The organism is Mycobacterium sp. 852002-40037_SCH5390672, from assembly GCF_001665875.1.
In the GTDB taxonomy this organism is placed as follows: Bacteria; Actinomycetota; Actinomycetes; order Mycobacteriales; family Mycobacteriaceae; genus Mycobacterium.
Window position 1 is genome coordinate 57,672 of record NZ_LZTA01000070.1, and the last position, 57,671, is coordinate 115,342.

Annotated in this window: 47 protein-coding genes (2 of these 47 cut by a window edge); 22 read left to right on the forward strand and 25 right to left on the reverse strand. The window is 68.2% G+C overall.

Going from position 1 to position 57,671, the window contains the following annotated elements; translation table 11 throughout:
• The 3 genes from A5782_RS12265 to A5782_RS27100 form a co-directional block, all read left to right on the forward strand.
• Positions 1-1,794 carry the 3' portion of a helix-turn-helix transcriptional regulator gene (locus tag A5782_RS12265; protein WP_067099845.1) on the forward strand. It extends 807 nt beyond the left edge of the window, so 1,794 of the gene's 2,601 nt are visible here — the last part of the coding sequence; the start codon falls outside the window, past its left edge; it ends in the stop codon at positions 1,792-1,794.
• 137 nt (positions 1,795-1,931) lie between these two features.
• Complete coding sequence (locus A5782_RS27095; protein WP_067099847.1) at positions 1,932-3,137, forward strand: PPE family protein; 1,206 nt, start codon at positions 1,932-1,934, stop codon at positions 3,135-3,137.
• Positions 3,138-3,403: 266 nt separating this feature from the next.
• Positions 3,404-4,615, forward strand: a complete 1,212-nt coding sequence (locus A5782_RS27100; protein WP_067099849.1) for a PPE family protein — start codon at positions 3,404-3,406, stop codon at positions 4,613-4,615.
• A 25-nt stretch (positions 4,616-4,640) separates the two neighbouring features.
• Here the strand turns inward: A5782_RS27100 and A5782_RS12280 are convergent, their stop codons facing one another.
• Positions 4,641-6,341: an acyl-CoA dehydrogenase family protein gene (locus tag A5782_RS12280; protein ID WP_067099851.1), complete on the reverse strand. Its 1,701-nt coding sequence runs from the start codon at positions 6,339-6,341 to the stop codon at positions 4,641-4,643.
• A gap of 125 nt (positions 6,342-6,466) precedes the next feature.
• Between A5782_RS12280 and A5782_RS12285 the strand changes: the two genes are divergently transcribed.
• The 3 genes from A5782_RS12285 to A5782_RS12295 all read left to right on the forward strand — a co-directional run bounded on the left by A5782_RS12285 (position 6,467) and on the right by A5782_RS12295 (position 9,865).
• Positions 6,467-7,447, forward strand: coding sequence for a phosphotriesterase (locus tag A5782_RS12285; protein WP_067099853.1), 981 nt, complete (start codon positions 6,467-6,469; stop codon positions 7,445-7,447).
• A complete protein-coding gene (locus A5782_RS12290) occupies positions 7,440-8,912 on the forward strand; it encodes an AMP-binding protein (RefSeq protein ID WP_067099855.1) in 1,473 nt (490 codons plus the stop codon). The genes A5782_RS12285 and A5782_RS12290 overlap by 8 nt, the downstream gene beginning before the upstream one ends.
• Before the next feature lie 539 nt (positions 8,913-9,451).
• Entirely contained in the window at positions 9,452-9,865 is a 414-nt protein-coding gene (locus A5782_RS12295) for a hypothetical protein (RefSeq protein WP_156623897.1), read from the forward strand.
• A gap of 23 nt (positions 9,866-9,888) precedes the next feature.
• Here the strand turns inward: A5782_RS12295 and A5782_RS12300 are convergent, their stop codons facing one another.
• Entirely contained in the window at positions 9,889-11,088 is a 1,200-nt protein-coding gene (locus tag A5782_RS12300) for an acyltransferase (RefSeq protein ID WP_156623898.1), read from the reverse strand.
• 162 nt (positions 11,089-11,250) lie between these two features.
• On the opposite strand from A5782_RS12300, the gene A5782_RS12305 reads away from it, so the two are divergent.
• Both A5782_RS12305 and A5782_RS12310 read left to right on the forward strand, forming a co-directional pair.
• The gene (locus A5782_RS12305; RefSeq protein ID WP_197694203.1) at positions 11,251-12,555 is read left to right on the forward strand and encodes a DUF3068 domain-containing protein; all 1,305 of its coding nucleotides are present in this window, start codon (positions 11,251-11,253) and stop codon (positions 12,553-12,555) included.
• Positions 12,556-12,576: 21 nt separating this feature from the next.
• Entirely contained in the window at positions 12,577-14,313 is a 1,737-nt protein-coding gene (locus tag A5782_RS12310; RefSeq protein ID WP_067099863.1) for a hypothetical protein, read from the forward strand.
• Here the strand turns inward: A5782_RS12310 and A5782_RS12315 are convergent.
• Positions 14,293-15,459 carry a glycosyltransferase family 4 protein gene (locus A5782_RS12315; protein ID WP_067099865.1) on the reverse strand — a complete coding sequence of 389 codons (1,167 nt, stop codon included), beginning with the start codon at positions 15,457-15,459 and terminating at the stop codon, positions 14,293-14,295. The two genes, A5782_RS12310 and A5782_RS12315, sit on opposite strands and share 21 nt — an antisense overlap.
• Positions 15,460-15,524: 65 nt before the next feature.
• Here A5782_RS12315 and A5782_RS12320 point away from each other — a divergent pair, with 65 nt between their 5' ends.
• The 3 genes from A5782_RS12320 (at position 15,525) to A5782_RS12330 (ending at position 18,890) form a co-directional block, all read left to right on the forward strand.
• On the forward strand, positions 15,525-16,295 hold the full coding sequence (locus A5782_RS12320; RefSeq protein WP_067099965.1) for a class I SAM-dependent methyltransferase: 771 nt from the start codon (positions 15,525-15,527) through the stop codon (positions 16,293-16,295).
• A 41-nt stretch (positions 16,296-16,336) separates the two neighbouring features.
• Positions 16,337-17,818 carry an aldehyde dehydrogenase gene (locus A5782_RS12325; protein ID WP_067099868.1) on the forward strand — a complete coding sequence of 494 codons (1,482 nt, stop codon included), beginning with the start codon at positions 16,337-16,339 and terminating at the stop codon, positions 17,816-17,818.
• A 484-nt stretch (positions 17,819-18,302) separates the two neighbouring features.
• Positions 18,303-18,890 carry a TetR/AcrR family transcriptional regulator gene (locus tag A5782_RS12330; protein ID WP_067099870.1) on the forward strand — a complete coding sequence of 196 codons (588 nt, stop codon included), beginning with the start codon at positions 18,303-18,305 and terminating at the stop codon, positions 18,888-18,890.
• Positions 18,891-18,895: 5 nt separating this feature from the next.
• Here A5782_RS12330 and A5782_RS12335 read toward each other — a convergent pair whose 3' ends face one another.
• From A5782_RS12335 to A5782_RS12365, 7 genes are all read right to left on the reverse strand, one after another.
• Positions 18,896-19,192: a hypothetical protein gene (locus tag A5782_RS12335; RefSeq protein ID WP_067099872.1), complete on the reverse strand. Its 297-nt coding sequence runs from the start codon at positions 19,190-19,192 to the stop codon at positions 18,896-18,898.
• A 20-nt stretch (positions 19,193-19,212) separates the two neighbouring features.
• Positions 19,213-20,736 carry a class I adenylate-forming enzyme family protein gene (locus tag A5782_RS12340; RefSeq protein WP_067099874.1) on the reverse strand — a complete coding sequence of 508 codons (1,524 nt, stop codon included), beginning with the start codon at positions 20,734-20,736 and terminating at the stop codon, positions 19,213-19,215.
• 206 nt (positions 20,737-20,942) lie between these two features.
• Complete coding sequence (locus A5782_RS12345; RefSeq protein ID WP_067099877.1) at positions 20,943-21,734, reverse strand: crotonase/enoyl-CoA hydratase family protein; 792 nt, start codon at positions 21,732-21,734, stop codon at positions 20,943-20,945.
• A 142-nt stretch (positions 21,735-21,876) separates the two neighbouring features.
• Positions 21,877-23,286, reverse strand: a complete 1,410-nt coding sequence (locus A5782_RS12350; RefSeq protein WP_067099879.1) for a wax ester/triacylglycerol synthase family O-acyltransferase — start codon at positions 23,284-23,286, stop codon at positions 21,877-21,879.
• Positions 23,287-23,329: 43 nt separating this feature from the next.
• Entirely contained in the window at positions 23,330-24,535 is a 1,206-nt protein-coding gene (locus A5782_RS12355; RefSeq protein ID WP_067099882.1) for an alpha/beta hydrolase, read from the reverse strand.
• A 168-nt stretch (positions 24,536-24,703) separates the two neighbouring features.
• On the reverse strand, positions 24,704-25,378 hold the full coding sequence (locus A5782_RS12360; RefSeq protein WP_067099884.1) for an SAM-dependent methyltransferase: 675 nt from the start codon (positions 25,376-25,378) through the stop codon (positions 24,704-24,706).
• 320 nt (positions 25,379-25,698) lie between these two features.
• On the reverse strand, positions 25,699-26,427 hold the full coding sequence (locus A5782_RS12365) for an alpha/beta fold hydrolase (RefSeq protein ID WP_082942900.1): 729 nt from the start codon (positions 26,425-26,427) through the stop codon (positions 25,699-25,701).
• A gap of 179 nt (positions 26,428-26,606) precedes the next feature.
• On the opposite strand from A5782_RS12365, the gene A5782_RS12370 reads away from it, so the two are divergent.
• The gene (locus A5782_RS12370) at positions 26,607-27,506 is read left to right on the forward strand and encodes an alpha/beta hydrolase (RefSeq protein ID WP_067099888.1); all 900 of its coding nucleotides are present in this window, start codon (positions 26,607-26,609) and stop codon (positions 27,504-27,506) included.
• Positions 27,507-27,513: 7 nt separating this feature from the next.
• Here A5782_RS12370 and A5782_RS12375 read toward each other — a convergent pair whose 3' ends face one another.
• From A5782_RS12375 to A5782_RS12385, 3 genes are read right to left on the reverse strand one after another with little or no spacing between them, the layout of a single operon-like run.
• Entirely contained in the window at positions 27,514-28,827 is a 1,314-nt protein-coding gene (locus tag A5782_RS12375; RefSeq protein ID WP_067099891.1) for an amidohydrolase family protein, read from the reverse strand.
• Positions 28,821-30,014, reverse strand: a complete 1,194-nt coding sequence (locus A5782_RS12380) for a CoA transferase (protein WP_231986668.1) — start codon at positions 30,012-30,014, stop codon at positions 28,821-28,823. The genes A5782_RS12375 and A5782_RS12380 overlap by 7 nt, the downstream gene beginning before the upstream one ends.
• A gap of 51 nt (positions 30,015-30,065) precedes the next feature.
• Positions 30,066-31,082: a MaoC family dehydratase gene (locus tag A5782_RS12385; protein WP_067099893.1), complete on the reverse strand. Its 1,017-nt coding sequence runs from the start codon at positions 31,080-31,082 to the stop codon at positions 30,066-30,068.
• 166 nt (positions 31,083-31,248) lie between these two features.
• On the opposite strand from A5782_RS12385, the gene A5782_RS12390 reads away from it, so the two are divergent.
• Positions 31,249-32,400, forward strand: coding sequence for an acyl-CoA dehydrogenase family protein (locus A5782_RS12390; RefSeq protein WP_067099896.1), 1,152 nt, complete (start codon positions 31,249-31,251; stop codon positions 32,398-32,400).
• Positions 32,401-32,530: 130 nt separating this feature from the next.
• Complete coding sequence (locus A5782_RS12395) at positions 32,531-32,998, forward strand: CD225/dispanin family protein (protein WP_067099898.1); 468 nt, start codon at positions 32,531-32,533, stop codon at positions 32,996-32,998.
• Here the strand turns inward: A5782_RS12395 and A5782_RS12400 are convergent.
• Genes A5782_RS12400 through A5782_RS12415 form a run of 4 tightly spaced genes read right to left on the reverse strand, consistent with a single transcriptional unit; the run spans position 32,983 to position 37,299 of the window.
• Positions 32,983-33,942 (reverse strand): enoyl-CoA hydratase/isomerase family protein, encoded by a 960-nt coding sequence (locus tag A5782_RS12400; RefSeq protein ID WP_067099900.1) that lies wholly within the window; start codon positions 33,940-33,942, stop codon positions 32,983-32,985. The genes A5782_RS12395 and A5782_RS12400 overlap by 16 nt on opposite strands.
• Positions 33,943-33,945: 3 nt before the next feature.
• Positions 33,946-35,475, reverse strand: coding sequence for a fatty-acid--CoA ligase FadD4 (gene fadD4, locus A5782_RS12405; RefSeq protein WP_067099902.1), 1,530 nt, complete (start codon positions 35,473-35,475; stop codon positions 33,946-33,948).
• 34 nt (positions 35,476-35,509) lie between these two features.
• Positions 35,510-36,586, reverse strand: a complete 1,077-nt coding sequence (locus tag A5782_RS12410) for an S-adenosylmethionine:tRNA ribosyltransferase-isomerase (protein WP_067099904.1) — start codon at positions 36,584-36,586, stop codon at positions 35,510-35,512.
• Positions 36,583-37,299 (reverse strand): SDR family oxidoreductase, encoded by a 717-nt coding sequence (locus A5782_RS12415; RefSeq protein WP_067099970.1) that lies wholly within the window; start codon positions 37,297-37,299, stop codon positions 36,583-36,585. Before A5782_RS12415 ends, A5782_RS12410 begins: the two co-directional genes overlap by 4 nt.
• Positions 37,300-37,414: 115 nt before the next feature.
• Between A5782_RS12415 and soxR the strand changes: the two genes are divergently transcribed.
• A complete protein-coding gene (gene soxR, locus A5782_RS12420; RefSeq protein WP_067099907.1) occupies positions 37,415-37,882 on the forward strand; it encodes a redox-sensitive transcriptional activator SoxR in 468 nt (155 codons plus the stop codon).
• Positions 37,883-37,910: 28 nt separating this feature from the next.
• Here the strand turns inward: soxR and A5782_RS12425 are convergent, their stop codons facing one another.
• From A5782_RS12425 to A5782_RS12435, 3 genes are all read right to left on the reverse strand, one after another.
• On the reverse strand, positions 37,911-39,731 hold the full coding sequence (locus A5782_RS12425; protein WP_067099910.1) for a phosphoenolpyruvate carboxykinase (GTP): 1,821 nt from the start codon (positions 39,729-39,731) through the stop codon (positions 37,911-37,913).
• 143 nt (positions 39,732-39,874) lie between these two features.
• Complete coding sequence (locus A5782_RS12430; protein WP_197694204.1) at positions 39,875-41,437, reverse strand: hypothetical protein; 1,563 nt, start codon at positions 41,435-41,437, stop codon at positions 39,875-39,877.
• Positions 41,434-42,531, reverse strand: coding sequence for a hypothetical protein (locus A5782_RS12435; RefSeq protein ID WP_067099914.1), 1,098 nt, complete (start codon positions 42,529-42,531; stop codon positions 41,434-41,436). Before A5782_RS12435 ends, A5782_RS12430 begins: the two co-directional genes overlap by 4 nt.
• A 193-nt stretch (positions 42,532-42,724) precedes the next feature.
• On the opposite strand from A5782_RS12435, the gene trmB reads away from it, so the two are divergent.
• From trmB to A5782_RS12450, 3 genes are read left to right on the forward strand one after another with little or no spacing between them, the layout of a single operon-like run.
• A complete protein-coding gene (gene trmB, locus A5782_RS12440; RefSeq protein WP_197694206.1) occupies positions 42,725-43,507 on the forward strand; it encodes a tRNA (guanosine(46)-N7)-methyltransferase TrmB in 783 nt (260 codons plus the stop codon).
• Between the two features lie 13 nt (positions 43,508-43,520).
• Positions 43,521-44,234, forward strand: coding sequence for an NYN domain-containing protein (locus tag A5782_RS12445; RefSeq protein WP_067099919.1), 714 nt, complete (start codon positions 43,521-43,523; stop codon positions 44,232-44,234).
• Between the two features lie 49 nt (positions 44,235-44,283).
• Positions 44,284-47,211: an MMPL family transporter gene (locus A5782_RS12450; RefSeq protein ID WP_067099921.1), complete on the forward strand. Its 2,928-nt coding sequence runs from the start codon at positions 44,284-44,286 to the stop codon at positions 47,209-47,211.
• 55 nt (positions 47,212-47,266) lie between these two features.
• Here the strand turns inward: A5782_RS12450 and A5782_RS12455 are convergent, their stop codons facing one another.
• On the reverse strand, positions 47,267-48,406 hold the full coding sequence (locus A5782_RS12455) for an AI-2E family transporter (RefSeq protein ID WP_067099923.1): 1,140 nt from the start codon (positions 48,404-48,406) through the stop codon (positions 47,267-47,269).
• A 168-nt stretch (positions 48,407-48,574) separates the two neighbouring features.
• Here A5782_RS12455 and A5782_RS12460 point away from each other — a divergent pair, with 168 nt between their 5' ends.
• Positions 48,575-49,765: a YbhN family protein gene (locus tag A5782_RS12460; RefSeq protein WP_067099925.1), complete on the forward strand. Its 1,191-nt coding sequence runs from the start codon at positions 48,575-48,577 to the stop codon at positions 49,763-49,765.
• Here the strand turns inward: A5782_RS12460 and A5782_RS12465 are convergent.
• Positions 49,762-50,316 (reverse strand): hemophore, encoded by a 555-nt coding sequence (locus A5782_RS12465; RefSeq protein ID WP_067099927.1) that lies wholly within the window; start codon positions 50,314-50,316, stop codon positions 49,762-49,764. The genes A5782_RS12460 and A5782_RS12465 overlap by 4 nt on opposite strands.
• Positions 50,317-50,668: 352 nt before the next feature.
• Here A5782_RS12465 and A5782_RS12470 point away from each other — a divergent pair, with 352 nt between their 5' ends.
• Positions 50,669-53,713 carry an efflux RND transporter permease subunit gene (locus tag A5782_RS12470; RefSeq protein WP_067099929.1) on the forward strand — a complete coding sequence of 1,015 codons (3,045 nt, stop codon included), beginning with the start codon at positions 50,669-50,671 and terminating at the stop codon, positions 53,711-53,713.
• Complete coding sequence (locus tag A5782_RS12475) at positions 53,710-54,258, forward strand: hypothetical protein (RefSeq protein ID WP_067099931.1); 549 nt, start codon at positions 53,710-53,712, stop codon at positions 54,256-54,258. The genes A5782_RS12470 and A5782_RS12475 overlap by 4 nt, the downstream gene beginning before the upstream one ends.
• Before the next feature lie 4 nt (positions 54,259-54,262).
• Here the strand turns inward: A5782_RS12475 and A5782_RS12480 are convergent, their stop codons facing one another.
• Both A5782_RS12480 and A5782_RS12485 read right to left on the reverse strand, forming a co-directional pair.
• Complete coding sequence (locus A5782_RS12480; protein ID WP_067099934.1) at positions 54,263-54,946, reverse strand: hypothetical protein; 684 nt, start codon at positions 54,944-54,946, stop codon at positions 54,263-54,265.
• Complete coding sequence (locus tag A5782_RS12485; protein ID WP_067099936.1) at positions 54,943-55,617, reverse strand: hypothetical protein; 675 nt, start codon at positions 55,615-55,617, stop codon at positions 54,943-54,945. Before A5782_RS12485 ends, A5782_RS12480 begins: the two co-directional genes overlap by 4 nt.
• A gap of 41 nt (positions 55,618-55,658) precedes the next feature.
• Between A5782_RS12485 and A5782_RS12490 the strand changes: the two genes are divergently transcribed.
• A complete protein-coding gene (locus A5782_RS12490; protein ID WP_067099939.1) occupies positions 55,659-57,647 on the forward strand; it encodes a M13 family metallopeptidase in 1,989 nt (662 codons plus the stop codon).
• On the opposite strand, the gene A5782_RS12495 is transcribed toward A5782_RS12490, so the two are convergent.
• Positions 57,631-57,671, reverse strand: partial view of a molybdopterin-dependent oxidoreductase gene (locus tag A5782_RS12495; RefSeq protein ID WP_067099941.1) — the end only. The gene runs 2,212 nt beyond the window's last position; the window shows 41 of its 2,253 coding nt (coding positions 2,213-2,253); its start codon lies beyond the right edge, outside the window — the gene reads right to left on this strand; its stop codon occupies positions 57,631-57,633. The two genes, A5782_RS12490 and A5782_RS12495, sit on opposite strands and share 17 nt — an antisense overlap.

Below are 57,671 nucleotides of genomic sequence, written 5' to 3' on the forward strand. Positions count from 1 at the left end.
GCCGGGCAGGACGCCATCGAGGATGCCGAGCAGCGCGAACTGATCCGGTTGTCCGCCGACGAGGTGTACATCGGCCATCCCATGTTCGCGGAGGTGCGCCTGAATCGCTGTGGCTCCTCGCGGTTGCGACGCCTTCGTGGCCAGGTCGCGACCGCGATGAAGGACGGCGGCGGCGCCGCGAAGGCGATGAAGCGGGGACTGCTCTGGTTGGAGTCGGACCTGCCGCCTGAGCCGGACGTGCTGATGTCGGCGGCCACGGCGGCGAGTTCATTGCTCGACTTCGAGGCGGCGGAGCGGCTTTTCCGCGCCGCCGCCGATACCGGCATCGGGGCGCAGGCCCGGATACCGCTGGCCTACTCCCTGTTCATGATGGAAAAGGGCGAACTCGCCTTGGAGGTTCTCGACGGCGTCGAAGTCGACGAAGAGACACAAACCGGATTCATCAACGACGTGGTGATGCGTGCGTCAAACCTGTTGTGGGGCATGCGATCTCCAAATCGGTCCTGGCGGCTCATCGACGATGCGCTCCAGGCCTCACACGGGCCGCGGCGCCAACAGCTGCTGGTTTTCCGTGCCAATCAGCTCGGGCTGGCGGCGAGGCCGGTCGAGCTCCTTGCCACCATGGCCGACGTCGACTATCTGGACCTCGACCACTACGGCGCGACGATGGGTTACCTCGCCGAGAGCCTGGCCTACGGCGAACTCGGGCAACCCGCCCAAGCGGCGGCCAAGGCGCTCGCCGCCGACGACGCGCTGGTGCTGAGCGACCAGGGCAAATTCCTTCGTCAGACGTTTACCGAATTTCAGGCGTTCGCCCTGGCGGCGGCCGGACATATCACCGACGCGCTCGAGGTGGCTGAACGCAACCGGCGCCGCCAGCGGGCGGAACCGGCCGCCGCACAAGCGTTGGCGTCGGAGATCCTCGGCATGGTGGCGTTGGCCGCGGGTGATCTCGGCGCAGCGCTGCGGGATCTGCCGGACGAGGTCGATGCCGAGATGGCGAGCAGCTTCCATGTGGTGAACAGCTTCCACAGGTTCCACTTGCTGCGGGCGCAGGCGCTGGCCCGGTGCGGGGACGCGGATGCGGCCGATCGTGCGCTGCAAACTGCACGCGCACATCGGCATCCGGCGTACGTGTACGTCACGTCCACCGAGCTGCTGGCCGAGGCCTGGCTGGCAGCGGCGCATTCGCGGTCCTCCGAGGCGCGTCGATTGGCCCGCGGGGCAGCTGATTTCGCGCGCGAACACGATCAACTCGCCCGCGAGGTGTGGTGTTTACAGACCGCGGTGCAATTCGACGACACCGATGCAGCCGGGCGACTCGCGGATCTTGCGACGCGCGTCGAAGGTCCGCGTGTTGCGATCGCGGCGCGCTACGCGGCGGCACTGAGCGCCGACGACGCCGGCGAACTCGACCAGGTATCAACCGAATTCGAGGTGATGGGTGACCTGTTGGCCGCCGCCGACGCCGCGGGGCAGGCCGCCACCTCACATCGGCGCGCGGGCCGCGCCGGCAGCGCGATGACAGCGGCGACACGCGCACATCGCCTAGCGGGATCGTGTAACGGCGCGACCAGCCCGGCGATCCGGGCGGCTTCCTCCGAGCTGCCGTTCACCAACCGGGAGCGCGAGATCGCGGTGTTGGTCGCCCAGGGCTTGTCGAACCGCGACATCGCCGCAGCGGTGTCGCTGTCGGTGCGCACCGTCGAAAGCCACATCTATCGCGCGTGCAGCAAGGCCGGGGTGGCCGGACGCGCCGGCCTGACCGGCGTCATCGGCAGCGCAACCGGCTGACGCCTCGGAATTGCAGTAGTCCTTCGCCGATGCGCGCGAAAAATGCAGTAGTCCGTCCCGGATTAGACCGTCGTCGTTTCGGCACACGATGGTCGGCGAACACGCTGGCCATATGCTGTGACGAAAGCAAAATCGCAATGGATTTCGGGTTGCTGCCCCCAGAGGTCAACTCGGCCCGGATCTATGCCGGCCCGGGATCGGGGCCGCTGCTGGCCTCCGCGGCGGCCTGGGATGAGGTGGCCGCGGAGCTGGAATCCGCTGCCGCGGGCTACTCCTCGCAAATCTCCGGCCTGACCGGACTGGCCTGGTTCGGGCCGTCGTCGCTGGCGATGTCCGGCGCGGCCGCACCGTACGTGGCGTGGTTGCAGGAGGCGACGGCCCAAGCCGGGCAGACCGCCGCCCAGGCCTACGCGGCGGCCGCGGCGTATGAGGCGGCGTTCGCGATGACGGTGGCGCCGCCGGTGATCGCGGCCAACCGGGCGCAGCTGATGGCGTTGATCGCCACCAATTTCTTTGGGCAGAACACCGCGGCGATCGCGGCCACCGAAGCCCAGTACATGCAGATGTGGGCCCAAGACGCCGCCGCTATGTACGCCTACGCCGCCGATTCGGCGACCGCGAGCACCATGACCCCGTTTGACGGACCGCCGCAGACCACCAACCAGTCAGGCCAGGACGCCCAAGCACGCTCGGTAGCCCAAAACACCGCGAACACCACCAGCGCCCGCACCCAGTCCCTGACGCAGATGACCCAAAGCCTCGCCACTCAGCAGGGCAACCTCGTCGACCCGCCCCTGCCCCAAGGCAGCACCGCCAACATCGCACCCGGTGGCGCCACTATCGACGTCGGCGTGACCGTTACGGCCGGCAACGGCTACCCAATCAACGGCGGTCTCGGACAGGTCACCATTCACGCCGTCACCCAGACCACCTTTGCGTTCGCGGACGGCATCTCCCCCGACAAAATCATTCCTGCTGGATCTAGCTACTCCACTATCGCGTTCGGCAGCTTCACAAGCGGCACATTCCAACTCACCGGAAACCCTATCGGCGTCGTCGGCCTCAATATTCCGAGCGGCGCCATCACCGGCGGCGCCGGCGGGGCCGAGGTCACCATCAACGCCAACACCGGCCTCGTCACCGCCATCAACAGCGGCGCCATCATCACCGGCCCCACTATCACCCCCGTCGCCCCCGTCGTCTCCAGCTCGTCCGGCGCTTTGGGCGCGGCGCCCGCAGCGGGCGTCGTAGGCGGCGCACCGGGGCTGGCGGGAACCGCCGCAATCCAACCCCAGCTCAACGTCGACGCACTCATGGACGCACTCTCAGCCGCTGGCGAATAGCAGTCCCACTGCCCAGCGCCGCCGGGTTTCACGCTGACCGTCAATGACGGCATCACGGTCGACAGGTCCGCCGAGATCGCGTGTCGCAGCGTGTCGGTCCCGTGGTGATCGCGACGCCGCATCTCCGCCCGAACGGTGCAATGCAGTAGTCCGTGGCTGACGCCTACAAAAATGCAGTAGTCGGTCCCGGATTAGACCGTCGTCGTTTCGGCACACGATGGTCGGCGAACACGCTGGCCATATGCTGTGACGAAAGCAAAATCGCAATGGATTTCGGGTTGCTGCCCCCAGAGGTCAACTCGGCCCGGATCTATGCCGGCCCGGGATCGGGGCCGCTGCTGGCCTCCGCGGCGGCCTGGGATGAGGTGGCCGCGGAGCTGGAATCCGCTGCCGCGGGCTACTCCTCGCAAATCTCCGGCCTGACCGGACTGGCCTGGTTCGGGCCGTCGTCGCTGGCGATGTCCGGCGCGGCCGCACCGTACGTGGCGTGGTTGCAGGAGGCGACGGCCCAAGCCGGGCAGACCGCCGCCCAGGCCTACGCGGCGGCCGCGGCCTATGAGGCGGCTTTCATGATGACGGTGGCGCCGCCGGTGATCGCGGCCAACCGGGCGCAGCTGATGGCGTTGATCGCCACCAATTTCTTTGGGCAGAACACCGCGGCGATCGCGGCCACCGAAGCCCAGTACATGCAGATGTGGGCCCAAGACGCCGCCGCCATGTACGCCTATGCCGCCGATTCGGCGACCGCGAGCACCATGACCCCGTTCGACGAACCGCCGCAAACCACCAACCAGGCGGGCCAGGACGCCCAAGCGCAGTCGGTGGCCCAAAGCACCGCGAACACCACCAGCGCCCAAACGCAGTCCCTGACGCAGATGACCCAAAGCCTCGCCACCCAGCAGGCCAATCTCGTCGACCCGCCCCTGCCCCAAGGCAGCACCGCCAACATCGCGCCCGGCGGCGCCACCCTCGAGCCCGGCACGACCGTCACCGTCACCCCCGGCAACCCAGTCACCGCCAGCTATGGTGCCGGGTACACAGCCGACACCACCGTCACATGGTTGTTGCCCAACGGACAACTCGGCGGCGCCCTACCTGGGTACAGCGCCTACCTCACTGGCGTCACGATCCAGAGCGGCACCCTTACCGTGAACGCTCCCCTCCCGGGAACCGGTGGCGTGTTCACCATCCCAAGCGGCGCCGTCACCGCCGCCAGCACCGGCGCCGAGGCCACCATCAACACCAGCACCGGCCTCGTCACCGCCATCAACGCAGGCACCGTCATCACCGGCCCCGTCACGGCCACCCCCTACGTCTTCCCCGTCGCCCCCGTCGTCTCCAGCTCGTCGAGCGCGTTGGGCGCGGCACCGGCGGCAGGCGTCGTAGGCAGCTCACCAGGCCTGGCGGGAACCGCCGCAATCCAACCCCAGCTCAACGTCGACGCACTTATGGATGCGTTATCGGCCGCTGCCGAATAGCGGTCCACGCTGACCGACTGCCCGGCTACGGCCGCATCTGATAGGCGCCGCTGAGCGGCAGCACGTGGTCCTTCCAAATCTGGTCGTAGCGCGCGGGGTCGTGGGCGGGACGGCGGATCATCCGCAGTGCGAAGCGGGCCTGTTCGTCCGTCGTCGCCGGCTTGTCGGACAGTTCAACGGCGTAGGCGTTGAAGTCGCGGACCAGCACGGCGAAGATCTCGTCGATCAATCCCTCGTCGACGCCCGACAACGCGGCCTCCTCCAGGATGAGTTGGGCGTAGGGCACCGTCGCAAACAATTGACCGACGGCGAAGGCGAAGTCGATGTCCTTCTGCTGCGCGGCATCCGGGGTAGCGCCGGCCAGCATGTCGGCGAGTACGTCGATCTGCGAGCGCAGCAGCGCGACGTTGGGCAGGTGCGCGAAGCTGTCGAACGGCGCGCGCCAGTCTCCGAAGCGCACCTTGCCCAGGCCGCCGGTCGGTCCCTGCGCGAACAGGAAGGTGTCGTCGGCGGCGTCGTCGCGGCGGCCGATCAGCGGCAGCGCGCTGTTGGGGGCGAACAGGAAGTTGGGCATGAACTTGGCGAGCAGCCCGATGTTGATGTGGACGGTGCCCTCCAGCCTTGGTAGCAGGCCGATTTCGCGGGTCATCGCCTCGAAGATGGTGTCCTTCTCCACACCTTTGGCGGCGATGACGTCCCACAGCGCGGTGATGACGCGTTCGCCTTCGCTGGTGATCTTCGCCTTGGTGAGCGGGCTGTACAGCAGGTAACGGCGGTCCTCGGTTGACGCGCTGCGCATGTAGTCGCACGCCCGGGTGGCCACCAGCCGCATCCCGGCCAGCCGGGCGTAGGCGTCGGTGAGCAACCGCCGCACGTGGGTGAAGTCGGTGACGACGGTCCCGTACAGGATGCGGTTGGACGCGTGGGTGACCGCCTCGTACATCGCGTGGGTACACATGCCGACCGCGCCCCAGCCGAGGTTGTATTTGCAGACGTTGACGGTGTTGAGGGCGGCGTGGAAGGCCTCGGGACCGCGGTGCAAGATGTCGGCCTCGGTGACCGGGTAGTCGCGCAGCGCGTAGTTGGCGACGAAGTTCTGCGAGTTCACCACGTTCTTGATCAGGTCGTAGCGATCATGCTGGGAGTCGGCGGCGAAGAACACGTATTCGTCGGTGCCGTCGAACTTGCCGAAGGTGGAGACCATTCGGGCCACGTTGGCGTTGCCGATGTAGTACTTCTCCCCGGTGGCGGTCCAGCCCCCGCCCGACGAGGGCGTCAGGTTCATGTCGGTCTGGTAGACGTCCGCGCCGTGCGTCTGCTCCGACAGGCCGAAGGCGAACACCTCGCCGGCCTCGAGCAAGGCGGCGGCCTTGCGCTTGGCGTCCTCGTTGGCGCTCATCCAGATCGGGCCCAGGCCCAGGGCGGTGACCTGGAACGGGTACCAGTAGTTCAGCCCGTAGAAGCCGACGATCTCGGCGAACGCACTGATCCGGTAGGTGTCCCAGCGGCAGTCGTCCGCCCCGTAGGCCGACGGGGTCAGCAACGAGGCGAAGATGCGCTCCCGGCCGATGTGGTCCAAAAACTCCGAGTACCACACCCGTTCGTGGTCGTCGGACTTCAGCCGGGCCTTGCCCCGGGACTCGAAGAAGTCCACCGTCGAGGCCATGATCTCCCCCGAGCGGCGGTCTGGGTACTGGCGTTGCAAGTGGTTGGGATTGAGCAACATGGCGTGACTCCCAGCGGGTTCTCGACGAAGACGAGGGTGACGGTACTGCACTGGCGCGCCCGTCGTGGCGCACCGGAACAAAACGACCCTGTTGGTCAGGTGCCCGTCGCCCTAGCATCAGTGGCGTGTCAGAACTCAATACCGCGCGCGGCCCCATCGATACCGCCGATCTCGGCGTGACGCTCATGCACGAGCACGTGTTCATCATGACCACCGAGATCGCCCAGAACTATCCCGAAGCGTGGGGCGACGAAGAGAAACGGGTGGCCGACGCCATCGCCCGACTCAACGAGCTGAAGGCCCGCGGCGTGGACACTATCGTCGACCTCACCGTGATCGGCCTGGGCCGCTACATCCCGCGCATCGCCCGGGTCGCGGCGGCGACGGAGCTCAATATCGTTGTGGCGACCGGGCTTTACACCTACAACGACATTCCGTTCCGGTTCCATTACGAGGGCCCCGGCGGGATGCTCGGCGGCCCGGAGATCATGACCGACATGTTCGTGAAGGACATCGAGGTGGGCATCGCCGACACCGGCGTCAAGGCCGGCATCCTCAAGTGCGCCACCGACGAGCCCGGCATCACCCCCGGCGTCGAGCGGGTGCTGCGCGCCGTCGCCCAGGCGCACAAACGCACCGGCGTGCCAATCTCCACGCACACCCACGCCGGGCTGCGGCGCGGCCTCGAGCAGCAACGCATCTTCGAAGAAGAAGGCGTCGACCTGACCCGGGTGGTCATCGGACATTCCGGCGACAGCACCGACATCGGCTACCTGGAGGAACTCATCGCCGCGGGTTCGTATCTGGGGATGGACCGCTTCGGACTCGACGTGATCTCGCCGTTCGAGGAGCGGGTCAGGATCGTGGCGGAGATGTGCGAGCGCGGGCACGCCGACAAGATGGTGCTCTCACACGACGCGAACTGCTATTTCGACGCGCTCCCCGAAGAGCTGGTGCCGCAGATGGCCCCGAACTGGCACTACCTGCACATCCACAACGACGTGATCCCCGCGCTCAAGGAGCGGGGCGTCACCGACGAGCAACTGCACACCATGCTGGTGGACAACCCGCGCCGCATCTTCGAGCGCCAGGGCTCGTATGAGTGAGCCGATCCCTCCGATCGGCACGCAGATTTCGGCGCTGGCCGAACTCGCTCCCGACGAGCCGGCGGTCACCTGCGACGGGGTGACCCTCACCCGCGCCCAGCTCGACCGCTCAACGAACCGGCTGGCGCGCGCCTACGCCGAGCTTGGTGTGGGCGTCGGCGACTACGTGACCATGGTGCTGGCCAACTCGGTCGAGTGGATCCAGGCCGCGGTGGCGTGCTGGAAGCTGGGCGCGGTGCCGCAGCCGTTATCCGCACGGTTGCCCGACGCCGAGTTAGCCGGCCTGGTGGAGTTGCGGCCACCCGCCCTGCTGGTGGGTCGCGAGCACGTTGGAATAGCCTCGCTGCCAACCGGTTTCGCGCCCGACCCGGCATTGTCGGACGCCGCGCTGCCTGAGGCGGTGTCGCCGATCTGGAAGGCAATGGGATCCGGCGGCAGCACCGGCAGGCCCAAGCTGATCGAATCCGGCGGCGACAGCCGAATACCGTCGGCGATCGGTTATCCACTGGGCGCGCAGGAGGGCGACACCACCTTGGTGCCGATTCCGCTCTCCCACAACACCGGCTTCACGACGGCGACGATCGCCTTGCTCATGCGTCACCACCTGGTGCTGATGAGCCGGTTCGACCCCGAGCGCTTTCTCCGGCTGATCGCCGACCATCGCGTCCAGTTCCTGACGACAGTGCCGACGATCATGCAGCGGGTGTTGCCGGTCTACCACGCAGACCCGGGCTCCTACGACCTCTCGTCGGTTCGGCGGTTCTGGCACATGGGGGCGCCGTGCCCGCCCGCCGTCAAGCAGGCCTGGATCGACCTGCTCGGCCCCGAGAAAGTCTGGGAACTCTACGGCGGCACCGAATTACAGGCGCTGACGTTCATCTCCGGGGACCAATGGCTGGCGCACCGCGGGTCGGTCGGCATCGTGGTGGCCGGCGAGATGAAGGTGCTCGATGACGACGGCAACCCCTGCCCGCCCGGCGTGATCGGCGAGATCTACATGCGGCCCGGATCGAACAGCGCGCCCACCTATCGCTACGTCGGCGCGACGGCGAAAAGCCGCGACGGCTGGGATTCGCTGGGCGACCTCGGCTACTTCGACGCCGACGGGTTCCTCTACATCTCCGACCGCCGGGTCGACATGTTCACCGTCGGTGGCCGCAACGTCTACCCCGCCGAGATCGAGAACGCGCTGTCGGCGCACCCGGACGTGTTGTCCTGCTTGGTCGTCGGCGTGCCCCACGACGATCTCGGCCAGGTGCCGTACGCGCTCGTGCATCCGGTCGACGGGTCGGCGCTGGATTCTGTTGGCGTGCAGTCATTTCTGCGCGAACAGCTGGCGGGTTACAAGGTGCCCCATACCGTCGAATTCGTCGACACCCCATTGCGCGACGACGCCGGCAAGGCCCGCCGATCGGCGGTGCGGGAACAGGTCCTGGAGCGGCTGGCGGCCGCGGAGGCCAGCTGACCACGGCTAGGGCGTACCAGCGCTAGGCGATGACGGCAGCGGCGGCGCCCCCTGCGTTCACGCGACGCGGCCAACTGGCCAATGGCCTAGGCGAACAGCGCTTGTCCATCGGACAGTTTGTGCGGCAACAATATTGACATATTTCTACGCGGCTACGCTCCAAATAGTCCCGCCTCCACACGCGCATCCGCACTGGCTTGGTGAAACCAACATCGAAGAATGGGAAGAAGGCCCGGCCGGCAGCCACTGAATCCTTTTTCGTGCCGAGCGAAATGGGCTCCCCGGCAAGATGACCACTCTTCTACTGCTGCTCTACCACCACGCCGTGCACTGCGATCCGGTTGTGACCCACTGACTATTAATCCCCGGATCCAGCCTCGAAGCCAACGCTTCGGTTAACGGTCGCCGAAGGCGACCGGGCCCACTGCATCCTGAACCATCGTTTTCGAGACACGGCTCCGTTGGGCCGGTGGAATTAGCGCAGCAGCCAACAGCTTCTGGCCATTACCATTTTGCTTGAGGGTGAAAGCATGGTGCATATGAGCGTGATCTATGCCGAACTGGCCGAGAAGTTGCACTTCGGCGATGATGCGGTGTTGTTGGCCATGGACGATGCCGGGGTAAGTGAAGTGCTGGCTGCGGTGACCCAGGCCGCGCAGCAGGGTTCGGCTCGACTGGACCACGGTGCGACGATTCACCAGTTCCTCATCGAGCCTGGCGCAGCCGAGGTTGAGTTCCATGAAGGCCGCGTGGTGTGGCGGCTCGACGCCGCCAAGGCCGAAGAAATTGGCGCATTGCTGGGCTCCATGATCGGGTCTGGAATTCCCGAGGGCCACCACTATGTGGATATCTCCAAGCCTGCAGACATGCTCGTCCTCTCGCGAAACGAGTACCCCCTGAGCCTGCTACCTCCCGACGCCGTATACCCGCCACCCGCCCGAACTGCAGATTGACTCCGGCGCCCACCCGGAGACTGCTAGGGCGCGATCGCGTCCGCCTCGGCGTCGACGACCCGAGGCGTTTCGCCCCGCTTCTCGCGTTTCTCCCAGCGGCGCAAGACTTCTCGGCAGGGCGACTCGACCAGCGCGTAGCTGACGGCGGCGATCGCGAAACCGAAGATCAGCGTCAACACCAACACCGTGGGCATGCGGCCGGTGAACGGGAACGTCCCGAGCACCGGGAACACCATGGCCAGCGCCGCCAGGTGCCATACGAACAGTCCGTAGGACCAGCGCCCCAGGGTCACCATGGCGGTGGTCCCCAGGATGCGATGCGGGGTCTGCGCCCGGTCCAACACCAGCGGGGCGACGAGCGCGAAGGCCACCAGCGAACCCATCGCGGTCTTCACCGCGAACTGCGCCGGGGTTCCGGGCACCAGACCCTCCGGACCGGCCAGCGGCGACGCCGCGATCAGGTAGGCGACCACCGCGACCGCGGCCATCACCAGGCGTTGGCGCGCGATGCGGTGCGGCAATCCGATCCCGCTGTGCACCCACTCGGCCAGCAGCATGCCGGCGGCGAACCAGGAGAAGAATGCCGGCGGCCAGTTCAGGGGGTTGATGCCCGAGGCGGAGTCATCCCCGAAGAGCGGTACCCAGCCCCAAGCCCAGCTCAGCGCCCCCAGCGCGGCGATCGCCGGCACCCGGGCGGCCACCGGCAGGCGGCGGGCCAGCAGCGCGAGAATCGGCAGCGCCACATAGAAGCTGACCTCGACGGACAGGCTCCACATCTGGGTCAGCCCGCCGGTCAGCGTCAGCGGCACATAAATCTGGGTGAGCGTCAGGTTGGCCAGCCACACCGTCAGGCTGGCGTGGTCGGCGTCGGGCAACAGGGCCAGGATCACGACGACGGCGACCACATAGGCGGGCATGATGCGGACCACCCTGGACCGCAGGTAGTGGCCGGTGGCCGGGCGCGGCCCGAGATCCCGTGCCGCCGCGGCATGTCCACGCCACAACAGAAATCCCGACAATGCGAAGAACACGGCCACCGCGAGGTCGAAGCGGCCGAACAGCCTGCCGGTGGCGCCACTGGAGTGCCCGGTCTGGAAGGCGACGTGCGTGACCACCACGCCGATGGCCGCGCATGCGCGCATGCCTTCCACGGCCGGCAGGAAGCTGCGGACCCCGCCCACCCGCTGGTCATCGCTCACCACCACAGTTTGCCTGTGCGGCATTGCCGGACGAATGGGTACACCCGGAGGACCCGTCCGCGGGACCAACAGGTTCGTAAGCCACCGCCTTAGCTTGTGCTGTTAGGGTCAAACGAGTTTGCCCCGGGCTGCTGCTCGGGTCGGGTCGCGGCTGATGAGGCAAGAAAATGAGGAGGGCACAGCGACGTGAACCGAGCAGTCATGTTGCGGTTCGCCGCATGCGGGATCATCGGACTCGGAGCTGCCCTGCTGATCGCCGCACTGCTTTTGACGACGTACACCACCAGCAGGATCACCAAGGTCCCCCTCAACATCGACGCCACGTTGATCGGTGACGGCACCGGTACCGCACTGGACTCCGCGTCGCTGTCGACCGACCACGTCGTCGTCAACCAGAATGTGCCGCTGGTCTCCCAGCAGCAGATCAGCGTCGAGTCGCCCGCCAACTCCGACGTGGTCACGCTTCAGGTCGGAAGTTCGTTGCGGCGCACCGACAAGCAGAAGGACAGCGGGCTGCTGCTGGCGATCGTCGACACCGTCACGCTCAACCGCAAGACCGCGCTCGCCGTCTCCGACGACACCCACGCCGGCGGCTCGGTCCAGAAGCCGCGCGCCGTCAGCGACGAGAACCCGCCCACCGCGATGCCGCTGCGGCACGACGGGCTGTCCTACCGGTTCCCGTTCCACACCGAGAAGAAGACGTATCCCTATTTCGACCCGATCGCGCAGAAGGCGTTCGACGTCAATTACGACGCCCAGGAAGACGTCAACGGGCTGACCACGTACAAGTTCACCCAGAACGTCGGCTACAACGCAGACGGCAAGCTGGTGGCCCCGGTGGCCTACCCGTCGCTGTTAGCCGGCGCCGAGGACGCCAAGCAGACCACGTCGGCGTCGATGTGGGGCATCCAGGGCGGTGATCCGAACGAACAGATCACCATGACCCGCTACTACGCGGCGCAGCGCACATTCTGGGTGGACCCGGTATCGGGCACCATCGTCAAACAGACCGAACACGCCGACCACTACTTCGCCCGGGATCCGCTCAAGCCCGAGCTCACAGTGGCCGACTACAAGGTCACCTCGAACGAAGACACCGTCGAATCCCAGGTCAACGCCGCCCGCGATGAGCGCGACCGGCTGGCGCTGTGGTCGCGGGTGCTGCCGATCACGTTCACCGCGGTCGGCTTGATCGCGCTGATCGGCGGCGGTCTGCTCGCCTCGTTCAGTCTGCGCAGCGAGAGCGCGTTGACCGACCCCGGCCTGGACCGGGGCGACCAGGACTTCTTCGGCCGCAGCGGCCTCGAAGAACCGGTGCCCGGCGCCGAAGCCGAGACCGAGAAACTGCCCACCCAGCGTCCCGAGGCGCGCCAGGAGTCCGGTCCGCCGGGCTCCGAGCCGCCGGGTTCACCCGGCTCACCCCGTCCGGATGAGCCCACCGAGGCGGGGCCGACCGAGTCGAATCCGCCCGGCCCGCACGACCGGGAATAGCCCGGTCCGGATGCGTTAACCGTGCGCTGGACCCGACCCGGGTACGCACTGGTGTTGGCGCTGCTGGTGGTCGGGCCGCTCCTGGCGCCCGGATACCTGCTGTTGCGCGACGCGGTCTCGACGCCGCGGTCGTACCTGTCCGATACCGCGCTGGGGCTGACGTCGGCGCCGCGCGCCACGCCCCAAGACTTCGCGGTGGCGCTGGCCTCGCATCTGATCGACGGCGGCGTCGTGGTGAAGACCCTGCTCGTCGTGGGGCTGTGGCTGGCGGGATGGGGTGCGGCCCGGCTGGTCGCGGTCGCACTGCCGTGCGCGGGAGCGCCCGGCGAGTTCGTCGCCACCACCGTGGCGATCTGGAATCCCTATGTCGCAGAACGGCTTCTGCAGGGTCATTGGAGCCTGCTGGTCGGTTACGGCTGCCTGCCTTGGGTCGCCGCGGCCATGCTGACGCTGCGGGCGACTCGGAACTCAGGGGCGGGCCGGTTCGGTTTCTTCGGGCTGGCCTTCTGGATCGCGCTGGCCGGGCTGACCCCGACCGGGCTGTTGCTCGCCGCGACGGTGGCACTGGTCTGCGTGGTGGTGCCCGGGGGCGGCCGGCCGCGCCGGTGGTGCGCCGCGGCGGCATTGGGGGCCGCACTGGTGGCGGCGCTGCCGTGGCTGACGGCGTCGGCGATGGGGTCGTCACTGACCGCCCACACGGCGGCCAACCGGCTGGGGGTCGAGGCGTTCGCGCCGCGCGCCGAGCCCGGCCTGGGCACCCTGGCCAGCCTGACCAGCCTAGGCGGCATCTGGAACGGCGACGCCGTACCCAGTTCGCGCACCACGCTTTTCGCGGTTTTCTCGGCAGTGGTGCTGCTGGGTGTGGTGGCGGCGGGCCTGCCGACCGTCCTCCGCCGCCCGGTCGCGGTGCCCCTGCTCGTGCTGGCGGCGGTGTCCGTGCTGGTCCCCGCGGCGCTGGCCACCGGCCCCGGCCTGCAGCTGCTGGGCACGGTGGTCGACACCGTGCCCGGCTTCGGGGTACTGCGCGACGGGCAGAAGTGGGTGGCGCTGGCGGTGCCCGGCTACGCCCTGGCAGGCGCCGGCGCGACGGTGACGGTGCGCCGGTGGCTACGACTCTCGGGGGGCGCCGCACCGGCGCTGGTCTGCTGCCTGGTGCTGCTGCTGGCGCTGCCCGACCTGGGCTGGGGCGTGTTCGGCAAGCTGGCGCCGGTGCGCTATCCGCGCGGCTGGGCCGCTGTCGCCGCGGCGATCAACGCACCGGCCGGGGACCCAGGAACGATAGCGGTGTTGCCGGCCGGCACCATGCGGCTGTTCTCCTGGTCGGGTCCCGCACCGGTATTGGATCCGCTGCCGCGTTGGCTGCGCGCCGATGTGCTGAGCACCGGTGACTTGGTGATCTCGGGGACCACCATCGCCGGAGAAGGCGCACACGCCCGGGCGGTGCAGCAGCTTCTGCTGTCCGGACCGGATGCCTCGGCGCTGGCCGCGGCCGGCGTGGCCTGGCTGGTGGTCGAATCCGACAGCGCCGGCGACATGGGGGCGGCCGCCCGCACGCTGGGCGCGCTGGCCCCGGTCTACCGGGACAACGAGATTGCGCTCTACCGGATCGGGGGTCAGAGCGCCGGGGTGACCGCCTGGCGCCGGACGGTGACGGTGATCGCGCACCTGGCGTGGCTGGCGATGCTGATCGGCGGCGGCGCGGGCGCGGTGATCGGCGCGCGGCGGCGCCGCACCCGCTCAGCCCCGCCCGGTGACTAGCCCGTGGACCGTGCGGCCGGCCTGCACCGCTTCCAGCACGCCGCGCATGGCGTCGGCGCTTTGCGTCCAGGAGAATTCCCCGCTGCGGGTGTGCGCCTTGGCGCCCAGTTGCTCGCGCAGCACCGGATCGGCGAGCAGTTCTTCGAGCCGATCCACCAACTCGGCGTGGCTGTCCACCAGGATCCCGGTCACCTCGTCGACGATCGAGTCCGACAGACCGCCCGAGGATCGGTAGCCGATGGTCGGCACCCGGTGCTGGGCCGCCTCGACAACGGCCAACCCCCAGCCCTCCTTGCGTGAGGGCAGCAGGTGCACCCAAGCCCCTTGCAGCACATGGTGTTTGGTCACGTCGTCGACGTGACCGTGAAACGTCACCGCCGAACAGATGCCGAGTCGCTGCACGTGCCCGACGAGCCGCTCGCGCCACCAACCGTCGCCGACGATGTCCAGGTGCAGATCCGGTATCCGCGGCAGCAGCTGCGCGACCGCCTCCAGGGCGTCCTCGATCTGCTTGTGCGGCACCAACCGCGACAGCACCACCACCCGCGGCGCGGCCGACCGCGGACCCGACAACGACTGCGCCGGCGCCTGGTCGAGGCCGTTGCGCACCACCGCGATCTGCGCACTGTGCACGCCCAGGGTGACCAGGTCGCGCGCGGACGGCAGCGACACCGTGACGTACTGGTTGTGCCGGTTCACCCGCGGCGACAGCGTCGACTCGACGAACCAGCCGAGCCGGCCGAGCAGCGGCCCCGCCACCGGCCACTGCTCGCGGTGGCAGTGATGCACCAGCACCACGACTCGCCGGCCGTGGATCAGCCGGGCCAGAAAGGGCAGGCCGTTCTGGGTGTCCACGATCACGTCGGGCCGCACTTTTCGCAACGGGCCGACGCCGATCCGGGCCGCGGCCATCGCCGCCAACGCCCAGACGTACACCGAATAGCGGCCGCCGGCACGGTTGATCCGCACACCGTCCACGACCTCGCGGCGCGGCGCACCGGGATAGCGGGCGGTGCGCAGCGTGACGGCGATGCCGGACGCGGCGAGCTGCGCGCCGATGCGCTGCAAATAGGCTTCGCTGCCGCCACCCTGCGGGTGCCCGGTATCGCGCCAGCACAGCAGCAGCACGGAGCGCAAAGCAGACATCGGTCGTCAGCCTAACCGGCGACGATGTGCACCGGGCAGCGCCGCGCATCCGTAGGGTGTGGCCGGTGGCCGCCACCGACATCTTCGCCCGCCGGGCGACGCTGGCTCGCTCGCTGCGGTTGCTGGCCGAGTTTCGCCACGAGCAGTCGGATCCGGCCCGCTTCTATGGCGCGCTGGCAGCCGATACCGCGGCAATGGTGGGCGATCTGTGGCGGGCCACCCACGATGAGCCCCCTTCCGGTCGCACGCTGCTCGACGTCGGCGGCGGGCCGGGCTACTTCGCGGCGGCCTTCACCGACGCCGGAGTCCGCTATATCGGGGTCGAACCCGACCCCAGCGAGATGCACGCGGCCGGGCCCGCCGTAGCCGTTGGGTCGGGGAGCTTCGTGCGCGCCTCGGGAACCGCGCTGCCCTTCGCCGACGACTCCGTGGACATCTGCCTGTCCTCCAACGTCGCCGAGCACGTGCCGCGGCCCTGGCAGCTCGGCGCCGAGATGCTGCGGGTGACCAAGCCGGGCGGGGTGGCGGTGCTGTCCTACACGGTCTGGCTGGGGCCGTTCGGCGGCCACGAGATGGGCCTGACCCACTACCTCGGCGGTGCCCGCGCGGCCGCCCGCTACGCCCGCAAGCACGGCCATCGAGCCAAAAACGACTACGGGTCGTCGTTGTTCGAGGTGTCGGTGGCCGCGGGCCTGGATTGGGCCGAGAACACCGGGGCGATGGTGGCCGCATTTCCCCGCTACCACCCACGATGGGCGTGGTGGTTGACGGGCGTGCCGGTGCTGCGCGAGTTCCTGGTGAGCAATCTCGTGCTGGTGCTCCAGCCGCAAGAATGAAACATGTTCTCGTTTTGCATTCGCTTGGGTAGGGTGGCGCCATGAGCGGAATCACGACCGACATCAAGACCGAATACGACAAGCTTTTCATCGGCGGCAAGTGGACGGAGCCCTCGACCTCCGAGGTGATCGAGGTGCATTGTCCGGCCACCGGCGAATACTTCGGCAAGGCACCGCTGGCGGCGGCGGCGGACGTCGACGCCGCGGTCGCCGCGGCCCGCGCCGCCTTTGACAATGGCCCCTGGCCCACCACGCCGCCGAAGGAACGCGCGGCCGTCATCGCCAACGCGGCCAAACTGATGGAGGAGCGCAAGGAGCTGCTGAGCGCGCTGCTCGCCGGCGAGACCGGCCAGCCGCCCACCACCATCGAGACGATGCACTGGATGGGCTCGATGGGCGCGATGAACTTCTTCGCCGGCCCGGCCGTCGACCAGGTCAAGTGGCGGGAGATCCGCAACGGCTCCTACGGCCAGACCATCGTGCACCGCGAGCCGATCGGCGTGGTCGGCGCGATCGTCGCCTGGAACGTGCCGCTGTTTCTTGCGGTCAACAAGCTGGGCCCGGCGCTGCTGGCCGGTTGCACCGTGGTGCTCAAGCCCGCCGCCGAAACGCCGCTGACCACAAACGCTTTGGCGGATATCTTCGCCGAGGCCGGCCTGCCCGAGGGCGTGCTGTCGGTGGTGCCCGGCGGTATCGAGACCGGACAGGCGCTGACCTCCAACCCGGACGTCGACCTGTTCACCTTCACCGGCAGCTCCGGCGTTGGCAAGGAGATCGGCCGGCGCGCGGCGGAAATGCTCAAGCCCTGCACACTGGAGCTCGGCGGTAAGTCGGCGGCCATCGTCCTCGAGGACGTCGACCTGGCATCGGCGATCCCGATGCTGGTGTTCTCCGGGATCATGAACACCGGGCAGGCCTGCGTGGGCCAGACCCGCATCCTGGCGCCCCGCTCGCGCTACGACGAAATCGTGGACGCGGTGAGCGCATTCGTGCAGGCGCTGCCGGTCGGTCCGCCGTCGGACCCCGCCGCCCAGATCGGATCGCTGATCTCGGAGAAGCAGCGCGCCCGCGTCGAGGGCTACATCGCCAAGGGCATCGAGGAGGGCGCCCGGCTGGTCTGCGGCGGCGGCCGCCCCGAGGGCCTGGACAACGGGTTCTTCGTGCAGCCCACGGTGTTCGCCGACGTCGACAACAAGATGACGATCGCCCAGGAAGAGATCTTCGGGCCGGTGCTGAGCATCATCCCGTTCGACACCGAAGAGGACGCGATCAAGATCGCCAACGATTCGGCCTACGGCCTGGCCGGCAGCGTGTGGACCACCGACATTCCCAAGGGCATCGAGATCTCGGAGAAGATCCGCACCGGGACCTACGCCATCAACTGGTACGCCTTCGACCCGTGCTGCCCCTTCGGCGGCTACAAGAACTCCGGCATCGGCCGCGAGAACGGGCCCGAAGGCGTCGAGCACTTCACGCAGCAGAAGAGCGTGCTGATGCCGATGGGCTACACCATCGACAGCTAGGCCGTGCGTGCGTCGAAGCGGCGGCGTTTCGCGGCTTGCGGCGCCGCGAACACCAGCGGCGTCTGCGCATCACTAGGGCCGTGTCCGTAGTGATTATGCAATAGGGCATATTTTCCGGGCATTTACGCGACCGTAAGTGCGGTCCTCGGGCTCCGTCCGTCCCATTTGTGCGGCGTGCGTCACACTTCGCCTGAGAAATTGCTTAATTTACGGATGTCTTATATGGTTCATAGCATAATCAAGGGCCGGACACAGGCCGGGAGAACACCATGTGGATCATTGAACTCAACGTCGCCGGCTATCAATACACCCGCGAGATGCCAGACTTGCGGCGCCGCACATTCCGCTTCAGCCCACGTCATATGCACTGGCCAGCGTTGCGGCACTCGCACGCCGCATGACCCGAGCCACGGGAGGTACTCCCACGCCGACTATCGGTGCGCCGCGGCGGGCCCCGGCGAAACGTGGGGGCACCCGGACGAAGATGTTGGCCAGCGCCGCCGATGTGATGCGCGAGCGCGGAGCGGCCGGCGTCACCATCGACGCGGTGCTCGCCCGCAGCGGCGCCCCGCGCGGCTCGGTTTACTACCACTTTCCCGACGGGCGCAACCAGATCCTGACCGAGGCGCTGCGTTACTCCGGTGACTCCATCACCGCCATGATCGACGACGCCGCCGGACGGGGCGCCCGGGTCTTGTTGCAGGAGTTCGTCGGATTCTGGGAGCGGCTGCTCACCGACGGCGATTTCACCGCCGGCTGTCCGGTGGTGGCCGCAGCGATCGGCTGCTCGGACGACGACGGTCCCAAGCTCTCGGCCGAGGCCGGCGCCATCCTGGGCCGCTGGTGCACCGCGCTCACCCGCGCGTTCGTCAACGACGGCTTCGACGACGCCGACGCCGCGTCGCTGGCCGTGATGTCGATCGCCGCGCTCGAGGGCGCCATCGTGCTCTCCCGCTCGACCCGCAACGCGAGCCCGCTGCACCAGGTTGGCGAGCAGCTCGAATTCCTGATCAAGGCAAAGGAATTCGTTGCCCGGAACAAGATTCCGGGAAAACAGGACGCTTCGCAGTGATCCGCTCAGTCGCTGGCTGGTAGCGGCTTGACCTCTTTGAGCTGCAGGGCGGTCTGCCCGATGCTCAGGCTCCCGGCGCCCGGCTTGGTCACCAGCACCTCGGCCCCGGCTTCGTCGACGTAGCGCTTGCCCATGATCGTGCCGTCGGAGAACGACGGGTCCAATTCGCCCGACCGTTCGCCGCCGACCGGCACCATCGGCACACCGCCACACCGCAAGTCGTCCAGGCTGTCGGCACTTCTGACGACGATCACTTGAGTGTCACACACCTGGCTGGCGAGACGAGTTCCGTTCTTGATCATTGATTTCCGTCCTTGATCGCTTACTGCTGGGCCGTCCGACGCGCAATCGGAGTGAGGGTCTGGATGATCTCCCGCCGCAAGACCTTGCCGGTAGCGGTGGTGGGCAGCTCGTCGCGAAACACTACCTCGTCGGGAGTGCGCGATCCGCGCAAACTCTTGCGGACGAATTCACGCAATTCTTCGGGGTCGGGGTCCACGCCCGCCGCCGGCACCACCACCGCGACGATCGCCTGGCCCCACTGCGGATCCTCGACACCGACGACGGCGACGTCACGCACGTGGGGGTGCTCGACCAGGACCTCTTCCAGTTCGGCGGGCGCGATGTTCTCGCCGCCACGGATGATGGTGTCGTCGCTGCGCCCGCCGATGAACAGGTAGCCCTCGTCGTCGAGCATGGCGACGTCCTTGGTGGGGAACCAGCCGTTTTCGTCGAGCACCGAGCCGATGCCGGTGTAGCGGCCCGACACCTGCTCGCCCCGCACGAACAACTCGCCGGTCTCACCCGGCGGCAGCACATTGCCGGCCTCGTCGCGGATCTGCAGCTCGATGCCCGCCACCGCTTGCCCGACCGATCCCAGCCGCCGGGCCCAGCTGTTCTGGTCGGGCCCCTTTGCCGCTTGCGCGGCGCGATGGTCGTCGGGCGTCAGCACCGCGATCGTCGAGCTGGTCTCGGTCAGGCCGTAGGCGTTGACGAAGCCCACGTTGGGCAGCAGCTCGAGCGCACGGCGGACCAGCGGCAAGCCGACCCTCGAACCGCCGTAGGCCAGGTTGCGCAGCGACGGCAGCTCGATGGCCGCCCCGTGGTTCTCCAGCACGGTGATGATGCGGTCCAGCATGGTCGGCACCACCGTCGCGGTGGTCACGTTCTCGGCGTTGACCAACCGAACCCATTCCTGCGCATCGAAATTCGGCAGATACACCATCTTGCGACCGGCATACAGATTCGACAGCGCCGCGCTGACCCCGGCGATGTGATACGGCGGCACGCAGATCAGGGCGGCGTCGGTGTCGGAGGCCGCCCCGAACTCCACCGTCCCGGTGACGTAGCTGGTCAGGTTGTTGTGCGAGAGTTCGACCGCTTTGGGCTGCGACGTGGTGCCCGAGGTGAACAGCACGATCGCGACGGAGTCGGGGTCGGGAAACTCCGCAGCGGGCGCGGCGGTGCGGGCGGCCGCCAAGAAGTCGTCGGACTCCATCACCCGGTCCGACACATCGCCGAGCGCGTCGCGGTAACGGCTGTCGACGATCACCAGCGGCTCGGGCAGCCGCTCGATCAGCGCCTGGATGCCCTCGGCGGAGAGCCGGTAGTTGATCGGCGTGAAGGCCACCCCGGCGCGCGCCGCGGCGAAGATCAGCACCGGCAGCATCGCGCCGCCGGTGCCCACGTAGGCGACGTGCTTGGCGTTCGACCCGGCGATCACGCCCGCGCCGCCGTCGGCAAGATCGCTGAGCTGTTGCGTTGTCAGCCGCACGTCTCCGGACACCACCGCCGTGCGCTCGGCGTTGCCCGACGCGGCCATCTCGAGCAGCAACGAAATGCTCATCCTCGATCTTTCTCCGGTCTCAACACGTTACAAAGCTGGCCAAAAGTGTCATGCCCGACTGTAGTTTAGATCACCCAACTACCTTGCGGCCCGGCACCGTCAGCCCACCGCATCGCCCGAGCGTGCCGACGAGCTTTACCCGCAGCTGACGGCGGGTCAACCCGCCCCGAAAGCCTTGCCGCCGAGCAGGATCGAGCCACCTGATATCAGGTGCCCGTCCACTTCGGTGGGCGCTTCTCGGCAAAGGCGATGGCGCCCTCCTTGGCGTCGTTGGAGGAGAACACCGGTGCCAGCAGCTTGTTCTGCTCGGCGAACATGTCCTCGGGGCTCCAGCCGCGGGACTCGACGATGATCCGTTTGGTGGCGGCCACCGCGAGTGGCCCGTTCGCCGCGATCTTTTCGGCCAGCGCGATCGCGGCGTCCAACGCGTTGCCGGGGTCGGCCAACACGTTGACCATGCCCAGCGCGTGCGCGCGCTCCGCGCTCAGGTTCTCACCCGTGAGCGCCAGTTCCATGGCGATCGCGGACGGGATGCGTTGCGGCAGCCGCAGCAGCCCGCCGCCGCCGGCGACCAGCCCACGCTTGACCTCCGGAATGCCGAACGCCGAGTCCTTTGACGCCACGATCAGGTCGGTGGCCAGCGCCAGTTCGGTGCCGCCGGCCAGCGCGTAACCCTCGACCGCCGCGATCAGCGGCTTGACCGGGGGACGCTCGGTGAAGCCCATGCCGCGGCCCTCGACGATGGGAAGCTCGCCACGGGCGAAGGCCTTGAGATCCATGCCCGCGCAGAACGAGCCGCCCGCGCCGGTGAGGATGCCCACCGAGAGGCCGGTCTCGTTATCGAGCCGATCCACCGCGGCGGCCAGGCCATTGGCCACCGCGGAGTTGACCGCGTTCTTGGCCCTCGGCCGGTTGATCGTGATGATGAGGATTCGATCCCGTTGTTCGACCAGAACTTCGGGTTCTTCGGTGCCGGCCTCTTGGTTTCCACTGCTCACGGTGCCGCACAGCTCCTTCAGGAAATCGGTGGCTTTGAGATAGCTCCTGTCGGACCGATGGTAACCGGCGGCGGGAATGGCGTTTACGTCCCCGAGAGATTCGGCTTACCGCCGGCGTCGATTGCCTGAGAACCCCGGCCGATCACGCCGGAGCCATCGCCGCCTCGACAACCGTCAGCTTGTCGGGAAGACCTGCGGCCCTGCGTATTTCGATGAAGTCGGCGACCATGGCATCGGAAACCTCGTGCGGGTCCTCGAGGGTGGACCCGTCGGAGAGCACCGAGATGTTGAGCTGATCGACATAACTCCACACGGTGATGTTGAGCCCGCTGCCGGCGGTCAACGGCCCCACCGAATAGATCTCGGTGACCAGTGCCCCGCCCACCCGGCCGCGTTCCCGCGGACCGGGAACGTTGGAGATGTTCAGGTTGAGGATCTTGTTGTGCCCGTCGCGACTGGACGCCCACCGGAAGAAGGCCTGGGTGGGCCCGGGTGGCATGTAAGCCGCCCACCGGCTGACCAGCTCCGGTCCCATCAGCTGGTTGCTTTCCTTGGCGGCGATGGCGTTCTCGTGGCTGCACCGCACCCGTTCCAGCGGATCGTCGGAATCGGTCGGCAGGCCCACCAGCACGCCGGTGAAGCGGTTGCCGGAGATCCGTTCGCGAGAAAAGTCGAAACTCATCGGCACCGACGCCAACAGCGGTTCGGCCTTGCCGTCGTACCGCAACAACAGGGTGCGCAGCGCGCCGGTCGCCATCGCCAGCACCATGTCGTTGATCGTCGCCCCGAGCCGCTTTCCGGTCTCCTTGACGTCGGCCAGCGCCAGGGTGGCGGTGGCGAACCGCCGTTCCGGGGTGATCTTGTGGTTCATGAAGGTCGCCGGCGGCTCAAAGGGCCGCGTCAGTTCCGGGGAGAATTTGCGCGAGCTGCGCCGCACCCGGCCCAGACCCTGCGTGGTGTAGCGGATGGTGTGCGGCAGCCGCCCGACATGGCGCATGTGGTCGGCCATTGCCGACGCCATGAGTTGCCGCGCGGTGGGAGCGGGGTCGCAGACGTACTTCTCGCCCTCCGGGCCCGGCTGCAGGTCCATGCCACGGGCCATCAGGTTCGCCGAGGCGACACCGTCGGCGAGGGCATGGTGAATTTTGCCGACGACCGCAATCCGGTTGTTGGCCAAGCCCTCCACGAAGTACATCTCCCACAGCGGACGGCTCCGATCGAGCGGCGTGCTGGCGATTTGCCCGATGGCCTCGTCCAGTTCGCGGCGCCCCCCCGGCGGCGACACCCGCCAGGGGCGGATGTGATAGGTCAGGTCGACGTCGCAATTCTCCCGCCACATCGGATGGTGGAAGTTGAACGGCACCTCGACGAGCTGGTAGCAGAACGGATCGAGCTTGTTCAGCCGCCCCGCGATGACTTGGCGAAACGCGTCGACGTCCAGCGACCGGCGGTCAGCGTCCAGCTCGATAACGGCGGCTTTGATGGTGTGCATGTGCACGTTCGGCGCTTCGCTGTACAGCAGCACAGCGTCCCACCCGCTAAGCCTCTTCACCGCTGCCCCATGCCCATAGAGGGACCATACTCAGCGCTGGCGCTCAGATAACCTCTTTTGCCCCGACGCGCGTCTTGGTGCGATAAATCTGGTTGAGGAACAGCGAAGTGACGTGGGCCGCGGCGCCGGCGCGTTCACCGTCGACGAGGTCATACCCGTGGCCGGCGCCGGGGAATTCCAGGTAGCCGACCATCGAATGCGACACCGCCCGCAACCGCTCGACAAAGCTGCGCGCCTGATCGACGGGGATGACGGTGTCCTTGCTGCCGTGGATGACCAGGAAGGGCGGGGCGTTGCGGTGCACGCGCGCGATCGGGGACGCGTCGCGGAAAATCTCGGGGCGACGGGCGATCGACTTCTTCACCACGACCCGCTCCAGGAATTCGACGAACCGTTCGCGCTCCGGCGTCGAGCGGTCCTCCCAGTCGTAGCGGCCGTAGATCCCCACGACCGCGTCCACCGAGGTGTCGGCGCCCTCGGGCAGCTTCTCCTGGAATTGCGGGTCGTCGGGCGTCAGCCCGGCCAGCGCGCACAGGTGGCCACCCGCCGAACATCCCGCTATCGCAACGAAATCGCGGTCGCCACCGAACTTGTCGACGTTGGCACGCGCCCACGCGATGGCGGTTTTCACGTCGACGATGTGGCGCGGCCAGCGGTGGTGCGGCGAGACGCGGTAGTTGACCGCCAGGCACACCCACCCCTGCTCGGCGAGCCGTGACATGAGCGCCGACCCCTGGCCCATGCACTTGCCGTGCACCCAGGCGCCGCCCGGCAAAAAGATCAGGACCGGTGCGGGTTGTGCGGGCAGGTCTTTGCGCCGCCAGACGTCGAGCACCTGGTCGGGGTGGTCCCCGTAGTGGACGGCGCGGCGATACAGGTAGCGGCGCTGCCGGAGACCGTCCCAGATCGGTGGTGTCTTCTCGGCGACCGGCCATTCCGCCTCGAGATCCGCGGCCGACACGACCCCGCGCAACGCGGCGAGGGAGACCTGCTGGGTGCTCGCCCGGTCGCGGCGCCGGACGTCGTTGATTCCGGGCGTGAACCAGTCCTTGGTCGCCGCGGAAATCGCCTCCGGTGCGTGCCGGGCACCCCAGACACCCATGGCGGTCAAACCGCCCAGGGGCTCGAGATGCTTGCCGACCACGGGCAGCGAAGCCCCGGCGACACTCAACGCCAGCGCATAGTCGCCGGGGCGGGCCCGCAGCAACCACTTCACGCAATCGGTAATGCCGGGTCCATTCGCCGTCATGAACGGGACTGTACCCCTCACGACGTTTCGCAAACTGACGTTTCTGTAGAACCGGCGGGCGTGGCGAAGGCGCTTTGCCCGGCGTGCTCGCTGGATACGATATTCACGCTGATTGACCCGTTTTTCGCGGTTCGCTGGGCGCGGTGAATTTTGCTGTGGACGACACGCTCACCTGGCCGCCAGGTCGGCGATCACCCGGCCGCCGACCAGACTGACGCTGGTCAGCGTCAGTCCCGCCTGCGCGGCCAGCGCGGCGGCGCTGTCCACCCCGACCGACGCCCAGCGAAACCAGGGCCCCACCTCGCCCGCCGACTCCAGACGGACCCATCGCGAACAGATGCCGATGGCCTCGGCTTCGAATTCGGCAATACAACGGCCACCGCGGGCCAGCAGCTCGAACGCGCGACCGAGAATTCGTCGCGGATCCCCGCCGAGCCCGACATTGCCGTCGACCAACAGCACCGTCTGCCACAGGCCCGTTGCCGGCAGCGGCTCGAACACATCGCCCAACAGGGCCGGTGCACCGCCGCGACCCGCCAGCTGGATCGCGGTCGCGGATCGGTCGATACCGAGTGCGGGGATGCCCCGCTGAATCAGCCTCGCCACCAACCTGCCCGGACCGCAACCCAGCTCGATGGTGGGCCCGGTGCACATCTGCGTGACGGCTTCGTCGAAAACTTCGTCGAAGGCTTCGTCGAAGATGGGGCCAGATTCAGCTGAGCCGTTGGGGGGACATCGCACACCCAGCCATCGGTGCGCCGGCAATGGCCGCAGTTCGCCGTCGTCATGACGGATCCAACATCGCTCCCCGCCAAGTGCCCGATCGTAAAGTTGCCCAAGCATTTCACGTCCCTCACGTCCTGGCCGATCGGGCGGCGCGCCGAGTTCGGTCCCGTGCGGGACGTTGCAATGACGTACCGGCAAACCCCAACAAGCTGACAGCAAGCACGTACGCCAGCATTGCACCGATACCCCGATCGTGGCTCGGCTAATCCATTTCTCGTTCTAGGCCCTCCCGCGGCTACGTTGCAGCGCCCGGCACGGTTCACCCACCGATGGCGCCCGACCTGCACGTCCCCACCGCAGGGGAATCGTGCGCTGCCGACTTTTGCTTATTAGCAAGGCCTTTCGCCGTTTCAGAGTCTCGCCTGGCCGGGCGAGAATCAGCCGAACAAGAACGCGTCCAGCAGCTCGTTCACCCGTGCGGGGTCTTCCAGCGCCGCGAGGTGGGCGACCCCGTCGAGCACGGTGAAGGACGCGCCCGGGATCGAGTCGGCCATGGCGCGGGTTTCGGCCACCGGGAAGGTGGCGTCCTCTTCGCCGGCGACCACCAACACCGGGGCTGCGACGCGACCCAGCAGGGCGTGCTGGTCGGGCCGCGCGGACACCACGCTGCGCACCGCCCAGCGGACCGAATCGGTGTTCACAGACTGCACGTTCGCCCGCACGGTCGCCACCACGTCCGGGCGGGTGCGCAACGTCGTCGGCCCCAGGAAGCCGCGGATGCTCGAGCGTGTCAGCGGCGGCCGGATCCCGCCCAGCGCCGTCGCCAACCACACCATGGCCGCATACTGCACCCGTTGCGCGACACCGGCTTTCGAGGCGGTGCAATTCATCAGCACCGCGCGGTTGAAACGGTCGGGGTAGAGGGCGGCGAAGGTGCCGCCGATCATCCCGCCCCACGAATTGCCGACGAAGTGGGCCGTGTCGATGTCCAGCCCATCCAGCAGGTCTACGACGCAGCGCGCGCAGTCGGTGAAGCTGAACATCGCGCGCAGCGGCGCACTGTCACCGTGGCCGGGCGGATCGATGAGCACCAGGCGATTTTTGTCGCCGAAGTGCGCGGCCTGGCCGGCCCACAAGTCGCCCGTCATCAACAGGCTGGGCCACATGAGGATGGCGGGCCCGGCCCCCGCACTGACCTGAACCCGGATCGTGCCCAGAGCCGTATCGATGAACCGCGAAACCAGCCCGGGGTTGTTGGCGGTCACGCTGCCTCCTGATGTCAGATCGTGCACGACAGATCGCACGTAGCCGTCCCTCGATTTTCCCCGTCGGTGATACTGATCCGGTGACGAACAACGACGTTCATCCTGACCTGCAGCGATTCGCCCGCTTCGCCCCACGACGGCTCGTCGGCCCCCGGACCCTGCCGCTCATGCGGGCGGCGCTCGCCTGGCGGGGCCGCCTCGGCAAGCCCGACGCCGACGTCGAGACGATCACCTTCGCTTCGGGCGCCGGTGTTCGGCTGTTCCGGCCCGCCGGGGTCACCGAGACCACGCCCGCGCTGCTGTGGATCCACGGCGGCGGATACGTGATCGGCACCGCCCAGCAGGACGACCCGCTCTGCATCGGGTTCAGCAGGCGCCTGGGCATCACTGTCGCCTCGGTGGAATACCGTCTGGCGCCCGAACATCCGTATCCCGTACCGCTGGAAGACTGCTATTCGGCGTTGACGTGGCTGGCCGCGCTGCCGTCGGTGGACCGTTACCGCATCGCCATCGGCGGCGCCAGCGCCGGCGGCGGCCTCGCGGCGGCCCTGGCCCTGCTGGCACGCGACCGCGCCGAGGTGAGCCCCGCATTCCAGCTACTGACTTATCCCATGCTCGACGACCGCAGTTCGGCCACCGCGCCCAGTGCGAACTACCGGCTGTGGGACAACCGCAGCAACAGGTTCGGCTGGGCGGCATATCTCGGCAAAGCCGACCCCGAGGTCGCCGTCCCCGGGCGGCGCGACGACCTCAGCGGGTTGCCGCCGACCTGGATTGGTGTGGGCACGCATGACCTGTTCCACGACGAAGACCTGGCCTACGCCGAACGTCTGCGGGCTGCCGGGGTGCCGTGTCAGGTCGAAGCCATTCCGGGCGCCTTCCACGGCTTCGACGTGGTCTTGCCGAAAGCCCAAGTGTCGCGGGGGTTTTTCGAGAGCCAATGCGACAGTCTGCGCGCCGCGCTCAGCCCGCCCGCTTGACGGCGCCTCACATCGCGAAGTACACCAGTTCACCGCCGATGACGGTGGCCGCCACCAGGCCGGCGTCCAAGGCGGCCAGCGCCGTCGCCGGCGGCTCGTTGAGCACACACAGGTCCCCCGGCTGTCCGACGTCCACGCTGCGCAGCCGCCCCGGCTGATCGGCCCGGCCCAGAAACATCGTCAAAGCCTCGCGCGCCGAGACACGTTCGCGTGCACCCAGAACGGCACCCTGCGCCGTGGTGCGGTGCACCGCGGCGCGCATCGCCGTCCAGGGGTCGCCGTGGCCGAACGGCATGTCGGTGGACAGCGCGACCGGCACCGCCGCGTTGCGCAGGGACGCGATGCGCCACAGCTCGTCGTGCTCGGCGGCGGGGACCTCGGCGAAGTACTGGTCGCCGCGCTCGGCGACGAAATTTGGCTGCGTCACCACCGTGACCCCCAGCTCGGCGAGGTCGGCCAGGTTGTCGTCGGGCACCACCGCGGCGTGTTCGATGCGGTCTTGCGGATGGCCGCCGGCCTCGCGCAGCGCCGCGATGGTCACCACCAGCTGGGCGGCCGTCACGCAATGCACGGCGACCGGTTTCCCGCTGTTGTGCCGGCGCACAACCCATTCCGTGAGGGCGTCGAGGTCCAGTCGATCGTCGTGCAGGATCTTCTTGCCCGGTGACAGGAAGCTCAGCCGCGGCCGGAACTCGCCGCGGCGGTGCGCCGCCGTCAGCGACTCCATGTCGTCGGCGCCGAGATCGGGCGTGGCGTCGGTGACGCCGGTGACACCGGTCGCGGTGATCCGGCGGCTCAGTTCGGCCAGATCGGTTTCGCGCCGCTGCAGCGCCAGTGACCAGCCGCGGTCGGCGCTGCGCAGCCGCCCGTCGGGATGTTCGGACAGCCCTACCCGGCCCAGTGCTTCGGAATTGAGGATCCACAGCGCCCCGCTGCGGTGCTGGATGCGGACCGGAACGTGGGGAACGATGGCGTCAAGGGCGCCCCGGTCGAGTTCTCCGGCAACCGAATCGTGGTAGCCCACAGCGCGAATCCAGCCGTCGGGTCCGGGCGTGGCGTTCGCCAGCAATTGGGTGAGCTGCGATTCGGTGCTGACCCCGGGCGGCCCGACGAGAAACGAATCCAGTGCCGAGGCCGCCGAGCGCAGGTGCACATGGTGGTCGTGCAGCCCGGGCAGGACAGTGCCGCCGCCCGCGTACAGCACCCCCTCCCCCGCTCGCGCCACCAGGCCCTCACCCGGCGGCGCCATCTCCTCGATCAGCGCGCCCACCCGGATGTCTGTCGTGGTCCCGTCCAGTAAGGTCGCGCGCTGAATCAGCATGACAGCAAACGCTTTTGGCCGACCAGGTGGCGCACCGCCTCGTTATCGGCGCCCGGTCCTGAGGCCGGACGCGATGCCGGTGGGGCCGTCGGTGACGACACCGGCGCCGGTGATGCCGACGGCTCGACCGGCAGCGCCGCGTAGGTGGCGGCGACCCCGGACATGGATACGCGGATCAACTCGCCGCCACCGCGGCCCAGGGATTCGGCCACCGCCAGCGTCGCCTCTAATCCGGTCAGCGGGTCGGCGATGGCGTCGCCGCAGAACACCGGGCCCGCGGCGCTGGTGCCGACCAGGCCGCCGGCCACCGCGGCGTCATCGCCGAATCCCGGTCTGCGGCCGTCATAACCGGTGATTTGCAGCCAGATTCGGCCCGCGCGCGGTGCGACGTCAGCGGGTCCGAGTCCGCGGCGCGCCAGTGCCGCCGGGCGCGAGCCTTCGATGACGATGTCGCTGACCGCCAGCAGTTCACGCAGTTCGTCCGCCTGGCTGTCGAAATCGACTTCATAGCAGAGCTTTCCGCCGTTGACCCAGTCGAAGAAGGCCTCCGCCCCGGCGCGGGTACCGTCCGGACGTCGCGGGCTTTCGACCTTGACGACCGTCGCCCCGGCGCGTGCCAGCAGCCGCCCGCACAGGGGGCCCGCCCACATCGAGGACAGATCGGTGACCAGCAGGCCGTGCAGCGCACGAGGCACCGTGCGCGCTCCGGCACGGCTTATCCGCGGCGGCGCGGGCTCGGCCTCGCCCATGCCCGCCACCGGAAGGTCGAGCAGCCCCGCCCGCTCGAGGATCTGCGACACCGGACGGGTGGCCGCCCAGCCCCGCAGCAGCGGCCACGGGTCGGCGGCGACGTCGTCGGCCTGCAGCAGCGCCGGGATGGCGTCGAGATCGTCGGCACGCGAGAGGGTGAGCGCGCAGAAGCCATCCCGGGTGGCGAGCAGGTGGGTGCCGCCGCCCGGCGACACGCGACCGCCGCGGGTCAGTCCCAGCATTGCGGCCCGTCCGGTCAACAGGCTCACCGCATCGACGTCGGCACCCAGGCGATCACCGACGGCCGCGGCCACGCCGTGCGCGCGGGTCAGCACGTTGGCGCGGGAGAAGTCGGCGGGACCGTCGGACAGGCCGGTCAAGTAGGCCAACCCGCTGCTTCCCCACTCTTTGACCTGCTGCGACAACGCCGAACTCACGCCCCCATTGTGCGCGTGGCCCGCAGCGCCGTGGCGAGCGGCAAACCCGCCTCAGAACTGCAGCGCGTGAAACCGCCAGTCCAGCACCGGACGGTCCGGCTCAGTCGCGGTGTCGCTGACCGCATACACCAGCGACCGCAGCCCGAGCACGCCACCGTGATCGGTCGGTTCGGCCGATTCGATGTGCAGTTCGCTGTACAGGGTGTCGCCCTCGTGCACGGGCCCGGTGTGATCGCAGGACTGCCAGTTCAACACCGTCACCAGATTGGGCAGTAACCTGCTCGCCTGCGCGAATGCCAGCCCGATGGTATGCCCGCCGTACACCAGCCGGCGCCCGCCGACTCGCGAATCGTGATGTGTGGCAGCAATGTTCAGGGTGAGCCGGGCGAGTTCGGGAGCGCTGCTGACCACGTCGGCGGTGCTGTGCAGCACCGAACCCGCCAGGGCGGGATCGAAGTGTGGACCGGGCACCTTGTCGCGGAACACCTCGCCGTCCCATTGCGCGGTCGGATCGTGGGCCGGGCCGGGCACGTCGGCGCCGATGGCGGACAGATCGTCGTGCGGTGCGTCCCCGGGCGTGAAATCGGGGCCGGCCGGCAGCATTCCGCATCGGTAGAAGTCGAGCACCAACTGATCGGCCTGGTCGATCGTGATCATCCGAAGCGCCGCCAACCCCGTCGGCGCCCGGCCGGGCTTGGGCGAATTCGCTCGCAGCCCAACCACTTCGGTGCGGGTGTAGAGGGAATCGCCGATGACCGGGAACCGGTGGAACACCAGGCCGCGATAAAACAGGTTGGCCTTGACCCGCTGGGTCACCAGTGTCGACTGCCCGATCGCCACGTCGCACACCAGTCCCGGATGGGCAAGCGGCGCCGGGAGGCCCGTCACCGCCCCGCACAGGTCGGCGTCCAGCGCCAGACGCAGCCGGTCACCCACGATCGCCTGGTGAGCGCCCGCCAACCCGGACGACAGCGTCATCGACGGCGCCCAGTCGAACACCTGCCCCACCGAGAGGTCGTCGAAGTACGGTCCGCCCTCGCGAATCCCCGCATACCCGTCACTGGTCACAACGCCCCATGCTGGCAGGCTGTGGATTCGAGGGTCAACTTCGTGGCGATCGCGAGCGCGGCGAAGCCGGGCGAAGCGGATCGTCACCATCAGTTCGTGGCGATCGCGAGCGCGGCGAAGCCGGGCGAAGCGGATCGTCACCATCAACGCTAAAGGGTGATCGCAGGTGAACGACGAAGAAGAGATGCTGGTCACCACGGTGCGGACGTTCATCGACCGCGACGTCAAACCGAGCATTCGCGAGGTCGAGCACGCCAACACCTACCCCGAGGCGTGGATCGAGCAGATGAAGCGGATCGGCATCTACGGACTGGCCGTTCCGGAGGAATACGGTGGGTCGCCGGTGTCCATGCCGTGCTACGTGCGGGTCACCGAGGAACTGGCGCGCGGCTGGATGAGCCTGGCCGGTGCGATGGGCGGACACACCGTGGTCGCCAAGCTGCTGACGCTGTTCGGTACCGAGGACCAGAAGCGGACCTACCTGCCGCGGATGGCCAGTGGCGACGTACGTGCCACCATGGCGTTGACCGAGCCCGGCGGCGGCTCGGATCTGCAGAACATGACCAGTACCGCCCTGCCTTCCGGCACCGACGGTGACGGCCTGGTGATCAACGGGTCCAAGACCTGGATCAGCAACGCGCGCCGTTCCGGGCTCATCGCCCTGCTGTGCAAGACCGACCCGGACGCCAGGCCGCGCCACCGCGGCATCTCGATCGTGCTCGTCGAGCACGGGCCGGGCCTGACGGTGTCGCGGGATCTGCCGAAGTTGGGTTACAAGGGCGTGGAGTCCTGTGAGCTGTCGTTCGACGACTTCCGGGTACCTCGGTCGGCGATACTGGGAGGCGTTGCGGGCGAAGGCTTTTCACAGATGATGAAGGGACTCGAGACGGGACGCATCCAAGTGGCCGCCCGCGCCATGGGCGTCGCCACCGCGGCGCTCGAAGACGCGCTGGCCTACGCCCAGCAGCGAGAGAGCTTCGGCCGGCCCATCTGGCAGCATCAGTCGATCGGTAACTATCTGGCCGACATGGCAACCAAACTCACCGCGGCCCGACAACTCACCCGATACGCCGCCGAGCGCTACGACAGCGGCGAACGCTGCGACATGGAAGCCGGGATGGCCAAACTGTTTGCCTCCGAGGTCGCCATGGAGATCGCGCTGAACGCCGTGCGAATCCACGGCGGCTATGGTTATTCCACCGAATACGACGTCGAACGCTACTTCCGGGACGCGCCACTGATGATCGTCGGTGAAGGCACCAACGAGATCCAACGCAACGTGATTGCCCGCCAACTGGTGACGCGGGGCGGAATCTGATCCGGCTCACCAATCTCGCGGCCCGCGAACGAAGTTTGGGAGTATATTTGCCTGACTTCTCCGGCAGGCAAACCGGTATGGAAGTAAAGCTGTTCGCCAGCCGAGGGAATTACAGGGAAAGGCAGCCGCCATGAGTTATCCCCCCGTGCCGCCCGGAGGTTCGCCAGAATGGCCGGGGCAACAACCGGAATGGCAAGGCCAGCAACCGGAATGGCAGGGCCAGCAGCCCGCCGGGTGGCAAGCTCAGCAGCCGCCGGGCTGGCAGGGCCACCCGCCGCCCGCCGGATGGCCGGCGCCGCAGCCGGGATGGCAGGAGCCCGAGAACTATCTGGTCTGGGCGATCCTGTGCACGGTGCTGTGCTGCCTGCCGCTCGGCATCGTGTCGATCGTCTACTCCAACAAGGTGTCCGGGTTGTGGGCTCAGGGCCGCTACGCCGAGGCCCACGAGGCGTCCAACAATGCCAAGAAGTGGGCCATCATCGGCGCGGTCGTGGGCGCCGTCGCCGCGGTGATCGGCGCCGTGCTGTGGTTCGCCATGTTCGCGGCCATCGTGTCTTCCATCCCGTCCACGACCACCACCACCTATTCGGGCTTCTGAACAGCGGTCTCGTCCGCCAGCCCCCAGGCCAACGCGGTATCCGCGTCGACGGTGCGCCCGGACAACACGAGATACGCTGTGCGCCAACGGCCTATCCGCCGCGTGACGCTGACGGTGCCACCGGCCCCGGGAAGCAACCCCAAGGCCAATTCGGGTAGCCCGAACACCGCATCGTCGCGGGCGGTGACCCACCCGCAAAACGCCGCCATCTCCAATCCGCTGCCCATCACCCGACCGTGCACCTCGGCCCGGCACTGCCGGCCGAGCCGGGCGGCCAGCGCGTCGAGCACCAGGGCGGGGCTGTAGCGGGTACGCGCCAGATGCGCGCTCGCCGGGTCGGCGAAGGTGCCGAACTCCGCGAGGTCCCCGCCACTGCAAAACGACGGACCGTAGCCGCTCAACGCGATACCGGTGACCGACGGATCCAGTTGCGCGACCGCCAGGGCCTCCAACAGCGCGGCGCGCGCGTCCGTCGAGAACGCGTTGTGCCGCTGCGGCCGGTTGAACACGATACGCACGACGTCGCCGTCGCGGGTCGCCCGCACCGGGTCGGCGATCTCGGGCATGCGGACCGGGCCGCGTTCGCGTAACCACTGCGCGAATTCCGGGCCGGCCTGCAGGGTCGAGTACGCCAACGATTCGGTCATCACCCCGGACAGCGTCGGACCCTGCGGATCCACCGCGCGCAACACGTCGTCACAGATCCCACTGGCCTGCGGCCAACGTCGACAGCGTGCCGTCAGCTCGTCCACGCTCGCCGACACCGACTCGACGGTGACCACGCGCCGGTCGGCGCAGGGCTCCTCGGTCAGTGTGAAAGTTGCTGTGTCAAGCCAGAATCCGGCCGCAGCGATGTCGGCGGCCGAGCCGACGCCGACGACCACCCCGGGCGGCGACCCCGGGCCGTCTTGCGGCGCGCTCGACAGGTCGACCACCCGGAGCATCGGTCACACCGAGTACTTCTCGATCAGCCCATTCTTGTAGAGCTTGCCGGTATCGGTACGCGGCAGCTGCGCTTCGAATGCGATCGAACGCGGGCACTTGTAGTGCGCCAGTCGGTCTCGCAGCCACGCCGTCAACTCGTCGGCGAATCCGTCGGTGGCATCGGCCGGATCGACGGTCTGCACGGCGGCCACGACGCGCTGGCCCATCTCGTCGTCGGGCACCCCGAATACCGCGGCGTCCAACACCTGCGGGTGGGTGACCAGAAGATTCTCGGCTTCCTGCGGGTAGATGTTCACCCCGCCGGAAATGATCATGTGGTGACGCCGGTCGGTCAGGTACAGGTAACCCTCGTCGTCGAGGTACCCGATGTCCCCGACGGTCGCCCAGCCGTGCTTCTCGCGCGATGACGCGGTTTTCGCCGCGTCGTTGAGGTATTCGAAGGAATAGCCGCCCTCGAAGTAGATTTCGCCGGCCTGGCCGGGCGGCAACTCGTTGCCGTGCTCGTCGAGAATGTGCACGGCGCCCCCCATGGGTTTGCCGACCGAACCCGGATGCGCCAGCCAGTCCTCGGCGGTGATCAGCGTCGACCCGTGGGCTTCCGAGGACGCGTAGTACTCGTCGATGATCGGGCCCCACCAGTCGATCATCTGTTTCTTGATTTCCACCGGGCACGGAGCCGCCGCATGCATCACCCGCTGCAGGCTGGTCAAGTCGTACGAATGACGAACCTGCTCAGGCAGTTTCAGCATGCGGGTGAACATCGCCGGGACGAACTGGCCGTGCGTGACCCGGTGCCGCGCGATGACGTCCAGGCAGCCTTCGGCGTCGAATTTCTCCATGACGACCGTGGTGATGCCGCCGGCCTGTGCGCTCATCGACCACACCGAGGGCGCCGTGTGGTACAGCGGCGCCGGGCTGAGGTAGATCGAATCGGGCGTCATCCAGAAACCGACAAGCGCCGACATCATGCCGGGGGCTTCGGCCGGTGGCAGGTGCGGCAATTCGCGTTTGATGCCCTTGGGCCGGCCGGTGGTGCCCGACGAGTACTGCAGCAGGTCGCCCTCGATTTCGTCGTCGATCGGGGTATCGGGCTGATCGGCTACGCATTCCGGGTAACGCTCCCAGCCCGGCAGGTCGGCGCCTCCCTTTTCGGTGGCGATCAGCAGCAGCTCGGGCAGCCCGCCCGGCAGATGCTCGGCCAGGCCGGCGAGGGTGTCGCGCAGCACCGCCGAGCCGATGATGGCCTTGGCGCTGCTGTTGTCGATGATGTAGGCCGCCTCTGCCGCGGTCAGGTGGGTGTTGATCGGCACGTAGTACAAACCGCTGCGACGAGCCGCCCACATCACCGCGTGGATGTGCTCGTTGTTCTCCATCAGGATTGCGACGGTGTCGCCCTCGCGCAGACCCGCCTGACGGAACCGGTGCGCCAGTCGGTTGGCACGGGCTTCGAGGTCGTCGAAGGTGACGACCGTTCCGGACGGGTACAGGATGACAGCAGGTTTGTCGGCGCCGATATACGGGCGGATCTGCATGCGCAGACTGTACCGCCGACGAACTTGACGGGTGTTAAGCGGTCGTCGGTCTGCCGGGCAGCAGTAGCGCGCTGTCGCCGAATTCATGCCACAGGTAGCCGCGTTCCACGGCCTCCCGATACGCCCTGGCGACCAGCTCGGGCCCGGCGACCGCCTCGAGCAACAACAGGTGCGAGGCACCGGCTTCGTGCCACCCGGTGATCAGGCCGCTGACGACGCGACAGGGTCGGCCGGGGCCAAGCACCAGATCCGTCCAGCCGACCGCGTGGCGCACCACGCCGTCCGCGGTGGCGGCGGACTCCAGCGCGCGCGTCACCGTCGTTCCCACCGCGATCACCCGTCCGCCGCTCGCGCGCGTGAAGTTCACCAGCCGCGCGGTCGCGGCGGGCACGTGGAAGGGTTCGGCGACCGGTGGCTCGCCCGCGTCCGCCGACGACACCCCCGCGTGCAGCGTGATCGGCGCGATCGCGATGCCGGCGGCCACCAGGTCGGTGACCAGTTCTGTGCTGAACGGCCTTGCCGCACTCGGCATTTCAGCGCTACCGGGCTGTCTGGCGAACACCGTCTGGTAGTAGCGCAGCGGCCACGGCCGCCGCACATACGAGTACCGGATGGGCCGGCCGTGCCGCGCCAGGTACGACACGACATCACCTTCCACAACGACCCGCGCGGCCCACAACCGCGCCCCGCTGACCCCCGGTTGCGGGTAGGACGATTCGATGACAAGCGCCCCACCGCCCGGCATTTCGATGCGTTCGCCCGGCGCGATGTCGGTCAAGTACCCCGTCGCGTTGCCCGCCGGCCGGAGTTCGACCGCCCAGTCCAAGGCCGCGCGTGCCGTGCAGAAGTGGATGGCGATCGGCCGCCCGCCGCGGTCGCCATCGACGGCGGCGGGCAGGGTGGCCGAGTCGTTCACCACCAGCAGATCGCCCGGTCGCAGGTAATCACCGAGGTCGGCGAATCGCGCGTGGTCGACCCCGCCCGGCCGAGCGACCAGCAGCTTCACCGCGTCCCTGGCGACGCCGCGGACCTCCGGCGGCTCGGTGGCATCCGACGCCGGCGCGCGGTGGAAATGGGTCTGCGGGCTCGCCAGCGGCCCGGAAGCGGTCATTGCGGCGTTCCGGATAGCGCCAGATCCGCGGCGCGGTAGCGGCCAGGGGCCGGCCTCGTGTCCAGCAGTCGCAGCAACGCCGGCACCACCGACGCCGGCTCGGCACGGTCGGAGATGTCCTCGGCCGGGAAGGCGGCCTGGTGCATCTCGGTGCGCATGTCGCCGGGGTCGAAGGCGTACACGCGCACCGCGGGCGTCTCGGCGGCCAGGACGGCCGACAGTTGGTCGAGCGCGGCCTTCGACGAGCCATACCCACCCCAGCCGGGGTACGGTTCGACGGCGGCGTCGGAGGTCAGATTGACGATCACGCCGGCGTTTTCGGCGAGCGTCGGCAACGTGGCCTGGATCAGGGCCAGCGGCGCGAACAGGTTCGTCTCGTACACCGTCCACAACTCGCTCGCAGGGTAATCGGCGAGGATCGGTTGCGGGCTGGGCCCCAGCCGACTGGCGTTGTTCACTACGAGGCCAAGCGGGCCGGCGGCGGCTGCGGCCGCGACCAACTCGGCGCGGTGCGAGGCGTCGGTGACGTCACCGGGCAGTGCGATGAATCGGCTTGAATTCAGTGCTCGCGCAGTCGATTCCAGTTCGGAGGCGCGTCGGGCATCGCCGACGACGGTCCAGCCGCGGTCGAGCAGGGCGGCGGTAACCGCGCTCCCGAAACCGCGCGAGGCGCCGGTGACGATCGCGACGGGTTGTTGTTTGGATTGAGTCATACCGCCCATACTGATAGTTGAAGTAAACTTTAAGTCAAGTAGCGATCGCGGGTGCGGCGCAGCCGGACGAAGCGGATCGTCACCATCTCGACAGCCCGAATTCGAGAAGGCCACAATGGATAAACGAGACTTGTTCACCGTCAGCGAGATAGCGAACCGCAGCGGCTTCGCGGCATCGGCGATCCGGTTCTACGAGAGCCAGGGCCTGATCACGGCAAGCCGCACGGCCGGCGGTCAGCGCCGCTTCGAGCGGCAGATGCTGCGCCGCCTGGCCTTCATCCGGGCCGCCCGCAACGTCGGCCTGAGTCTCGAGGAGGTCGCCGCCGCGCTGGCGAAACTTCCATACGGTCGCACACCGACCCGCGCCGACTGGGCTGGACTGTCGAAAACGTGGCGCGCCCGCCTCGACGATCAGATCGCCGGGCTGATCGCGCTGCGCGACAACCTGGACTCGTGCATCGGCTGCGGTTGCCTGTCACTGAAGCGCTGCGCCATCTCCAATCCGGGCGACCTGGCGGCCGGCGCCGGAGCGGGCGCGGTGTACCTGCCGAGATCGCTACGACGGCAGGCGATCAGCCGCTAGGGCCTTGCTTGCCTCGCCGCTGCTCGCGCTACTGCGCGAGCCGCTGCTTGAGCGCATCGAACTCGTCGCGGACACCGGTGGGCAGCTTGTCGCCGACGAACTCGAACCACTCCTCGATCAAGGGCAGTTCCTCGCGCCATTCGGCCGCGTTGACCGCCAGCGCCTTGTCGACGTCGGCGCTGTCGACGTCCAGACCGTCCAGATCCAGATCGCCGGCCGTCGGCACGATGCCGATCGGGGTGTCCTGACCGCCGGCCCGGTGCTCGATGCGGTCCACGATCCACTTGAGCACCCGGCTGTTCTCGCCGAAGCCCGGCCACAGGAAGCCGCCGTCTTCGTCGCGGCGGAACCAGTTGACGAAGAACACCTTGGGCATCTTGGACTCGTCGGAGTTCTTGCCCAGGTCAATCCAGTGCTGGAAGTAGTCACCGACGTGGTAACCCAGGAACGGCAGCATGGCCATCGGGTCGCGGCGCACGGTGCCGACCTTGCCCTCGGCGGCCGCGGTCTGCTCGCTGCCCATGGTGGCTCCCATGAACACGCCGTGCTGCCAGTCGCGGGCCTGGGTCACCAGCGGCACCGTGGTCTTGCGGCGGGCGCCGAACAAAATGCCCGAGATCGGCACGCCCTGCGGGTCGTCCCACTCCGGCGCCAGGATCGGGCACTGCGACATCGGGGTGCAGTAGCGGGAGTTGGGGTGGGCGGCCTTCTCGCCGGAGTCGGGCGTCCAGTCGCGGCCCTTCCAGTCGGTCAGGTGCTCCGGCTCGCCCTCCAGGCCCTCCCACCACACGTCGTTGTCGTCGGTGAGCGCGACGTTGGTGAAGACGGTGTTGCCGCCCTCGATGGTGCGCATGGCGTTGGGGTTGGACTTCCAGTTGGTGCCGGGTGCGACGCCGAAGAAACCGAACTCGGGGTTGACCGCGTACAGGCGGCCGTCCTTGCCGAACCGCATCCAGGCGATGTCGTCACCCAGGGTCTCGGCGCGCCAGCCCGGGATGGTGGGTTGCAGCATGGCCAGGTTGGTCTTGCCGCACGCGGACGGGAACGCCGCGGCGAAGTAGTAGGCCTTGTTCTCCGGGGAGATGAGCTTGAGGATCAGCATGTGCTCGGCCAGCCAGCCCTCGTCGTGGGCCATCGCCGAGGCGATCCGCAGCGAGTAGCACTTCTTGCCCAGCAGCGCGTTGCCGCCGTAACCCGACCCGTAACTCATGATCTCGCGGGTCTCGGGGAAGTGGGTGATGTATTTGGTGTCGTTGCACGGCCACGGCACGTCTTTTTGGCCCGGCTCCAGCGGCGCGCCCACCGAGTGCATTGCCTTCACGAAGAAGCCGTCGTCCCCGATCTTCTCCAGCGCGGCCTTGCCCATCCGGGTCATCACCTTCATCGAGATGACGACGTACTCGGAGTCGGTGATCTCCACGCCCAGCTTGGGGTCGTCGGCGCCGAGCGGCCCCATGCAGAACGGCACCACCCACATGGTGCGTCCTCGCATGCAGCCGCGGTACAACTCGCTCATGGTGGACCGCATCTCGGACGGGTCCATCCAGTTGTTGGTCGGCCCGGCGTCGATCTGGCGCTCGGAACAGATGAAGGTCCGCGACTCCACCCGCGCCACGTCGGACGGGTCGGACAGCGCCAGGTAGGAGTTGGGGTGCTTCTTCTCGTTGAGCTTCTTCAACGTGCCGGCCTCGACCAATTGGCCGGCCAGCCGGTTGAACTCCTCGTCGGAGCCGTCAGCGAAAATCACCCGGTCGGGCTGGGTGAGTTCGGCGACCTCCTGCACCCATGACAGCAGGCCCGGGTGGTTCGTGGGTGCTGTGTCCAAACCGGGAATGGTCGCTGAGGTCATCGAACTCTCCTGGATTCTTCTGCGTATCGGGCTGGTGTCGCTCGCTATGCTCTCGCCCACACAATTAAGGAATTGGTGGCGTTAACAACAGGTTATCGTGAGGACCTTGTCGGGTGAGTCCCGGGCGGGTATAAGCCTTCTCACTACAACGATTCAGAAGATCCAGGCGGGTCGCCATCTTCGCTCCTTGAAGCGGGTTTATCGGTCTCGTCAGCTTCGGCGTCTGCGGAGTGACTTTCGCCCTCTCGTATACCCGGTTCTCCGAGTTCTGCACGCACCGCCGCCAGTGCCGACGCCACCGCCGGCATCTCTCGATCGCGCGCGGCCGCGGCCCGCGCGGCGGCCAGGGCGTGCTCGCGCAGCTCGGTGTCGATGACGCCGACGGACGCCGACACCTGCGCGTTCTCGGCCTCGTCCTGAGCCAGCAGCGCTTTGCTCAACACCGACTCGGCGACCAGCACGCGGGTGGCGACCAGCTCCTCGACGATCGATTGCAGCGAGGCCGTCACGTCACCGGCCCAGCGGTCCAGCAGCGCCCGGTCGTGCAGCAGCGCGCGGATGTTGATCACCAGGTAGGTGAGCGCCACCGAGATCGCCACGCACGCCAGGGCCGCGGTGACCGACAGCGCGGGGTTCAGCCGCGAGGCCAGGCCGCTCATCAGCCGGCTCAGCGTCAGCGCCACCCCGAGTCCGAACCCGACGCCCAGCAGGATCAGCAGCCAGGTTTCCTGGCGGCGCGATTTCAGCGGTGGCGGCGAAATGTCGACCGCCGGCAACTGCTCGAGCGGCGGCAGTTCCATCGGCACGTCCACGACCTGCGCGACCTCTGCCAGTTGCGTGTCGGTGCCTTCGCTGACCTCGGCGATCACCGCATCCAGCCGCTCGCGGGTGTGCGCCTCGAAGCCGGACATACCCCGCCGCGACAGACCCGCCGCGTGTTCCTGCAGTTCGGTGCGCACCGACGCGCAGCGGTTACGCGCGGAGTGCGACAGCGCGACCCGCGACTGCTGGATCTGACCGCGCAGCGTGATGGTGCGCTCGCTTTTGGCCTGACGCCGCTGCTGCAACGCGGTGCTGCGTTCTTCGCGCAGCGCCTCGACCCGGGCCCGCCGGCCGGACCCCTCCACCTCACGGTCAAACCGCTGCGCCACCGTTTGCAGCCGGGATTCCCACGCCCGCAACCTGTTTCGTCGTGCAAGATCGGGATCGTCGAGTTGCGCCGCGACGGTTTCGACCAGGTCGTCGATGTCCGGGTCGCCGAGGTCGGGCAGGGCCGCCGCACCGACCCAGGGCGCCCGGCCGTAGCGGGACGCGTGCGCGCCCAACGCTTCTCGGTTGGCGGCGACGATCTCCCGCCAGTTGAGATGGACGTCGATCTTGGACACCACGCCGACGACCGCATCGGTGTGCTCGGTCGCGGCGTCCAGCAGTGCACAGTCCGAGGGCGTCAGGTTTGCCGCCGCGGACACGACGAACACCACCGCGATCGGCACCTCGCCGGGCCCCAGGTCCGTCGACTCCACGAATTTGTGCTGCGGTAGCCGCTCCCGCAGCGCATCGGCCACCGCACTGACCCCGGCCATCCAGGGGCCGGTCACCAGCACCACGTCGCAGCGCTGAATCGCCGGCGGGTCGAGCCCCGGTCCGGCGGCCGCCACCAGTGCGTCGACCGCGGCGGCGGGGTCGTCGCTCGTTTCGCCGCTCACCAGGATTCCCCCGGCAGCGACGCGCAGGCCTGGGACCACAGCCGCAGCGATCCCCGGGCGATGTCGGCGCCGCAGGCGCGGTGCAGTTCGCTGGACGAGGCGCGACTGTAGCGCTGCCAGCGCACCGCCCGCGGCAGGTGTGCGGACGGATCACGGGGCGCGTCGAGGGGCCTTTGGTCGCCCGGGTCCAGCCCGGCCGCCTCGGCGAGATCCACGGCGGCCGCCATCCGGGCGACCACGGTGTCGTCGTGGGACAGGAACCCGCTGATGCGCTCACCGAGGCTGCCGCCCCCGGCGGCCAGCGCCTCGAGTTCCGCGACGGCGTCCAGCACCCGCTGGTAGCGCGCCTCGGCGCCCAGTGCCCCGATCCCGGCCACGACGGCGTCGACGCCACTCATCCGGTGCAGCAGGGTCAGCACCTGGGCCGGGGTCCGGCCCTGCCGGAACGCGGCGACCGCCAGCGCGGTGCCGAACAGGTCGAGGCTGTCCAGCAAGCGCCGCCGCACCTCGGTCGGCACCGGGGCGTCGGCGGCTAGGAATCCGGCGAAGGAGCCTTCGAAGCAGGCGCTGCCACCGGGGTGGGCGGCCAGCGCGGACAGCGCCGTCCACAGCGTGCTGTCCAGGTCGTCGAGGGCGGCCAGCGCAAGCAGACCGGTCATCGGCTTCATGGGCACGCCGATCAGCGCCGAGAGCTCCGTGCATCTCGCGCGCGCCGCCGCGATGGGCCCATCGCCCCGGCCGGACAGCGAGCCCGCCAGATCGGCCTTGTTCAGCACGGCCAGCACCGGGTGCCCGGCCGCGGAGATCTCGGCGATAGCCCGGGTGTCCTCGGGCTTGACCACTTCGGTGATCACGTAGACCACCGCGTCGACGTCGCGATCTGTCGGCGGGCTGTCCACCGCGATGCCCGCCGCGCGTCCCGCGCCGTCCAGTGCGCGGCGCACGGTGCGGCAGCCGACCCCCCGGCGGCCGCGCACCACCACGCGCAGCGGTGCGGCGGTGCGCTGGGCGATCGCCGTCACATGCGGGTCGACGTGGCCGGCGGCAAACCGCGCCAGCTCGTCGACGAAAGTCTGGTGTCCTTGTCCCCTCATATCCCGCCTGTCCGGTCCGGATGACCCCATCGCCCGGCCGGCGTCGCCGCTACTGCGTGCAACGCCGGGCCCGAGCGGTCCCACCGAATGGTGGCATCCACGTCACCAAGAAGCGAGCCACCGTTAATCAGTTACCAGTTGAAGGCAACTGTTGGGTATCAATCCGGACCAGGGGCGGCTACATCCAAGGTTTATAGGCCACCATGGACAAATGCATGCGCAGCGCGGGGTGGCGATGTCTGCCGACACGCCGACCGGGGACTCGGACCGCCCCGACCAGCGCTATCTGCCGGCCACGGCATTCCGGGCGCGACGAGCGGCCCTGTCCGATACCCAGCGCCAGACCTGGGAACGGCGCTGGCCCGAACTCGGTCTGTCGATAGGCAACGCAGCCGACGAACCCGAAAATTGCGAATCCCCGCTTGATCCGGCCGCATGGTTCGGGCGCCAGGCGCCTGTGGTGCTCGAAATCGGTTGCGGCAGCGGCATATCCACGCTGGCGATGGCCAAGGACGAGCCGGGTATCGACGTGATCGCGGTGGAGGTCTACCGCCGCGGGCTGGCACAGCTGCTGTGTGCGATCGACCGCGACAACGTGAGCAACATCCGGCTCATCCGCGGCAACGCCGTCGACGTCCTGCAACGCCTCATCGTGCCGGATTCGCTGACCGGTGTCCGCGTCTTCTTTCCCGACCCGTGGCCGAAGGCCCGGCACCACAAACGCCGGTTTCTGCAGCCGGGCACGATTGGCTTGATAGCCGACCGGCTACTCCGTGGTGGTGTCCTGCACGTCGCGACGGACCACGCTGGCTACGCCGAGCACATCGCCGAGGTCGGCGCCCGCGAATCCCGACTGCGCCCGGTCGATCCCGGCAGTGCGCTGCCGATCTCGGTCGTGCGCCCCACCACCAAGTACGAGACGAAGGCTCAAGAAGCGGGCAGCGTCGTCACCGAATTCATTTGGCTTAGACGATGAGTAGGCGATGACTATGAGCCTGACCGAAGAGACCGCGGCGGGGGCGGAACCCGTCGCACCGCCGGCGGTGCTCACCGGCGACGCGCTGGGCGGGTTCACTGCACCGGGTGCCCGCGTGTTGCTGGTGTGGGACGCGCCCAACCTCGACATGGGCTTGGGCTCCATCCTGGGCCGTCGCCCGACAGCTTTGGAACGCCCGCGGTTCGATGCTCTGGGGCGCTGGTTGTTGGCGCGCACGGCGGAGGTCAGCGCCAGCCGCCCCGGCGTCGTGGTGGAGCCGGAGGCCACCGTCTTCACCAACATCGCGCCGGGCAGCGCCGACGTCGTGCGGCCCTGGGTGGATGCGCTCCGTAACGTGGGGTTCGCGGTGTTCGCCAAGCCGAAGATCGACGAGGACAGCGACGTCGACCGTGACATGCTGGCCCACATCGAACTGCGGCGCACCGAAGGGTTGGCGGCGCTGGTGGTGGCTTCGGCCGACGGTCAGGCGTTTCGTCACCCGCTGGAAGACATCGCACAAACCGGGATCAGCGTCCAGGTGATCGGATTTCGCGAACATGCGAGTTGGGCGCTAGCGTCGGATACCTTGGACTTCGTTGATCTGGAGGATATTGCTGGTGTCTTCCGGGAACCGTTGCCGCGGATCGGCCTAGATTCGCTGCCTGACCAGGGTGCGTGGCTGCAGCCGTTCCGGCCGCTGTCCGCGCTGCTGACCGCGCGTGTGTGACACTGGAAAACCAATGCGCGGGTCGTTGACGATCCAGTAAGGAGCTTGCGTGTTCGCCTGGTGGGGTCGAACTGTGTACCGATACCGGTACATCGTGATCGGGGTCACGGTAGCTCTGTGTCTTCTGGGCGGCGTTTTCGGAATCAGCCTGGGCAAGCATGTTACACAGAGCGGCTTCTACGACGATGGCAGCCAATCCGTTAAGGCGTCGGTGCTGGGTGACCAGACCTACGGCCGCGACCGCACCAGCCACATCGTGGCCACCTTCACCGCTCCCAACGGAAAAACCGTCGATGACCCGGCGTGGCGGGGCAAAATCGTCGCCGAACTCAACAAGTTCAAAACCGATCATCCCGACCAGGTCGTCGGCTGGGCGGGCTGGCTGGCACTGGCGAACCCCGCCGACGCCCCCCCGCTCATCAAGGGGATGGTCAGCGAGGACAAGAAGCACACCTTCGTGTCCATCCCGCTCAAGGGCAACGACGACGACAGCATCCTGAACAACTACAAGGCCATCGCGCCTGATCTACAAAAGCTCGACGGCGGCACCGTGCAGCTGGCCGGTCTCGAGCCGATCGCCAATGCCCTGACGGGCACCATCGCCACCGACCAGCGCCGCATGGAGGTCCTCGCGGTGCCGCTGGTGGCGGTGGTCCTGTTTTTGGTGTTCGGTGGCGCGGTCGCCGCCGGCCTGCCGGCCATCGTGGGCGGCCTGAGCATCGCGGGCTCGCTGGGCATCCTGCGGTTGGTCGCCGTGTTCGGGCCGGTGCACTTCTTCGCCCAGCCCGTGGTCTCGCTGATCGGTCTGGGTATCGCCATCGACTATGGCCTTTTCGTGGTGAGCCGGTTCCGGGAGGAGATAGCCGAGGGCTACGACACCGAGGCCGCGGTGCGACGGACCGTGATGACGGCCGGGCGGACCATCATCTTTTCGGCTGTGCTCATCATCGCGTCGAGCGCCAGCCTGCTGGTGTTGCCGCAGGGCTTCGTGCATTCGCTGACGTACGCCATCTTTGCCGCGGTGGGTCTGGCCGCGTTGCTGTCGATCACGTTCCTGCCGGCCTGCCTGGGCATTCTGGGCCGTCACGTCGACGCGCTGGGCGTGCGGACGGCGTTCCGGGTGCCGTTCCTGCGCAACTGGAAGGTTTCCCGCGCCTACCTGAACTGGCTGGCCGACCGGTTGCAGAAGACCAAAACTCGTGAAGAGGTCGAGGCCGGCTTCTGGGGCAAGCTCGTCAACTGGGTGATGAAGCGGCCGCTGGCATTCGCCATCCCGATCGCCGTCGGCATGATCTTGCTGGTCATCCCGCTGAGCAACCTGTCGTTCGGCGGCATGAGCGAGAAATACCTGCCGCCGGACAACCCGGTGCGCATGGCGCAGGAGCACTTCGACAAGCTCTTCCCCGGCTATCGGACCGAGCAGTTGACGCTGGTGATCGAAAGCGCCAACCACAGCAAGGTGACGGACCAACAGGTCGCCGACATCCGCAACAGGATTTCCTCGATCGGCGGGTTCACCGACAAGCAGTGGGAGGAGCGGGCCTGCCCCACCATCGCCGGCAACCCCTGCGTCGCCGGCCCGAACGGTACGACGGTGCCCAAAGACGGCTCGGTGCGGGTGATCCAGAACGGCCTGGTCAACAAGAACGATGCCGCCAAGAAGATCTCCGAACTGCGGGCGGTGAATCCGCCGAAGGGGCTTAACCTCTATGTCGGCGGCACGCCGGCCCTGGAACAGGACAGCATCCACAGCCTGTTCGACAAGGCTCCGCTGATGCTGGTCCTGTTGCTCAGCGCCACCATGCTGTTGATGTTCCTGGCGTTCGGATCGGTGGTGTTGCCGATCAAGGCGGCGGTGATGAGCGCATTGACGCTGGGCTCGACGATGGGCATCTTGACCTGGATCTTCGTCGACGGGCACCTATCGGGCGTGCTGAATTTCACGCCGACCCCACTGATGGTGGTGGTGATCGCGCTGGTCGTCGCCGTCGGTTTCGGTCTGGCCACCGACTACGAGGTGTTCCTGGTCTCGCGCATGGTCGAAGCGCGCGAACGCGGCATGTCGACGGCGGAAGCCATCCGGATCGGCACCGCGACCACCGGGCGCCTGATCACGGCGGCCGCGCTGGTGCTGGCCGTCGTCGCCGGTTCGTTCGTGTTCTCCGACCTGGTGTTGATGAAGTATCTGGCCTTCGGTCTGATGGCGGCGCTGCTGCTGGACGCCACCGTCGTCCGGATGTTCCTGGTGCCGTCGGTGATGAAGCTGCTCGGCGACGACTGCTGGTGGGCGCCGCGCTGGGCCCGGCGGCTGCAGAACAAGATCGGGCTGGGCGAGATCGATCTGCCCGACGAGCGCAAGCGGCCCACGCTCGGCGGCCGGCCCGCGCGGCCTCCGGTGGCGGCCAGCCTCGTCGCCGCGGCACCGCGGCCGCCGCACGACCCCACCCATCCCGGCGCGCTGGAGCCGTCGCGACCCGCGCGGCCGTCGGAGCCGCGGCCCGCGCAGGAACCGTCGCCGAGTGGCTCGACGATGCGCACCGCGCCGGGCGAAAGCGCGAACACCACGCGCATCCCGGCCCGGCCCAACCAGCCGACCGAAGCCAAGACGACGCGCTTCGCCGCGCCGGGCGCACCCGGCCGTGACCGCCCGGCCGACGCGCGTCCCGCCACCAATTCCGCACAGCAGGCCCCGCAGGCTCCTCAGCGGCCCCCCGCTCCACCTCCGGCAGCGCCACCGTCCGGTGACCAGACGCGGGCGATCCCGGTTCCCGGAAATCGTTCCGACGATGACGGCGACACCGCCGAGCCCACCACCGCCCTGCCGGTCACGCGACCCGAAGGCAGCGACCCCAACGCGGCCGCCGAGCAGGTGAACGCGCACGAGCAGGGCGAGAACGGCGACCCGGCGCGGCAACGCCGGCGCGCCGGCGGCGGCCTGTCCGCACAGGATCTGCTGCGCCGCGAGGGACGGCTGTAGGCCAGGCGCCCCGGCGCGCTCATAACGCCACGAAAAGGCTTGACCCGCAGCCGAATCAGCTCTCGGGCTGGTCGGGTTCCGCCTGCAGGATAGCGTTCTTGTCGTCGGCTTCCTCGGTCTGTTTTTCGGCCTCGGCGGACGGATCAGGCGCCAACAGCACCTGCAGCGCGTTGTTGAGGAACGCGACGGTCGGAACCGCCAGCAGGGCGCCGACGATCCCGGCGAGCACACCGCCGGTGGAGATGGCGAGCACCACCCCGAGCGGGTGAATCGAGACCGCGCGGCCCATCACCAGCGGTTGCAGCAGATGTGCCTCGATTTGGTTGACCGCGATCAGCAGGCCCAGCGTGATCAGCGCGTACACGATGCCCTTGGCCAGCAGTGCGACCACCACGGCCACCAGACCCGAGATCAGGGCACCGACCAGCGGGATGAACGCACCCAGGAACACCACCGATGCCAGCGGCAGCGCCAGCGGGATACCCATGATGGCCAGACCCGTGCCGACCCCGGCCGCGTCGGTCAAGGCCACCAGGAAGGTCGCCCGCACGTACCCGATCAGCGATCCGTAGCCGGCGTTGCCGGCTTCGTGCACCCGGTTACGCACGTGCGACGGAATGATCTGCACGACGTACTGCCAGATGTTGCGTCCGCCGTAGAGGAAGAAGATCAGCGTGAACAACACCAGCACCGCCGCCGTGACCAACTCCGTGACCGTGGCCGCGGTGGAGAGCGCGCCGCTGGTCAGCTTCGCCTGATTGTTGTGCAGCGCTTCGATGGCGGCGTTGCCCGCGCTGTCGATCTGTTCGTTGCGCAGATGCGGCGGCCCGTGGATCAGCCAGCGGCGCGTCGACTCGATGCTGTGCGTCACCTGTTCGGTGAGGCCGGGCAAGCCGTCGATGAATTGCAGGATGACGAACGCCAGGATCCCGCCCAGGATCGCGAAACCACCCAGCAACACCAGCGCCACCGCGCCACCGCGGGGCAGGCCCCGCTTGTCCAGCCAGTCCACCACCGGCACCAGCAACGCGCTCAGCAGCAGTGCCACCAGCACCGGAACGACGATGATTTCGAGCTTCTGCACCACCCACAACAGGGCGAGCACGGCGACCAGGATGACGAGCAAACGCCACGCCCAGGCTGCGGTCTTGCGGACAAGGGGTTCGACCGAGGCGTCATCGGGGTTTGCTGACATTTGGCCAGCCTATCCGCCGTGGCGCACCCCCAAACAGTCTCAAGGGCGTCTGCGCGTCGTCCGTAGCCATCGCCGTCGGCACGATCCGGTTACGACCCCAGAACGTCCAAGACACGGTGGGCGATGCGCAGCGACCCCCGCGCCACCTGCACCGTTACCCTAAACCACGTGCCGCACGACGCACCCGCCCGCAATCTCGACTTCCCACGCGAGGAAACCCCGCGCGGGAAGTACTGGTGGGCGCGGTGGGTGATCCTCGGCGCGGTAGCCGTCGTGCTTGCCGTGGAGGTTTCGCTGGGCTGGGATCAACTGGCCAAAGCCTGGATGAGCCTGTATGAGGCGAACTGGTGGTGGTTGCTCGCGGCGGTGGCTGCGGCGGCCGCGTCGATGCACAGCTTTGCTCAGATCCAACGCACGTTGCTCAAATCGGCCGGCGTGCACGTCAGGCAATTGCGCTCCGAGGCGGCCTTCTATGCCGCCAATTCACTGAGCACCACGCTGCCCGGCGGACCGGTGCTGTCCACGACCTTCCTGTTCCGGCAGCAGCGGCTGTGGGGCGCCTCGACCGTGGTGGCGTCGTGGCAGCTGGTGATGTCGGGCGTGCTGCAGGCGGTGGGGTTGGCTTTGCTCGGCCTGGGCGGCGCTTTCCTGCTGGGCGCGAAGAACAACCCGTTCTCGTTGCTGTTCACCCTCGGCGGCTTCGTCGCGTTGCTGCTGCTCGCCCAGGCCGTCGCGTCCCGCCCGGAGCTGATCGACGGCATCGGCAGCCGGGTCTTGGCGTGGGTCAACTCGGTTCGCGGCAGGCCCGCCGACGCCGGCCTGGACAAGTGGCGCGAGACGCTGATGCAGCTCGAGTCGGTGAGCCTGGGCCGGCGCGACCTGGGGGTGGCGTTCGGGTGGTCGATGTTCAACTGGATCGCCGACGTGGCCTGCCTTGGCTTCGCCGCCTACGCCGCCGGGGACCACGCCTCGGTGGCCGGGTTGACGGTTGCCTACGCGGCCGCCCGCGCGGTCGGCACGATCCCGCTGATGCCCGGGGGCCTGTTGATCGTCGAGGCGGTGCTGGTGCCCGGGCTGGTGTCCAGCGGGATGTCGCTGCCCAACGCGATCTCGGCGATGCTGATCTACCGGCTGATCAGCTGGTTGCTCATCTCCGCGATCGGCTGGGTGGTGTTCTTCTTCGTGTTCCGCACCGAAAACGTCGCCGGCTCCGACGAGGACCCGATCACGGGTCCCCTACCCATCGTTTCGCTTCCGGGCGACCTTTCCGCCGACCCGACCGAGACCGCCCTGCAGGGGCCGTTACCGCCCGACCGGGATCCGGCCCATCGGAATCCAGAGAAAGACAACCAGCTCTAGCCGACGGTGTTTCCGCGCGAGGGGCCCGGCAGCGGGTTGGTCGCCGCGGGCGGGGCCGGCTGCGGCGCGGCGGCCGGGGCGCCACCGGCGGTACCACCCAACGGCGAGGCGCCCACGGGATTACCGGGCAGCGCGGGCAGCCCGCCTGCCGCCCCCTGGGCCTGCTGCATCATGCCCAACGCCTGGGACGGCGAGATCGGCAACTTGCACTGCAGCGACAGGTTGGTCAACGGCTGCGCGATCGACGTCATATCGCCGGCAACCTTGGGGTTGGCCTCGAAGTAGGACTTCAGCCCGGTCATCGACTGCGGGCCCGCCTGCTGCTGCAGCATCGAGGTCATCGTCTGGTTGGTCTCCGGGTGCGAATCCAGGTAGTCACCCATCGACTTAGAGACCGAGCCGATCGTCCGGGCGACCTCGCTGGCCGCGCACGGGTCGTTGGCGCCGGTCGCCGGGGCGCCGGCGAGCACCGCAACGGCTGCACCGGGCACCGCGGCGGCGATCAGCCCGGCAAAGATTTTGCGACCCCGTCCGGCGGTGGCTCTTGTCATGGATAACTCCTTAGGTTTGCGGCGGACCGCCAGGATCGGCGCCTCGCAAACGGCTGCATTAGACGGCCCCACTGAGCGAAGGCAACCCCTGAATCCCCCGGGGGCCTCGCGGGCCATCGGAACATCCTGCCACCGCCGATCTCACCGCTGCCAGTCCGAACGAACCGCGAGACGGGATATGTGACCGAAATCCCGCTTGGTCACTGGTTCACAACGTCTTCGCAGCGTCTTGGCAACAACCCCGTCGCCGCAGCTCAGGAACCAGATAAGCCCACATAATCCACAGCCTGCTGCGGTATCGTCGCCAACACGCGTTACGCGAGAACCGGGGAGCGACGAAATCCAGCAGTTAATGATGCGCCTCAGCCGCAGCCTGCGTAAGTACCGCTGGTTGGTCTTCACAGGCTGGTTGCTGGCATTGGTTCCGGCCGTCTACCTCGCGCTGACCCAGTCGGGCAACCTCACCGGCGGTGGGTTCGACGTCCCCGGATCGCAGTCGCTGGCCGTCCACGACCAACTCGAGGATCTCTACCACGACCAGGGTGGATCGTCGCTGGCGCTGGTGGCCGCGCCCCGGCCGGACGCCAGCTACCAGGACATGAACGACGCCGTCGCCCAGCTGCGACAGATCGCCACCGGGATCCCCGGCACCACGGAAATCCCCAACCCCACCCAGCGTCCGCCGCAACCGGACCGGCCGTACGTGCTGTCGGTGCGACTGGATTCCCGTAACACGAGCGACGTGGCCAAGCAGCTGCGCACCAAGGTCGGCATCAAGGGTGATCAACCCGGCCAGACCGCGAACGGGCGGGTGCGGCTCTACGTCATCGGGCAGGGCGCGCTCTCCGCCGCCGCCGCGGCGAACACCAAGCACGACATCGCCGCCGCCGAAAAATGGAACCTGCCGGTCATTCTGATCGTGCTGCTCGCGGTGTTCGGCTCGCTGGCCGCCGCGGCCATCCCCCTTGCCTTGGGCATCTGCACGGTCGTGGTCACCATGGGCCTGGTCTATCTGCTGTCCGCCTACACCACCATGTCGGTGTTCGTGACCTCGACGGTTTCCATGTTCGGGATCGCTCTCGCCGTCGACTACTCGCTGTTCATCCTGATGCGGTTCCGTGAAGAACTGCGCACCGGGCGCCAGCCCCGCGAGGCCGTCGACGCAGCGATGGCCACCTCCGGGCTGGCCGTGGTGCTGTCCGGCATGACGGTGGTCGCCTCCCTCACCGGGATCTACGTGATCAACACCCCGGCGCTGAAATCGATGGCCACCGGCGCCATCCTGGCCGTCGCGGTGGCCATGTTGACCTCGACCACCCTGACGCCGGCGGCGCTGGCGACGTTCGGCCGGGCCGCGGCCAAGCGGTCGGCACTGCTGCACTGGTCGCGCCGGCCCGAGAGCACCCAATCTCGGTTCTGGAACCGCTGGATCGGCTGGGTGATGCGCCGGCCGTGGATGTCCGCGCTGGCGGCATCGCTGGTGCTGCTCGCGATGGCCGCGCCGGCCGCGTCGATGGTGCTGGGCAACAGTCTGCTGCGCCAGTTCGACTCGTCGCACGAAATCCGCGCCGGGGTGGGTGCGGCGGCCCAGGCGCTGGGTCCCGGCGCGCTGGGCCCGATCCGGGTGCTGATCAACTTCCCGGACGGCGGCGCGGCCTCCCCCGAACACAGCCACACCGTCGGCGCGATCCGGCAGCGGATGTCGCAGGCGCCCAACATCGTGTCGGTGTCGCCGCCCCAATTCGCCGAGGACAACGGCAGCGCGCTGCTGTCCGCGGTGTTGACGGTGGATCCCGAGGACATGAAGGCCCGCGAAACCGTCGGCTGGATGCGCGCACAGCTGCCCAAGATCCCCGAGGCGGGCACCGCGCGCGTCGACGTCGGCGGTCCGACCGCGCTGATCAAAGACTTCGACGACCGGGTATCCGCGACCGAACCGCTGGTGCTGGGCTTCGTCGCACTGATCGCGTTCGTGATGCTGCTGCTCTCCATCCACTCGGTCTTCCTGGCGCTCAAGGGCGTCCTGATGACCTTGCTGTCGGTCGCCGCGGCCTACGGCAGCCTGGTGATGGTGTTCCAGTGGGGGTGGCTGACGGACCTCGGCTTCGCACAGATCAGCTCGATCGACAGCACCGTTCCCCCGCTGGTGCTCGCCATGACCTTCGGGTTGTCGATGGACTACGAGATCTTCCTGCTTACCCGCATCCGGGAGCGCTTCCTGCATTCCGGTAACACCCGCGATGCGGTGGCGTACGGGGTCAGCACCAGCGCCCGCACCATCACCAGCGCCGCGCTGATCATGATCGCGGTGTTCATCGGCTTCGCGTTCGCCGGCATGCCGCTGGTGGCCGAGATCGGCGTGGCCTGCGCGGTCGCGATCGCGGTGGACGCGACGGTGGTGCGGCTGGTGATGGTGCCGGCGCTGATGGCGATGTTCGCCCAGTGGAACTGGTGGCTGCCGCCGTGGCTGTCCCGCGTGCTGCCGTCGGTCGACTTCGACCGGCCGCTGCCCGAGGTCGACCTCGGCGACGTCGTCGTCATCCCCGACGACATCTCGGCGCTGGTGGCGCCCAGCGCCGACCTGCGGATGGTGCTCAAGTCCGCCGCGAAGCTCAGGCACCTGGCGCCCGACGCCATTTGCGTGACCGATCCGCTCGCCTTCACCGGCTGTGGCCGCACCGTCGCCCAGGCGGCCTCCGGCACCGACGAGGACCAGACCCGGGGCCTGGGGCCCGGACAGATCCCCCATCAGGTCGCCCTCAGCGAGGAGAGGGTCAGCGTGGGTGCGGGCGCGGCCGACAAGAAGCCCGGGCCCAACGGCCACACCAACGGCTCCTTGGCGGCCAAGAAGCTGGTCGGTGGCCTGACGTCGCGCAACGGCATCGCCAAGGCCATCGCCGGGACCGACCGGCCCGTCCACCCCGTGACGCTGTGGCGGGGACGTCTGTCGGTCGCGATCGACGCGCTGGAAAGCGATACCGCAGCTGCGGGCGACGGGCCGGCATACGAACGGCGCAGCCCGGTCGAGACCACCAACGTCCAGCTGCCCACCGGCGACCGGTTGCTGGTCCCGACCGGTGCGGAGACCCTGCGACTCAAGGGCTACCTGATCATGTGCCGTAACAGTCGACGCGATTATGCCGACTTTGCAGACATGGTCGATTCATTGGAGCCCGAGACCGCGGCGGTGGTGCTGGCCGGAATGGACAGGTATTACTGTTGTAAATCATCCAGGCGGCAGTGGATTGCCACCCAGTTGGTCCGTCGACTCGCAGATCCCAACCCCTGCGACCACCCGGAAGACCAGGGAACGGAAGCCGACGCACACTCGGACTGGGAGGAAATCAGGCAGCGCTGCCTGTCAGTGGCCGTAGCGATGCTGGAGGAGGCGAGGTGACGTTGGCACCCGACCGACGCCCCGCACCGCCTCCCCACCGGCCGGGCCCCGAACAGCGTCAACGCGGCAGTGGGCCGTCCGAAAGGCAATCCGGCTCCTTCCAGGACCCCGATCAGCCGGTGGAGTTCTGGCCGACCGCCGCCATCCGTGCCGCCCTGCAGGGTGGCGACATCGCCACCTGGAAGCGCATCGCCGGCGCGCTGAAGCGCGACCCGTACGGGCGGACCGCCCGCCAGGTCGAAGAGGTCCTCGAAGGCACCCGGCCATACGGCATCGCCAAGGCGCTGTGGGAGGTGCTCGAGCGTGCCCGCACCCACCTGGAGGCCAACGAACGCGCCGAGGTGGCCCGCCACGTGCGGCTCCTGATCGACCGATCGGGTCTTGCCCCGCAGGAATTCGCGTCCCGCATCGGGGTCACGGCCGAGGAGCTGGATGGCTACCTCGACGGCAGCACCAGCCCGACGGCCGCGTTGATGATCCGGATCCGGCGGTTGTCGGACCGGTTCGTCAAGGTGAAGTCCGCTCGGTCAGCCGAAGCCAACTGATCGGCTATCGGACCGGTAGCACGTCGGCGACCAGCCAGTCGCTGCCCCGCTTGGTCAGCGTCACCCGCAGCGCCGGCGCCGCCTGACTGGTCGGCTGCCCCGGGACGTTCTGAGTTACCCGCAATACCACCGCCACACTGGCCGCCGACGGCCCGAGCGCCTCGACCCCGGCCGACACCGTGGTGGCTTGCGCGGTGACATTGTGCTGGGCCAGTTCGGTGCTGGACTTCGTGTACTGCTCCTTGAACGCCGCGGCGTGCTCCGGGACGATCATCGCGGTGGCCCGGTCGATGGAACCCGTCGGGGCGGTGGGGCTGAACGACGCCATCGCCTCCGCCATGCCGGTGGCGATCTCAACGACCTTGCGCGAGTCGTTGGTGAAGTCGCTGTCCGCGCTGGACCAGTGCGTGTAGCCGGTCGCGACGGCCGCCGCCAGCGCCGCCGTGCACAGCAGGACGACCGCCAACCGCAGCCCCGGTGCGTCGTCGTCGGTGCCGACGCTGACCGAATCGCGGCGCAGCAGCCAGAAGTTGATCACCACACCTTCGACGATCAACAGGATCAGCACCGAGCACGCCGACACCCACCACAGCGGCCAGCCGAGCACCAGACCGATGGCCACCAGGGCCGCGATCGCGCCCAGCGGGGCCAGGATGTCGAAGGCGAACAGCCGCCAGATGTTTCTCATCGGATCGAAGCCAGTCCGGAGATCATCGCCTTGCCGTCCACGTCGGATACGTCCAACCGCAGGTTCCAGTGCACGGTTTGCGGCTTGGCGCCCACGTTTTCGCTGACCGAGGTGGCGATCAGCATCACCGAGTCGGTTCGGCTCGCGAACGGCGGCAGCTTGGTGGTGACTATTTCTCTTGGAGGCCTTGTTCCCTCCGGCTGGGTGTCCAGGTCGTGGTGCACGGTTTCGATCGCCACCGCTTCGATACGCCCGGCGCTCTTGGACTGCAGCTTCTCCACGACCGCCTTGTATGGCTGCACGGCGGCATCGAAGTCGGTGTTGAGTTCACCGACCGTCCCGTCGTGCAGCCGCTGCAGGCTGGCGTCGACATTGCCGCTGTTCATGTTGATCAACACGTTCGCCCACTCGGCGGCGCTCTGCATGACGTGGCTCAGGTAGCCGCGTTCGGCGACCTGGTCGCGGTGGTTGGACCAGATGATGAAGCCGAGCACCACCGCGGCCACCGACAGCACACCGAGAACCGCGGACGCGACGCCGTAATGGGAGAAGACGACGCCCCTTTCGGCTTCGTCGCCGTCGACGTCGTCCTCGTCGTACGAGTCTTCGTCGGGATCGACGTCAACGGAATCTGCTTCGGCAGGTGGCTCGGTTCGCTCGCCGTCGGACATGGCCCGATCGTTGCACCCGGGAAAGATGGAAGGATGGCGGGGTGACGAATACGGCCATCCGCTCGGGCATCGACCTGAGCTTTGTCGATGAAAGCATCCGCCCCCAAGACGACCTGTTCGGTCACGTGAACGGCCGCTGGCTGGCCGAATACGAGATACCGGCGGATCGGGCAACCGACGGGGCGTTCCGGCAGCTGTATGACCGCGCCGAAGAACAGGTGCGCGATCTGATCGTCGAGGCCAGCCAGCAGGGTTCGGCCGCCGCGGACGACGACGCGCAACGCATCGGCGACCTGTATGCCAGCTTCCTCGGCGAGGACACCGTGCAGCGCCGCGGTGTAAGGCCGCTGCTGGACGAGATGGCCGTAATCGACGACGCCACTGATGCCGGCGCGCTGGCACGGGCCATCGGCGCCTTGCAGCGCACCGGCGCGGGCGGCGGCGTCGGGGTGTACGTGGACACCGACGCCAAGAACTCGGCCCGCTACCTGGTGCACTTCACCCAGTCCGGCCTGGGGTTGCCCGACGAGTCCTACTACCGCGAAGAGCGCCACGCCGAGGTCCTGGAGGCCTACCCGGCGCACATCGCGCGGATGTTCGGCCTGGTGTTCGGCGGGGATGCGGCCGACCACATTCGAACCGCCGACCGCATCGTCGCGCTGGAGGCCAAGCTGGCAGAGGCGCACTGGGATGTGGTCAAGCGCCGTGACGCCGACCTCACCTACAACCTGCGCACCTTTGCCGAACTTGCCGACGAGTCGGTGGGCTTCGACTGGGCCGGCTGGGCCGGCGCCCTGGGCGCCGGCCCCGAGGCGCTCACGGAAGTGATTGTGCGCCAACCCGATTACCTACGCACATTCGCAGAGCTGTGGCGCAACGAGGACCTCGAGGTATGGAAGAGCTGGGCGCGGTGGCGGTTGATCCGTGCCCGGGCCTCCTGGCTGACCGACGAGCTGGTCTCGGCGGACTTCGACTTCTACGGCCGCCTGCTGACCGGCACCGAGCAGATCCGGGACCGCTGGAAACGCGCGGTGTCGCTGGTCGAGAACCTGATGGGCGACGCCGTGGGAAAGCTTTATGTGCAGCGGCATTTCCCGCCCGGGGCGAAGGCCCGCATCGACGAGCTGGTGGCCAACCTGCGTGCGGCCTACCGGATGAGTATCAGCGACCTGGACTGGATGACACCGCAGACCCGGGAGCGGGCGCTGACCAAGCTGGAGAAGTTCACCGCCAAGGTCGGCTACCCGGCGAAGTGGCGTGACTACTCCGCGCTCGTGATCGTCCGCGACGACCTGTACGGCAACTATCAGCGCGGGTACGCGGTCAACCACGACCGCGAGCTGGCCAAGCTCGGCGGGCCGGTGGACAAAGACGAGTGGTTCATGACGCCGCAGACGGTCAACGCCTACTACAACCCCGGGATGAACGAAATCGTCTTTCCGGCAGCCATTTTGCAGCCGCCGTTCTTCGACGCCGACGCCGACGACGCGTCCAACTACGGTGGCATCGGCGCGGTGATCGGGCACGAGATCGGGCACGGCTTCGACGACCAGGGCGCCAAATACGATGGCGACGGCAACCTGGTCGACTGGTGGACCGATGCCGACCGCACCGAGTTCGGCCTTCGCACAAAGGCTCTCATCGAGCAGTATGACACCTACACACCGCGGGGCCTGGCGCGCGGACACCACGTCAACGGCGCATTCACCGTCGGGGAGAACATCGGCGATCTGGGTGGCCTGTCAATCGCACTGCTGGCCTACCAGTTGTCACTGAACGGCGTGCCCGCTCCGGTCATCGACGGCCTCACCGGCGTGCAGCGGGTGTTCTACGGCTGGGCCCAGGTGTGGCGCACGAAATCCCGTGACGCGGAAGCGATCCGGCGCCTGGCGGTGGACCCGCACTCGCCGCCGGAATTCCGCTGCAACGGCGTGCTGCGCAACATGGACGCCTTCTACGACGCCTTCGACGGCGCCGATGCCGGCGCGCTGTTCTTGGAGCCGGACCGCCGGGTCAAGATCTGGAACTGACGCCGCCAGCCACCTGGGCCGCCT

What these genes read in the sequence shown, in the direction of transcription:
- A5782_RS12315 (WP_067099865.1), bottom strand. Translation starts at nt 15,459, where the DNA reads ATGTCTGCTTTGCGCTCCGTGCTGCTGCTGTGCTGGCGCGATACCGGG.
- A5782_RS12415 (WP_067099970.1), bottom strand. Translation starts at nt 37,299, where the DNA reads ATGACTCAATCCAAACAACAACCCGTCGCGATCGTCACCGGCGCCTCG.
- A5782_RS12395 (WP_067099898.1), top strand. Translation starts at nt 32,531, where the DNA reads ATGAGTTATCCCCCCGTGCCGCCCGGAGGTTCGCCAGAATGGCCGGGG.
- A5782_RS12300 (WP_156623898.1), bottom strand. Translation starts at nt 11,088, where the DNA reads ATGCCGCACAGGCAAACTGTGGTGGTGAGCGATGACCAGCGGGTGGGC.
- A5782_RS12360 (WP_067099884.1), bottom strand. Translation starts at nt 25,378, where the DNA reads ATGCTTGGGCAACTTTACGATCGGGCACTTGGCGGGGAGCGATGTTGG.
- A5782_RS12295 (WP_156623897.1), top strand. Translation starts at nt 9,452, where the DNA reads ATGAGCGTGATCTATGCCGAACTGGCCGAGAAGTTGCACTTCGGCGAT.
- A5782_RS12425 (WP_067099910.1), bottom strand. Translation starts at nt 39,731, where the DNA reads ATGACCTCAGCGACCATTCCCGGTTTGGACACAGCACCCACGAACCAC.
- A5782_RS27095 (WP_067099847.1), top strand. Translation starts at nt 1,932, where the DNA reads ATGGATTTCGGGTTGCTGCCCCCAGAGGTCAACTCGGCCCGGATCTAT.
- A5782_RS12470 (WP_067099929.1), top strand. Translation starts at nt 50,669, where the DNA reads ATGATGCGCCTCAGCCGCAGCCTGCGTAAGTACCGCTGGTTGGTCTTC.
- A5782_RS12340 (WP_067099874.1), bottom strand. Translation starts at nt 20,736, where the DNA reads ATGAGCATTTCGTTGCTGCTCGAGATGGCCGCGTCGGGCAACGCCGAG.
- A5782_RS12330 (WP_067099870.1), top strand. Translation starts at nt 18,303, where the DNA reads ATGTTGGCCAGCGCCGCCGATGTGATGCGCGAGCGCGGAGCGGCCGGC.
- soxR (WP_067099907.1), top strand. Translation starts at nt 37,415, where the DNA reads ATGGATAAACGAGACTTGTTCACCGTCAGCGAGATAGCGAACCGCAGC.
- A5782_RS12290 (WP_067099855.1), top strand. Translation starts at nt 7,440, where the DNA reads ATGAGTGAGCCGATCCCTCCGATCGGCACGCAGATTTCGGCGCTGGCC.
- A5782_RS12435 (WP_067099914.1), bottom strand. Translation starts at nt 42,531, where the DNA reads ATGAGGGGACAAGGACACCAGACTTTCGTCGACGAGCTGGCGCGGTTT.
- A5782_RS12445 (WP_067099919.1), top strand. Translation starts at nt 43,521, where the DNA reads ATGAGCCTGACCGAAGAGACCGCGGCGGGGGCGGAACCCGTCGCACCG.
- A5782_RS12410 (WP_067099904.1), bottom strand. Translation starts at nt 36,586, where the DNA reads ATGACCGCTTCCGGGCCGCTGGCGAGCCCGCAGACCCATTTCCACCGC.
- fadD4 (WP_067099902.1), bottom strand. Translation starts at nt 35,475, where the DNA reads ATGCAGATCCGCCCGTATATCGGCGCCGACAAACCTGCTGTCATCCTG.
- A5782_RS12325 (WP_067099868.1), top strand. Translation starts at nt 16,337, where the DNA reads ATGAGCGGAATCACGACCGACATCAAGACCGAATACGACAAGCTTTTC.
- A5782_RS12400 (WP_067099900.1), bottom strand. Translation starts at nt 33,942, where the DNA reads ATGCTCCGGGTGGTCGACCTGTCGAGCGCGCCGCAAGACGGCCCGGGG.
- A5782_RS12375 (WP_067099891.1), bottom strand. Translation starts at nt 28,827, where the DNA reads ATGCTGATTCAGCGCGCGACCTTACTGGACGGGACCACGACAGACATC.
- A5782_RS12465 (WP_067099927.1), bottom strand. Translation starts at nt 50,316, where the DNA reads ATGACAAGAGCCACCGCCGGACGGGGTCGCAAAATCTTTGCCGGGCTG.
- A5782_RS12455 (WP_067099923.1), bottom strand. Translation starts at nt 48,406, where the DNA reads ATGTCAGCAAACCCCGATGACGCCTCGGTCGAACCCCTTGTCCGCAAG.
- A5782_RS12365 (WP_082942900.1), bottom strand. Translation starts at nt 26,427, where the DNA reads ATGTGGCCCAGCCTGTTGATGACGGGCGACTTGTGGGCCGGCCAGGCC.
- A5782_RS12335 (WP_067099872.1), bottom strand. Translation starts at nt 19,192, where the DNA reads ATGATCAAGAACGGAACTCGTCTCGCCAGCCAGGTGTGTGACACTCAA.
- A5782_RS12480 (WP_067099934.1), bottom strand. Translation starts at nt 54,946, where the DNA reads ATGAGAAACATCTGGCGGCTGTTCGCCTTCGACATCCTGGCCCCGCTG.
- A5782_RS12280 (WP_067099851.1), bottom strand. Translation starts at nt 6,341, where the DNA reads ATGTTGCTCAATCCCAACCACTTGCAACGCCAGTACCCAGACCGCCGC.
- A5782_RS12355 (WP_067099882.1), bottom strand. Translation starts at nt 24,535, where the DNA reads ATGACGGCGAATGGACCCGGCATTACCGATTGCGTGAAGTGGTTGCTG.
- A5782_RS12485 (WP_067099936.1), bottom strand. Translation starts at nt 55,617, where the DNA reads ATGTCCGACGGCGAGCGAACCGAGCCACCTGCCGAAGCAGATTCCGTT.
- A5782_RS27100 (WP_067099849.1), top strand. Translation starts at nt 3,404, where the DNA reads ATGGATTTCGGGTTGCTGCCCCCAGAGGTCAACTCGGCCCGGATCTAT.